Annotated in this window: 55 protein-coding genes, 1 pseudogene and 1 riboswitch (2 of these 57 running past the window's edge); of the genes and pseudogenes, 5 read left to right on the forward strand and 51 right to left on the reverse strand. The window is 73.3% G+C overall.

Annotation, left to right across the window (positions count from 1 at the left end):
- The 8 genes in view from argH to argC are tightly spaced (at most 8 nt apart) and all read right to left on the reverse strand, a layout consistent with a single transcriptional unit that may run on beyond the window.
- Nucleotides 1–580 carry the start of an argininosuccinate lyase gene (gene argH, locus GA0070607_RS01555; protein WP_089016552.1) on the reverse strand. Its footprint begins 884 nt before the window's first position, so the window shows 580 of its 1,464 coding nt (coding positions 1–580); its start codon is at nt 578–580; the stop codon falls past the left edge of the window.
- A gap of 8 nt (nt 581–588) precedes the next feature.
- Nucleotides 589–1,800, reverse strand: coding sequence for an argininosuccinate synthase (locus GA0070607_RS01560; protein ID WP_089016553.1), 1,212 nt, complete (start codon nt 1,798–1,800; stop codon nt 589–591).
- A complete protein-coding gene (locus GA0070607_RS01565) occupies nt 1,797–2,309 on the reverse strand; it encodes an arginine repressor (protein ID WP_089016554.1) in 513 nt (170 codons plus the stop codon). Before GA0070607_RS01565 ends, GA0070607_RS01560 begins: the two co-directional genes overlap by 4 nt.
- The gene (gene argF / locus GA0070607_RS01570; RefSeq protein ID WP_089016555.1) at nt 2,306–3,253 is read right to left on the reverse strand and encodes an ornithine carbamoyltransferase; all 948 of its coding nucleotides are present in this window, start codon (nt 3,251–3,253) and stop codon (nt 2,306–2,308) included. The genes GA0070607_RS01565 and argF overlap by 4 nt, the downstream gene beginning before the upstream one ends.
- Nucleotides 3,250–4,521, reverse strand: a complete 1,272-nt coding sequence (locus GA0070607_RS01575; RefSeq protein ID WP_089016556.1) for an acetylornithine transaminase — start codon at nt 4,519–4,521, stop codon at nt 3,250–3,252. Before GA0070607_RS01575 ends, argF begins: the two co-directional genes overlap by 4 nt.
- Nucleotides 4,518–5,405, reverse strand: coding sequence for an acetylglutamate kinase (gene argB / locus GA0070607_RS01580; RefSeq protein ID WP_089016557.1), 888 nt, complete (start codon nt 5,403–5,405; stop codon nt 4,518–4,520). The genes GA0070607_RS01575 and argB overlap by 4 nt, the downstream gene beginning before the upstream one ends.
- Nucleotides 5,402–6,574: a bifunctional glutamate N-acetyltransferase/amino-acid acetyltransferase ArgJ gene (argJ, locus tag GA0070607_RS01585; RefSeq protein ID WP_089016558.1), complete on the reverse strand. Its 1,173-nt coding sequence runs from the start codon at nt 6,572–6,574 to the stop codon at nt 5,402–5,404. The genes argB and argJ overlap by 4 nt, the downstream gene beginning before the upstream one ends.
- A complete protein-coding gene (gene argC / locus GA0070607_RS01590; RefSeq protein ID WP_089016559.1) occupies nt 6,571–7,572 on the reverse strand; it encodes an N-acetyl-gamma-glutamyl-phosphate reductase in 1,002 nt (333 codons plus the stop codon). Before argC ends, argJ begins: the two co-directional genes overlap by 4 nt.
- Nucleotides 7,573–7,845: 273 nt before the next feature.
- Between argC and GA0070607_RS01595 the strand changes: the two genes are divergently transcribed.
- Complete coding sequence (locus GA0070607_RS01595) at nt 7,846–9,687, forward strand: AfsR/SARP family transcriptional regulator (RefSeq protein WP_089016560.1); 1,842 nt, start codon at nt 7,846–7,848, stop codon at nt 9,685–9,687.
- On the opposite strand, the gene GA0070607_RS01600 is transcribed toward GA0070607_RS01595, so the two are convergent.
- From GA0070607_RS01600 to GA0070607_RS01610, 3 genes are read right to left on the reverse strand one after another with little or no spacing between them, the layout of a single operon-like run.
- Nucleotides 9,657–11,501, reverse strand: a complete 1,845-nt coding sequence (locus GA0070607_RS01600; protein ID WP_089016561.1) for an ABC transporter ATP-binding protein — start codon at nt 11,499–11,501, stop codon at nt 9,657–9,659. The two genes, GA0070607_RS01595 and GA0070607_RS01600, sit on opposite strands and share 31 nt — an antisense overlap.
- A complete protein-coding gene (locus tag GA0070607_RS01605) occupies nt 11,498–12,037 on the reverse strand; it encodes a TlpA family protein disulfide reductase (RefSeq protein ID WP_089016562.1) in 540 nt (179 codons plus the stop codon). The genes GA0070607_RS01600 and GA0070607_RS01605 overlap by 4 nt, the downstream gene beginning before the upstream one ends.
- Nucleotides 12,038–12,076: 39 nt before the next feature.
- On the reverse strand, nt 12,077–12,631 hold the full coding sequence (locus GA0070607_RS01610) for a MauE/DoxX family redox-associated membrane protein (RefSeq protein WP_089016563.1): 555 nt from the start codon (nt 12,629–12,631) through the stop codon (nt 12,077–12,079).
- A gap of 155 nt (nt 12,632–12,786) precedes the next feature.
- Here GA0070607_RS01610 and GA0070607_RS01615 point away from each other — a divergent pair, with 155 nt between their 5' ends.
- Nucleotides 12,787–13,002, forward strand: a complete 216-nt coding sequence (locus tag GA0070607_RS01615) for a hypothetical protein (protein ID WP_089016564.1) — start codon at nt 12,787–12,789, stop codon at nt 13,000–13,002.
- A 72-nt stretch (nt 13,003–13,074) separates the two neighbouring features.
- Here the strand turns inward: GA0070607_RS01615 and GA0070607_RS01620 are convergent, their stop codons facing one another.
- From GA0070607_RS01620 to rpe, 17 genes are all read right to left on the reverse strand, one after another.
- Entirely contained in the window at nt 13,075–13,542 is a 468-nt protein-coding gene (locus GA0070607_RS01620) for a S26 family signal peptidase (protein ID WP_089021584.1), read from the reverse strand.
- A gap of 9 nt (nt 13,543–13,551) precedes the next feature.
- Nucleotides 13,552–16,098, reverse strand: coding sequence for a phenylalanine--tRNA ligase subunit beta (gene pheT, locus GA0070607_RS01625; RefSeq protein WP_089016565.1), 2,547 nt, complete (start codon nt 16,096–16,098; stop codon nt 13,552–13,554).
- A gap of 40 nt (nt 16,099–16,138) precedes the next feature.
- Nucleotides 16,139–17,206 carry a phenylalanine--tRNA ligase subunit alpha gene (gene pheS, locus GA0070607_RS01630; RefSeq protein ID WP_089016566.1) on the reverse strand — a complete coding sequence of 356 codons (1,068 nt, stop codon included), beginning with the start codon at nt 17,204–17,206 and terminating at the stop codon, nt 16,139–16,141.
- Between the two features lie 215 nt (nt 17,207–17,421).
- Complete coding sequence (locus GA0070607_RS01635; protein WP_089016567.1) at nt 17,422–18,219, reverse strand: TrmH family RNA methyltransferase; 798 nt, start codon at nt 18,217–18,219, stop codon at nt 17,422–17,424.
- Between the two features lie 83 nt (nt 18,220–18,302).
- Nucleotides 18,303–18,695, reverse strand: coding sequence for a 50S ribosomal protein L20 (gene rplT, locus GA0070607_RS01640; RefSeq protein WP_030335718.1), 393 nt, complete (start codon nt 18,693–18,695; stop codon nt 18,303–18,305).
- A 32-nt stretch (nt 18,696–18,727) separates the two neighbouring features.
- Nucleotides 18,728–18,922, reverse strand: coding sequence for a 50S ribosomal protein L35 (gene rpmI / locus GA0070607_RS01645; protein ID WP_007458415.1), 195 nt, complete (start codon nt 18,920–18,922; stop codon nt 18,728–18,730).
- 20 nt (nt 18,923–18,942) lie between these two features.
- The gene (gene infC / locus GA0070607_RS01650; protein WP_089016568.1) at nt 18,943–19,593 is read right to left on the reverse strand and encodes a translation initiation factor IF-3; all 651 of its coding nucleotides are present in this window, start codon (nt 19,591–19,593) and stop codon (nt 18,943–18,945) included.
- 402 nt (nt 19,594–19,995) lie between these two features.
- Nucleotides 19,996–20,469 (reverse strand): PH domain-containing protein, encoded by a 474-nt coding sequence (locus GA0070607_RS01655; protein WP_172898958.1) that lies wholly within the window; start codon nt 20,467–20,469, stop codon nt 19,996–19,998.
- A gap of 181 nt (nt 20,470–20,650) precedes the next feature.
- A complete protein-coding gene (hisG, locus tag GA0070607_RS01660; RefSeq protein WP_089016569.1) occupies nt 20,651–21,496 on the reverse strand; it encodes an ATP phosphoribosyltransferase in 846 nt (281 codons plus the stop codon).
- A 46-nt stretch (nt 21,497–21,542) separates the two neighbouring features.
- The gene (locus tag GA0070607_RS01665) at nt 21,543–21,806 is read right to left on the reverse strand and encodes a phosphoribosyl-ATP diphosphatase (protein WP_089016570.1); all 264 of its coding nucleotides are present in this window, start codon (nt 21,804–21,806) and stop codon (nt 21,543–21,545) included.
- 26 nt (nt 21,807–21,832) lie between these two features.
- Nucleotides 21,833–22,330 (reverse strand): 6,7-dimethyl-8-ribityllumazine synthase, encoded by a 498-nt coding sequence (gene ribH / locus GA0070607_RS01670; protein ID WP_089016571.1) that lies wholly within the window; start codon nt 22,328–22,330, stop codon nt 21,833–21,835.
- 2 nt (nt 22,331–22,332) lie between these two features.
- On the reverse strand, nt 22,333–23,598 hold the full coding sequence (locus GA0070607_RS01675; protein WP_089016572.1) for a bifunctional 3,4-dihydroxy-2-butanone-4-phosphate synthase/GTP cyclohydrolase II: 1,266 nt from the start codon (nt 23,596–23,598) through the stop codon (nt 22,333–22,335).
- Nucleotides 23,595–24,284 carry a nicotinamide riboside transporter PnuC gene (gene pnuC / locus GA0070607_RS01680; RefSeq protein WP_089016573.1) on the reverse strand — a complete coding sequence of 230 codons (690 nt, stop codon included), beginning with the start codon at nt 24,282–24,284 and terminating at the stop codon, nt 23,595–23,597. Before pnuC ends, GA0070607_RS01675 begins: the two co-directional genes overlap by 4 nt.
- The gene (locus GA0070607_RS01685; protein WP_089016574.1) at nt 24,284–24,928 is read right to left on the reverse strand and encodes a riboflavin synthase; all 645 of its coding nucleotides are present in this window, start codon (nt 24,926–24,928) and stop codon (nt 24,284–24,286) included. The genes pnuC and GA0070607_RS01685 overlap by 1 nt, the downstream gene beginning before the upstream one ends.
- Before the next feature lies 1 nt (nt 24,929).
- Nucleotides 24,930–25,991 (reverse strand): bifunctional diaminohydroxyphosphoribosylaminopyrimidine deaminase/5-amino-6-(5-phosphoribosylamino)uracil reductase RibD, encoded by a 1,062-nt coding sequence (gene ribD / locus GA0070607_RS01690; RefSeq protein WP_089016575.1) that lies wholly within the window; start codon nt 25,989–25,991, stop codon nt 24,930–24,932.
- Between the two features lie 162 nt (nt 25,992–26,153).
- A riboswitch (FMN riboswitch) is annotated at nt 26,154–26,324 on the reverse strand.
- Nucleotides 26,325–26,402: 78 nt separating this feature from the next.
- Nucleotides 26,403–27,431, reverse strand: coding sequence for a response regulator (locus tag GA0070607_RS01695; protein WP_172898959.1), 1,029 nt, complete (start codon nt 27,429–27,431; stop codon nt 26,403–26,405).
- The gene (gene rpe / locus GA0070607_RS01700; RefSeq protein WP_089021586.1) at nt 27,361–28,041 is read right to left on the reverse strand and encodes a ribulose-phosphate 3-epimerase; all 681 of its coding nucleotides are present in this window, start codon (nt 28,039–28,041) and stop codon (nt 27,361–27,363) included. Before rpe ends, GA0070607_RS01695 begins: the two co-directional genes overlap by 71 nt.
- A gap of 253 nt (nt 28,042–28,294) precedes the next feature.
- Between rpe and GA0070607_RS01705 the strand changes: the two genes are divergently transcribed.
- Nucleotides 28,295–29,185 (forward strand): septum formation family protein, encoded by an 891-nt coding sequence (locus tag GA0070607_RS01705; protein ID WP_089016576.1) that lies wholly within the window; start codon nt 28,295–28,297, stop codon nt 29,183–29,185.
- Nucleotides 29,186–29,270: 85 nt separating this feature from the next.
- Nucleotides 29,271–30,161 carry a septum formation family protein gene (locus tag GA0070607_RS01710; RefSeq protein WP_089016577.1) on the forward strand — a complete coding sequence of 297 codons (891 nt, stop codon included), beginning with the start codon at nt 29,271–29,273 and terminating at the stop codon, nt 30,159–30,161.
- A gap of 76 nt (nt 30,162–30,237) precedes the next feature.
- Here the strand turns inward: GA0070607_RS01710 and GA0070607_RS01715 are convergent, their stop codons facing one another.
- From GA0070607_RS01715 to pyrR, 19 genes and pseudogenes are all read right to left on the reverse strand, one after another.
- A complete protein-coding gene (locus tag GA0070607_RS01715) occupies nt 30,238–31,674 on the reverse strand; it encodes an RsmB/NOP family class I SAM-dependent RNA methyltransferase (protein WP_089016578.1) in 1,437 nt (478 codons plus the stop codon).
- A complete protein-coding gene (fmt, locus tag GA0070607_RS01720) occupies nt 31,671–32,597 on the reverse strand; it encodes a methionyl-tRNA formyltransferase (RefSeq protein ID WP_089016579.1) in 927 nt (308 codons plus the stop codon). Before fmt ends, GA0070607_RS01715 begins: the two co-directional genes overlap by 4 nt.
- Before the next feature lie 5 nt (nt 32,598–32,602).
- Entirely contained in the window at nt 32,603–33,163 is a 561-nt protein-coding gene (gene def, locus GA0070607_RS01725) for a peptide deformylase (protein WP_089016580.1), read from the reverse strand.
- A 46-nt stretch (nt 33,164–33,209) separates the two neighbouring features.
- Nucleotides 33,210–34,478: a cytochrome P450 gene (locus GA0070607_RS01730; RefSeq protein WP_089016581.1), complete on the reverse strand. Its 1,269-nt coding sequence runs from the start codon at nt 34,476–34,478 to the stop codon at nt 33,210–33,212.
- Nucleotides 34,479–34,588: 110 nt separating this feature from the next.
- Nucleotides 34,589–35,572, reverse strand: coding sequence for an AAA family ATPase (locus GA0070607_RS01735; protein WP_089016582.1), 984 nt, complete (start codon nt 35,570–35,572; stop codon nt 34,589–34,591).
- A 245-nt stretch (nt 35,573–35,817) separates the two neighbouring features.
- On the reverse strand, nt 35,818–37,791 hold the full coding sequence (locus GA0070607_RS01740) for a primosomal protein N' (protein WP_089021588.1): 1,974 nt from the start codon (nt 37,789–37,791) through the stop codon (nt 35,818–35,820).
- Nucleotides 37,788–38,981 (reverse strand): methionine adenosyltransferase, encoded by a 1,194-nt coding sequence (gene metK / locus GA0070607_RS01745; protein ID WP_089016583.1) that lies wholly within the window; start codon nt 38,979–38,981, stop codon nt 37,788–37,790. Before metK ends, GA0070607_RS01740 begins: the two co-directional genes overlap by 4 nt.
- An 87-nt stretch (nt 38,982–39,068) precedes the next feature.
- Entirely contained in the window at nt 39,069–40,277 is a 1,209-nt protein-coding gene (gene coaBC / locus GA0070607_RS01750) for a bifunctional phosphopantothenoylcysteine decarboxylase/phosphopantothenate--cysteine ligase CoaBC (RefSeq protein WP_089016584.1), read from the reverse strand.
- Between the two features lie 14 nt (nt 40,278–40,291).
- On the reverse strand, nt 40,292–40,555 hold the full coding sequence (rpoZ, locus tag GA0070607_RS01755; protein WP_007075826.1) for a DNA-directed RNA polymerase subunit omega: 264 nt from the start codon (nt 40,553–40,555) through the stop codon (nt 40,292–40,294).
- A gap of 64 nt (nt 40,556–40,619) precedes the next feature.
- Nucleotides 40,620–41,153 carry a nucleoside/nucleotide kinase family protein gene (locus tag GA0070607_RS01760; RefSeq protein ID WP_089016585.1) on the reverse strand — a complete coding sequence of 178 codons (534 nt, stop codon included), beginning with the start codon at nt 41,151–41,153 and terminating at the stop codon, nt 40,620–40,622.
- Nucleotides 41,154–41,178: 25 nt separating this feature from the next.
- A complete protein-coding gene (gene mihF, locus GA0070607_RS01765; protein ID WP_007458370.1) occupies nt 41,179–41,496 on the reverse strand; it encodes an integration host factor, actinobacterial type in 318 nt (105 codons plus the stop codon).
- Between the two features lie 178 nt (nt 41,497–41,674).
- Entirely contained in the window at nt 41,675–42,511 is an 837-nt protein-coding gene (gene pyrF, locus GA0070607_RS01770) for an orotidine-5'-phosphate decarboxylase (RefSeq protein ID WP_089016586.1), read from the reverse strand.
- 71 nt (nt 42,512–42,582) lie between these two features.
- The gene (locus GA0070607_RS01775) at nt 42,583–43,857 is read right to left on the reverse strand and encodes an adenosylmethionine--8-amino-7-oxononanoate transaminase (protein WP_089016587.1); all 1,275 of its coding nucleotides are present in this window, start codon (nt 43,855–43,857) and stop codon (nt 42,583–42,585) included.
- Nucleotides 43,858–44,127: 270 nt separating this feature from the next.
- Nucleotides 44,128–45,135 (reverse strand): annotated as a pseudogene (locus GA0070607_RS01785) (quinone-dependent dihydroorotate dehydrogenase); the annotation flags it as partial.
- Nucleotides 45,132–48,479 (reverse strand): carbamoyl-phosphate synthase large subunit, encoded by a 3,348-nt coding sequence (gene carB / locus GA0070607_RS01790; RefSeq protein WP_089016588.1) that lies wholly within the window; start codon nt 48,477–48,479, stop codon nt 45,132–45,134. The gene carB and the pseudogene GA0070607_RS01785, both read right to left, overlap by 4 nt.
- The gene (carA, locus tag GA0070607_RS01795; RefSeq protein ID WP_089016589.1) at nt 48,472–49,635 is read right to left on the reverse strand and encodes a glutamine-hydrolyzing carbamoyl-phosphate synthase small subunit; all 1,164 of its coding nucleotides are present in this window, start codon (nt 49,633–49,635) and stop codon (nt 48,472–48,474) included. The genes carB and carA overlap by 8 nt, the downstream gene beginning before the upstream one ends.
- Nucleotides 49,632–50,909: a dihydroorotase gene (locus GA0070607_RS01800; RefSeq protein ID WP_089016590.1), complete on the reverse strand. Its 1,278-nt coding sequence runs from the start codon at nt 50,907–50,909 to the stop codon at nt 49,632–49,634. Before GA0070607_RS01800 ends, carA begins: the two co-directional genes overlap by 4 nt.
- Nucleotides 50,906–51,832, reverse strand: a complete 927-nt coding sequence (locus tag GA0070607_RS01805) for an aspartate carbamoyltransferase catalytic subunit (protein WP_089016591.1) — start codon at nt 51,830–51,832, stop codon at nt 50,906–50,908. Before GA0070607_RS01805 ends, GA0070607_RS01800 begins: the two co-directional genes overlap by 4 nt.
- On the reverse strand, nt 51,829–52,413 hold the full coding sequence (gene pyrR, locus GA0070607_RS01810; protein WP_089016592.1) for a bifunctional pyr operon transcriptional regulator/uracil phosphoribosyltransferase PyrR: 585 nt from the start codon (nt 52,411–52,413) through the stop codon (nt 51,829–51,831). The genes GA0070607_RS01805 and pyrR overlap by 4 nt, the downstream gene beginning before the upstream one ends.
- Nucleotides 52,414–52,701: 288 nt before the next feature.
- On the opposite strand from pyrR, the gene bldD reads away from it, so the two are divergent.
- A complete protein-coding gene (gene bldD, locus GA0070607_RS01815) occupies nt 52,702–53,190 on the forward strand; it encodes a transcriptional regulator BldD (RefSeq protein WP_007458348.1) in 489 nt (162 codons plus the stop codon).
- A gap of 76 nt (nt 53,191–53,266) precedes the next feature.
- Here the strand turns inward: bldD and nusB are convergent, their stop codons facing one another.
- The 4 genes from nusB to aroB form a co-directional block, all read right to left on the reverse strand.
- Complete coding sequence (gene nusB / locus GA0070607_RS01820) at nt 53,267–53,677, reverse strand: transcription antitermination factor NusB (protein WP_172899150.1); 411 nt, start codon at nt 53,675–53,677, stop codon at nt 53,267–53,269.
- Nucleotides 53,678–53,700: 23 nt separating this feature from the next.
- Nucleotides 53,701–54,258, reverse strand: a complete 558-nt coding sequence (gene efp, locus GA0070607_RS01825) for an elongation factor P (protein WP_074318567.1) — start codon at nt 54,256–54,258, stop codon at nt 53,701–53,703.
- A 376-nt stretch (nt 54,259–54,634) separates the two neighbouring features.
- Nucleotides 54,635–55,066, reverse strand: a complete 432-nt coding sequence (aroQ, locus tag GA0070607_RS01830; RefSeq protein WP_089016593.1) for a type II 3-dehydroquinate dehydratase — start codon at nt 55,064–55,066, stop codon at nt 54,635–54,637.
- Nucleotides 55,063–56,023, reverse strand: the 3' portion of a protein-coding gene (aroB, locus tag GA0070607_RS01835; RefSeq protein ID WP_089021589.1) for a 3-dehydroquinate synthase. Its footprint extends 119 nt past the window's final position; only the last 961 of its 1,080 coding nucleotides appear in the window; its start codon lies off the right edge, out of view — the gene reads right to left on this strand; it ends in the stop codon at nt 55,063–55,065. Before aroB ends, aroQ begins: the two co-directional genes overlap by 4 nt.

Genomic DNA, 56,023 nt, shown 5'->3' on the forward strand with positions numbered 1-56,023 from the left:
GCAGCGGCTGCACGTGGGCGAGCAGCCAGTGCCCGAAGGTGACCGGCTGGGCGTGCTGGAGGTGGGTCATGCCGGGTGCGGCGGTATCGACGTGCCGCTCGGCCTGCTCGACCAGCGCCTCGGCCAGCTCCACCAGCCGGCCGGCCACACCCCGGGCGTGGTCACGCAGGTAGAGCCGCAGGTCCGTGGCGACCTGGTCGTTGCGGGACCGGCCGGCGCGCAGCTTGCCGCCGAGGCTGCCCAGGCGCTCCAGCAGGCCGCGTTCCAGCGCGGTGTGCACGTCCTCGTCGTCGACAGTGGGCCGGAACGACCCGGACGCGCAGGCGGCCTCCAGGTCGTCCAGGGCCGCCAGGATCCGGCCCAGTTCCTCGGGGTCGAGCAGGCCGGCTCCCGCCAGGACCCGGGCGTGCGCCCGGGAACCGGCGATGTCGTACGGGGCCAGGCGCCAGTCGAACTGCACGCTCACCGACAGCCGGGCGAGCGCCTCGGCGGGACCGCCGGCGAACCGGCCACCCCACAGGCTCGTCCGGTTGGTGGCGGCGCTGTTCTCGGTCAGGCTCTTGTCGTCCACGCCGCCCATTGTGGGGCTCACTGGCCGGAGCCGCCCAGCCGGGCGTTCCGCGCGGCGGCCATCCGGCTCGGCAGGCCCCACAGCTGCACGAAACCCTTCGCGAGGGACTGGTCGAAGGTGTCGCCGGTGTCGTAGGTGGCCATTCCGAAGTCGTAGAGGCTCGCCTCGGAGCGCCGACCGGTGACGGTGGCCCGGCCGCCGTGCAGGGTCATCCGCACCTCGCCGCTCACGTGCCGCTGCGCGTCGTCGATGAAGGCGTCCAGCGAGTCCTTCAGCGGCGAGAACCACAGGCCGTCGTAGACCAGCTCACCCCAGCGCTGGTCGACGCCCCGCTTGAACCGGGCCAGGTCCCGCTCCACGGTGACCGCCTCCAGCTCCTGGTGGGCGGTGATCAGCGCGATCGCGCCGGGAGCCTCGTACACCTCGCGGCTCTTGATGCCGACCAGCCGGTCCTCGACCATGTCGAGCCGGCCCACGCCCTGCGCCCCCGCGCGCCGGTTCAGCTCCAGGATCGCCTGGTACGGGGTGACCGTCTCGCCGTCGATGGCGACCGGTACGCCGGCGTCGAAGGTGATCACGACCTCGTCGGCGTCGCGGTCCTGCGACGGGTCGGAGGTGTACGAGTAGAGGTCCTCGATCGGGGCGTTCCAGATGTCCTCCAGGAAGCCGGTCTCCACCGCGCGGCCCCACAGGTTCTGGTCGATGGAGTACGGAGACTTGGCCGACACGTCGATCGGCAGCCCCTTCTCCTCGGCGAACGCGATCGCCTTGTCCCGCGTCCAGGCGAAGTCCCGGGCCGGCGCGATGATCTTGAGGTCGGGGGCGAGCGCGTTCAGGCCGACCTCGAACCGGACCTGGTCGTTGCCCTTGCCGGTGCAGCCGTGCGAGACGATCGTCCCGCCGTGCTTGCGCGCCGCGGCCACCAGGTGCTTGACGATCAGCGGCCGGGACAGCGCCGAGACCAGCGGGTAGCGGTCCATGTAGAGGGCGTTCGCCCGGATGGCCGGCAGGCAGTAGTCGGCGGCGAACTCGTCGCGCGCGTCGACCAGCTCGGACTCGGCGGCGCCGCAGTCCAGCGCACGCTGCCGGATGGCCTCGAGGTCCTCGCCGCCCTGCCCGACGTCGACCGCCACCGCGATCACCTCGGCGCCGGTCTGCTCGGCCAGGTAAGGAATGGCGACGGAGGTGTCCAGTCCCCCGGAGTACGCCAGGACGACCCGCTCAGTCATGTGGTGCTCCCTTCAACGTTGTCTTCCCTGCGGGCCCAGCCGGCGAGCTTCTCGCCGAGTGCGGCCCCGCCGACGGCCTCGCGGGCCACGACGAGGATGGTGTCGTCGCCGGCGATGGTGCCGACGATCTCGGGCAGGCCCGCTCGGTCCAACGCGCTGGCCAGGTACTGGGCTGCGCCCGGCGGGGTACGCAGCACTGCGATGTTGCCGCTGGAGTCGACCCCGTTGAGCAGCTCGCGCAGCAGCCGCACCAGCCGGGCGGGGGCCGCCTCGGCGTCGCGCAGCGGCCGGTGGCCGTCCTCGGGGATCAGGTAGACCGCCGGTCCGTCGCCGCCGCGCACCTTGACCGCGCCCAGCTCCTCCAGGTCCCGCGAGAGGGTGGCCTGGGTGACCGCGACGCCGTCGCCGGCGAGCAGGTCGGCCAGCTCGGTCTGCGACCGGACGGCCTTGTCACGGATCAGCTCGACGATCCGGGCGTGCCGCGCGGCGCGGGTCAGCGGGGCGGTCATCGGGACTCCCCGATCGTCGCGGCCCCGGCGCCCACCAGGAACGTGAGCAGCGCCTTCTGGGTGTGCAGCCGGTTCTCGGCCTGATCGAAGACCGCGCTCTGCGGGCCGTCGAGCACCTCGTCGGTGATTTCTTCACCGCGGTGCGCGGGCAGGCAGTGCAGCACGATCGCGTCCGGCGCGGCCTGGCCGAGCAGCTCCTTGTTGACCTGGTAGGGCAGGAACGGGGTGATCCGGTCCAGCCCGTCGTCCTCCTGCCCCATCGAGGTCCAGGCGTCGGTGGCCACCACGTCGGCGTCGCGGACCGCCTGGCCCGGATCGGTCAGGATCCGCACCGACCCGCCGGTGCCGGCGGCGATCTCCGCCGCCCGACTCACCACGCTCGGATCCGGTGCGAAGCCGGCCGGCCCGGCGACCCGCACGTGCATCCCGGCCGTCGCCCCGGCCAGCAGGTACGACTGCGCCATGTTGTTCGCGCCGTCCCCCACGTAGGTCAGGGTGCGGCCGGCCGTGCCGCCGCACCGCTCGCGGACGGTGAGCAGGTCGGCCAGCAACTGGCAGGGGTGGAAACCGTCGGTGAGCGCGTTGATCACCGGCACGCTCGCGCCCGCCGCCACCTCGGCGATCCGGTCGTCGCCGTGGGTGCGCAGCACGATGGCCGCGACGTAACGGGACAGCACGCGCCCGGCGTCGGCCAGCGACTCGCCCCGACCGAAGTGGGTGACCTGGGTGTCCACCACGAGGGGGTGCCCGCCCAGCTCGGCGATCCCGACGTCGAACGAGATCCGGGTGCGCAGGCTCTGCTTGTCGAAGAGCACCGCCACCGAGCGCGGCCCGGACAGCGGCCGGTGGCCGAACCGGTCCGCCTTCATCCGCGCCGCCAGGTCGAGAACCGTGGCCTGCTCGGCGGGCGAGAGATCGTCGTCGCGCAGAAAGTGCCGGCTCATGCGGTCGTCCCCGTCGTGGTCGTGATCGGCGTCGGGATCGTGGACGATTCCGACCCCTGCAGGGGTGCTGTCCCTGTGGGCTTTGCGGTGCCGGCGGCCGCGGGGGCCGCGGCGGCCAGGGCGGCGGGCAGCGCGGCGAGGAAGGCGTCCACCTGGGCGGTGGTGAGAATCAGCGGCGGGGCCAGCCGGAGCACGCCCGGCTGCACCGGGTTGACCAGGAAACCGGCCTCGCGCAGCGCCTCGGCGAGCACCGGCGCCACCGGCGCGGTGAGCGCCACACCGAGCAGCAGACCGGCGCCGCGCACCCCGGCGACCAGCGGGTGATTCAGGGCCTCGATCCCGCGGCGCAGCCGTTCGCCGACCCGCTTCACGCGATCGAGCAAACCCTCGTTGGCGATGGTCGCCACCACGGCGAGCGCGGCGGCGCAGCTGACCGGGTTGCCGCCGAAGGTGGTGCCGTGCGAGCCGGGGGTGAGCAGGTCGGCGGCCCGACCGAAGGCCAGCGTGGCGCCGAGCGGCAGCCCGCCGCCCAGCCCCTTGGCCAGGGTGACCACGTCCGGCTCCACGCCCTCGGCCTGATGGGCGAACCAGTGCCCGGTGCGGCCGATGCCGGTCTGCACCTCGTCGAGCACGAGCAGCGTCCCGTGGCTTGCGGTGATCCGCCGGGCGGCGGCGAGGTAACCGGCCGGGGGTACGAGCACGCCGTTCTCGCCCTGGATCGGCTCCAGGATCACCATGGCGGTGGCGTCGGTGACCGCGGCGTCGAGGGCGGCCACGTCGCCGTATTCCACGTGGGTCACCTCGCCGGGCAGCGGGCGGAACGGGTCGGCCTTGGCCGGCTGGCCGGTCAGCGCGAGAGCTCCCATGGTCCGGCCGTGGAATCCGCCCCGGGTGGCCACCACGTGGCTGCGGCCGGTGCGCCGGGAGAGCTTGAACGCCGCCTCGTTCGCCTCCGCGCCGGAGTTGGCGAAGAAGACCCGGCCGGGCCGGCCGGCGAGCGCCAGCAGCAGCTCCGCGAGGGCGACCGGCGGCTCGGCCACGTAGAGGTTGGAGACGTGTCCGAGGGTGGCGACCTGCTTCGAGACGGCGGCCACCACGGCCGGGTGGGCGTGGCCCAGGGCGTTCACCGCGATCCCGCCCACCAGGTCCAGGTATTCCCGGCCGGCGTCGTCGACCACGACGGCGCCGGCGCCGGAGACCAGCGCCATCGGCGGGGTGCCGTAGTTGTCCATCATGGACTGACTCCAGCGCTGCACAAGCGTGCTCATGACGGAATCACCATCGTTCCGAACCCTTCCGAGGTGAACACCTCGAGCAACGTGGAGTGCGCGACCCGACCGTCGACGACGTGCGCGGCCGGGACTCCTCCGCGCACCGCCCGAAGGCACGCCTCCATCTTCGGCACCATCCCCGACTCGAGGCTGGGCAGCAGTTTCGCCAGGTCGTCGTCGTTGATCTCGGAGACCAGGCTGGTGGTGTCCGGCCAGTCGGCGTACAGGCCGGCCACGTCGGTGAGGACGACGAGCTTGCGGGCCTGCAACGCGACGGCCAGCGCGGCGGCGGCGGTGTCCGCGTTGAGGTTGTGCAGCACCCCGTCGGCGTCCGGCGCGACCGTGGAGATCACCGGGATCCGGCCGGCCGTGATCAGGTCGGTCACCGCCGACACGTCCACCGACTCGACGTCGCCGACCTGGCCGACGTCGACCGGCAGCCCGTCCACGTACGCCGGGCGGCGCACCGCGGTGAACAGCCGGGCGTCCTCGCCGGAGAGGCCGACGGCGAAGGGCCCGTGCGAGTTGATCAGGCCGACCAGTTCCCGGCCCACCTGCCCGACCAGCACCATCCGGACCACGTCCATGGCTTCGGCGGTGGTCACCCGCAGGCCGCCACGGAACTCGCTGGTGATGCCGAGCCGGCCCAGCATGGCGGAGATCTGCGGGCCGCCGCCGTGCACCACCACCGGCTTGAGGCCGGCGTACCGCAGGAAGACCATGTCGGCGGCGAACGCCCGCTGCAACTCGGGGTCGGTCATGGCGTTGCCGCCGTACTTGACCACCACAGTGGAGCCGGAGAAGCGCGCCAGCCAGGGCAGCGCCTCGATCAGCGTCTCCGCCTTGACCTGGGCGCGGGTGAGGTCGGTGCTGAGGCTCATGTGGAGTACGCCGAGTTCTCGTGCACGTACGCGTGGGACAGGTCGTTGGTCCAGATCGTCGCGGCCGACGTGCCGGCGTGCAGGTCGATCCGGATGGTCACGTCCCGCCCGGTCAGGTCGACCTTCGAGCGGTCCTCGGCGGCGCCGCCGCCCCGGCACACCCACACCCCGTTGACTGCCACGTCGACCCCGTCCGGCTCGAACGCGGCGGTGGTCGTGCCGACCGCGGCGAGGATCCGCCCCCAGTTCGGGTCGTTGCCGAACAACGCGGTCTTGACCAGGTTGTTGCGGGCCACCGTGCGGCCCACCTCGACCGCGTCGTCCTCGTCGGCGGCGCCGACCACGTCGATGGCGATCTGCTTGGTGGCGCCCTCGGCGTCGGCGACCAACTGCTGGGCCAGGTCGTGGCAGGCCGCGGTGACCGCCGCGGCCAGTTCGGCAGGCGTCGGCTCGATGCCGCTCGCGCCGCTGGACAGCAGCAGCACAGTGTCGTTTGTCGACATGCAGCCGTCGGAGTCGACCCGGTCGAAGCTGACCCGGGTGGCCGCGCGCAGCACCTCGTCGAGCAGCTCCGGTCCGGCCACCGCGTCGGTGGTCAGAACGCAGAGCATGGTGGCCATCCCCGGCGCGAGCATCCCGGCGCCCTTGGCCATCCCGCCGACCGTCCAGCCGCTGCCCCGGGCCACAGTGGTCTTCGATCGGGTGTCCGTGGTCATGATGGCCTCGGCGGCGGCCGTGCCGCCGTCGCGCGACAGCCCCCGGATCGCCGAGCGGACGCCGGGCAGCAGCTTCGGCATGGGGAGCCGCTCGCCGATCAGCCCGGTGGAGCAGACCGCCACCTCCCCCGCGCCGAGCATCAGCCGCGGGCTGACCGAGGTCAGCGCGGCGGCGGTGTGCTCGGCGGTGGCGTGGGTGTCCTGGAAGCCGGCCGGGCCGGTGCAGGCGTTGGCGCCACCGGAGTTGAGCACGACCGCGCGGACCACGCCGCCGTTGACGACCTGCTGGGTCCAGAGCACCGGCGCGGCCTTGATCCGGTTGGTGGTGAAGACCCCGGCGACGCCGGCGTCCGGGCCGTCGTTCACCACCAGCGCGATGTCGGTGCCACCACTGGCCTTGAGGCCGGCGGCCACACCGGCGGCCCGGAACCCTCGGGGGGTGGTGACGCTCATGGGTTTACCCCCCAGATCGACAGGCCGGTGGTCTCCGGCAGGCCGAGCATCAGGTTGGCGTTCTGGACGGCCTGGCCGGCGGCGCCCTTGCCCAGGTTGTCCAACGCGCTGAGCACGATCAGTCGGCCGGAGTCCACGTCGACGGTGGCCTGCAGGTGGCAGGAGTTCGAGCCCAGCGTGGCCGCGGTGTGCGGCCACCTGCCCTCGGGCAGGACATGCACGAACGGCGCGTCCGCGTACGCCTGCGCCAGCACGTGCTGCGGGTCGACGCCGCGCGTCGGCACCGCGGTGACCGTGGCCAGGATGCCGCGCGGCATCGGCGCCAGGACCGGGGTGAGCGACAAGCCGGTCGCCCCGGACGCCTGCTTGATCTCCGGCACGTGCTGGTGGGTGCCCACCCGGTACGGCGACAGGTCCCCCATCACCTCGCTGGCCAGCAGGTGCGGCTTGGCCGCCCGTCCGGCGCCGGAGGTGCCGGAGGCGGCGACCACCACCACGTCGGCGGGGCTGGCCGCACCGGCCGCGATCAGCGGCGCGAGCGCCAGGATGATCGCGGCGGCGTAGCAGCCGGTGTTCGCCACGCGGGTGGAGGCGGCGATCAGCTCCCGCTGGCCGGGCAGCTCGGGCAGGCCGTAGGTCCACTGCCCGGCGTACGGGCCGCCGTAGTACTGAGCCCAGTGGTAGGGGTCGGCGAGCCGGTGGTCCGCCCCCAGGTCGACGATCCGCACGTGCGGCGGGATCTGGGCGGCCAGCACCGCCGACTCGCCGTGCGGCACGGCCAGGAAGACCAGGTCCGCGTCGGTGAGCGTCGTCGGGTCGGTCTCGCCGAACACCAGGTCGAGCCCGGTGAGCTGCGGGTGCACCACGTCGACGCGGTGCCCGGCCTGGCGGTGCGCGGTGGCGGCGACCAGGTCGAACTCCGGGTGCCCGGCGACCAGGCGCAGCAGCTCGCCCCCGGCGTAACCGCTCGCTCCGGCGACCGCGACTCGGATTCCCATACTCACCTCCGCATGACTATGCAACGAAGGCTAGCAGTCATGATCGAGGCACTGCAAGTTCATGCAGTGCATTGCATGGGAATGATGCGCGTGACGCCGGACACACGTCCGTCCCGGGTCGCGGGCGACCCGGCCGGGAACGAACGGAACGGAACCGGACGCGGATCCGTCGTCCCGACCGCACCTGAACCTCCGTTAAATCGACTAACATAACTGCCTGGCGGTGGTGCGGCCGGCCCGTCCGGCCCACGGGGGCACCCGACGGAGGACGCAGTGGGCCTGTCGTTCGAGATCCTCGGTCCGGTTCGGGTACGCCGCGACGGTCAGCCCGTACGGGCGCCGGCCGGCCGACCCACCGCCCTGCTGGTCACACTGCTGCTGCACGCCGGCGTGGCGGTCCCCGTCGAACGACTGCGCGAGGAGTTGTGGGGTGAGCGGGCGCCCGCCTCGGCCGTGGCGAATCTGCGCAGCCACGCCAGCCAGCTGCGCCACCTGCTGGACTCTCCCGGCGAACCGGTCCGGCTGCCCGCCGAGCACGGCGGGTACCTGCTCCGGGTCGAGCCGGGCGAGCTGGATGCCGCCGAGTTCGAGCGGCTCGCCACCGAGGGGCACGCGGCCCGCATCGGCGGGGAACCGGAACTGGCGGCCACCCTGCTGGGCCGTGCGCTGGCGCTCTGGTCGCCGATCGACCCGCCCCCGGCGTACGGGCCGGCGACCGCCGCGGCCTTCGACCGGCTGCGCGAGCGGCGGGCCGGCGCCCGGGAGACGTACGCGGCGTGCCGGCTGGACCTGGGCGACCGCGGTACGCCGGCGCTGCTGGGCCTGCTCCGCGCCCACCTGGCCGAGCATCCGCTGCGCGAGCCCGCGTGGGCGCTGCTGATGACCGCCCAGCACCGCGCCGGCGACCAGGCGGGCGCGGTGCAGACCTACCGGGCGGCGTGCCGGGCTCTCGCCGGCGAGTTGGGTGTGGCACCCGGGCCCGAGCTGACCGAGCTGTACCGGTCGGTCCGCCGGCGCGCGTCCCGGCCGGCGGCCCCGCCCCGGCGGCGTGGCACCACCCGCACCCGGGCCCGCCCGGTCGAGCCGCCCGGGCCGCGGGTGCCGCATGAGCTGCCCTGTCCCGCCGCGCCGTTCGTCGGCCGGCGGGCCGAGCTGACCCGGCTGCGCACCGCCCTCGCCAACGCCCGGCCGGAACCGGTCACCATCGCCGTCTACGGCATGGCCGGCACCGGCAAGTCGGCACTGGCGCTGCGCGCCGCGGCGGAGGCGCTGGACGCCTTCCCCGACGGCCAGCTCCACCTCGACCTCGGCGGGTCGGTCGCCGACGTCCCACCACCGCCGCTCCAGGTGGCCACCCGCGTGCTGCGGGCCCTGCGCGTGGGCGCCGGCGAGCCGGAGCCGACCACAGTGGCGGAAGCGCGGGCCCTGGTCCGATCGCTGCTGTTCGGTCGCCGGGTGCTGCTGGTGCTCGACAACGCCGCCGACGCCGCCCAGGTCGACGGCCTGCTGCCGGTGCGCGGAGGGTGCGCGCTGCTGGTCACCAGCCGCACACCGGTAATCACCGGCGACGGCCTGGCGCTGCGGCTCGACCCGCTCCCGCCCGTCGACGCGCTGGCGCTGCTGCGGGCCACCGCCGGGGACCGCCCGGTGGACGAGGAGCTGGCCGCCGCCTCGGCGGTGGTCAACCTCTGCGAGCGGCTGCCGCTCGCGCTGCGCACCGCGTCCCGCCGGCTGATCGAGGGGCCGCACTGGTCGCTGACCCGCCTGGCCCGGCGGCTGCGCGACGAGCGGTACCGGTTGGCCGAGACCGGGCTGCGGCCCCGGCTCAGCGCCAGCTACCGCCGGCTCGGCTCGGCGGCGCCGGTCTTCCGCCGGCTCGGCCAAGCGCACCCCGGGCCGGTCACCCCGGAGTTGGCAGCCGCGCTGACCGGGGCGCCGCGGGAGGACGCGGCGCGGGCACTGGACCGGCTGGTCGCCGCGCAGCTCGCCGAGCCGGCCGGCCCGGGCCGGTTCCACATCGGCGAGCTGGTCCGGCTCTACGCCGCCGAACTCGCCGCCACCGAGGCGAACGGGCACGCCGCCGGTCAGACCGGGGCCGGGGCGTCCTCCCGGTAGCCACGGGCCTGCAGGGTGAACAACCGGGCGTATCCGCCGGCGGCGGCGAGCAGCTGCCCGTGGTCGCCGCGCTCGACGACCCGGCCGTCGGCGAGCACCACTATGGCGTCCGCGTCGCGCACCGCGTTGAGCCGGTGCGAGATGAGCAGACTGGTCCGGCCCCGGCGCAGCTCGCCGAGCCGGCGGTGCAGGTCGTGTTCCGCCTCGGCGTCCAGGCCGGAGCTGGGCTCGTCGAGGATCAGCAGGTCCCGGTCGGCCCGCAGGAAGCCCCGGGCCAGCGCCACCCGCTGCCACTGGCCACCGGAGAGCACCACCCCGGCCTGCGGGTCGTCCCGGTCCGGCCCGTCGAAGAAGATCCGGGTCAGCAGGGTGTCGTAGCCGCGGGGCAGCGCGGTCAGCGCGTCGTCGATGCCGGCGTGCCGGGCGGCCGCGCGTAGCCGCTCCGGGTCGTCGCGGGCGCTGAGGTCGCCCAGCGCGATGTTCTCGGCCGCGCTGAGGTCGTACGGCATGAAGTCCTGGAACACCGCACCGAGGCGCTCCCGCAGCGCCGCCGGATCGAGCTCGCGCAGGTCGATCCCGTCCCACCGGATGCTGCCGCGTTCCGGGTCGTAGAACCGGCAGAGCAGCTTGACAAGTGTGCTCTTGCCGGCGCCGTTGAGCCCGACCAGCGCGGTGGTCGAGCCGGCCGGCAGGTACAGGTCCACCCCGCGCAGCACCCACGGATGCTGCGGCGAGTAGCGGAACCACACGTCGCGCAGCTCGATGCCCTCGGTCAACGGCGGCACCGGCCGGGGCGTGGCCGGCATCGGCAGGTCCGGCTCGACGTGCGCCACCTGGTCGTAGTGCTCGAAGAGCAGCAGCGCCTGGTGGATCGCGCCGAGCTGGCCGACCAGGCTGCCCAGCGCCCCCTGCACCCCCGGCACGGCGGCCAGGTAGATCACGACGTCGCCGGGGGTCAGCCCGCCGGCGAGCGCGACCGAGACGGTGTAGACCACGCCGATACCCGCCACTGCCGCGCCGAGCAGCCCGAGCACGGCCTGGGCCCGCACCTCCCGGCGGTCCAGCCGCTGCTCCACCCGGTGCATGGCGTGCAGCTCGTCGAGCATCCGGTCGCCGAAGAACCGCCCCAGCCCGAACAGCCGCACCTCCTTCGCCGCCGGCACGCCCACCAGCAGCTGGGCGAAGAACAGGTCCCGCCGTTGGAAGTGCTCCAACCGCAGCACCATCGCCGCGCGGGCCCGGTTGAGTCGCAGCTGCATCCAGAGCGTGGGCAACGCGGCGACCAGCACCAGCACCCCGATCAGCGGGTTGAGCACCAGCAGGACGCCGAGAAAGCCCGCCATCGCCAGCACGCTCTGCACCGCGCCGAACGCGTTGCCGGTCAGCTGGGTGGGGCCGAGGTGACCGGTCTGCTGGGCGGCCTGCAACCGGTCCTGGAACTCCGGATCCTCCAGCCGGACGAGGCCGATCAGGCGCTGCACCGCGTCGTACAGGCGGCGGCGCACCAGCCGGGACACCGCCCGTGACCGTTCCGCCGCCACGTAGGTACGCAGGTGCGGCAGGACCGTGCCGAGCGCGGCGGCAAGCGCCAGGCCGGCACCGAGCACGGTCAGCGGGACGCCGGTCGGGCCGCCACCGGTGAGCCGGTCCAGCAGCAGCTTGGTCAGCCCGGCGACGAGCACCGGGGTCAGCCCGGCCAGCACCGCGAACACCAGGTCGGCGGCGGTGCCCGCCGGGGCGGCCCGCCAGGTCAGGCCGAGGGCCGCCCGGGCGTGGCGAACAGCCCGTCGCGGTACCAGTCGGGGCTCGCTCACCGCGCCACCGGAAGGTCCAACCGGGCGATGCCGAACGCGGTCGACGCGACGATCCCGCGCTCGTCGAGCAGCCCGAACGCCGGGAACCCCTTGACACCGAACGCGAGCGGCAGCGCACCCGTACCTGGCTCGACGAAGACGGTCGCCAGGCCGGTGAACCGATCGGCGTACGGCTCGGTCTCCGGGCCCTTGCCGACCACCACGATCCAGACGTGCTCGGGGCCGCCCGGCATCGTCCGCGCCCGCTCGACCAGCAACGGCAGTTGCTCCTCGCAGTGCTCGCAGCTCGGCGAGAGGAACGCGACCAGAGTCATCGGCGGCAGGTCGGCGCGGCCGAGCACCCGGCCGTCCACTGTGGTCGAGACGAAGTCACCGGGAATCGAGCCGACCTCCAGCATCACCGCCGGCGGTTGGCCCTGCTGATCGCTGAGCAGGTCGGTGTGCTCGCGCAGCCGACGGATCACGCCGAGCAGCAGGATCAGGTTGAGCAGGCCGAGGGCGGCGACGAGGACGACGGCGACGGTCAGCAGCGCCATGGGGGGCTCCTTCGAAGATGGCGGGGATACGGGCCAGGGTCATGGCCGGCCGGCCGGGCGGGACGCCCGGGACGGGGTGGGGGCGAACAGGGTCACCAGGTCGTCGAGGCGGACCACCACTGCGGCGAGCGGGACAGCCACGCCGACGGCGAACAGCACCTGCGGCGCCGACGGAGCTGGCCCGGTCGCGGTGGCCCAGCCGAGCAGGCCCAGCAGCGCCACCGCTGTGAGAGCGAGGTTGCGCCCGACGTGCCGGGCGCCGATGGGCGCGTCACCGGCGCCGAAGCAGCGGCAGGCCGGACGGGCGCCCCGGTGCAGCGCCCGAACGATCGCGGCGGTGAGCACGCCGAGCAACCCCGCGGCCAACAGCAGCCCTGCGGGCACGGCACGGGGGACGGCGAGCAGCACGACCACGCCCGCCTCGGCGGCGACCGCGGCACGGGCCGCCGCGGGCGCCCACCGGGCGGGCACACCGAACTGGCCGACCGACCCGACGAACTCCGCGAAACCCGCCCGGGTCCGCAGCTTGCCGACGACCGCGACGAGGAACACCAGGGCCAGCAGCAACCTCGCGGTCAGTTCCAGCGCTCGCATCCGTACGCCACCTCCTTGCCGGGAGGCCCACGCTAGGAGCGCCGGATACATCGCTGATACATCGACCGCCGCCGTCGACACCGTCGGCTGTACCAGCGGTGTACCGGGCCGCCGTAGCGTCCCGGCAACGATCCGTATCGGGAGGAGGTGAACGGATGTTCCGTCGACTGGAGAGCCTGGGCGAGCGGATGCTCGGCGTGTTCGTGCCCAAGGTGACGGCGGCCGCCGGCTGTCCGCCGGACCCGTGGTGCGCGCTCTGTGGAACGTGCTACTTCAAGCGGTGCAGCCAGAACTTGGGCTGCCAGACGTTCTGCGGCAGCTGCGGCTACTACTGCAGCGCGGGCGCGAGCACGATGACCGCTCTCTGCTGAGGCGGTGACGGCGTGCCGCCCGGCCCTGGGCCGGGGGGCACGCCGTCCTGTGTGTCGGTTGCCCCTGGCGGGTCAGTCCGCGCGCAGGCGCGGCCGGACCACCACCCCCAGCACGTCCGGCTCGGGGATGTAGCCGCACTCGCGGGAGTCGTAGCTCTGCGACGGGTTGTCGCCGAGCACGACCAGCCGCCCCGTCGGCACCACCCGCTCGCCGCCCTGGCGCAGCAGCGGCACCCGGTCCACCGGCACCGGATCGCCCGGCACCGCGTACGCCCGTTTGATCAGCAGGCCGGGGCCGCCGGACGCGTCCGGGCGGGTCGGGTGGCCGGCGGTCATCCTGGCCGGGGCCACCACCACGACCACGTCGCCGGGACGGACCCGGGCCAGTGGCAACCGCCGGGCCAGCACCCGGTCACCGGAGCGCAGCGTCGGCTCCATGCTGCGCCCCACCACCGCGACCAGCAGCAGGTGCCGGCGGGCCCAGAGCAGGCCGGCGGTGGCCACCGAGAGCACGGCGGCCACCACGAGCCATCCCAGCACCGGCACCCCTCAGGCGCCGCGCAGGGTGGCGCCGAAGCGCTCGGCGGCCACGGCGACGGCCGCGTCCCGGGCGGCCACCGCCTCCTCGACGGTGAGCGTCCGGTCCGGCGCCCGGAAGGTGAGCTTGTACGCCAGCGACCGGCGACCCGCGCCCAGCTGCTCACCGGAGTACACGTCGAACAGTCGCACGTCCTCCAGCAGCTCGCCGGCGCCCGCCTCCAGCGCCCGACGCACCTGCTCCGCCGGCACCGACTCGTCCACCACCAGCGCCACGTCGATCAGCGCCGGCGGGAAGCTCGACACCGCCGGGGCGGGCCTCACCGGGGCGGACGGCAGCGCGTCCAGCGACAGCTCCATCGCGCAGGTCCGGCGGGGCAGCTCCAGCGCCGCCACCACCGCCGGGTGCAGCTCGCCGGCGTGCCCGACGACCATGCCGTCGACCCGCAGCTCGGCGCAGCGGCCGGGGTGCCACGGGGCGTACTCGGCGGCACGCACCTCGACCCACTCGTCGGGGATGCCGGCGGCGGCCAACACGTCGCGGGCCGCCTCGATGGCGTCCGCCCAGCCGGCCGCCCGACCCGGACCCCACCAGCCGGCCGGGTCGATGTCACCGGTCAGCACCACCGCGACGTGCACGGGCTGCGCCGGCACCACCGCGTCGGCGGCCGCGAACTCCTCGTCGGTGGGGCGCCGGTCCACGCCCATCGCCGGCGGGCTGCCGGCCCCGACGCGCGGGTGGAACACCGCCCCGATCTCGTAGAGCGCCACGTCACGGTGCCCCCGGCCGAGGTTGCGCTTGAGAATGCCGAGCAGCGGGCCGAGCAGCGTGGTGCGCAGCAGCGGCTCCTCCTCGGACAGCGGGTTGGCCAGCCGCACCGCGGGCCGGCGCGGGTCGTCGGCCGGCAGGCCCAGCACGTCGGCCAGCTCCGGCGACACGAACGGGTGCGCGAGCACCTCCACGTACCCCCGCTCGGCCAGCGATGAGGCGACCGCCCGGCGCCGGCGCTGCCGCGGGGTCAACCCGCGGCCCGGCGGCGCGGTCGGCAGCACCGACGGCACCCGGTCGTACCCGTCGAGGCGGACCACCTCCTCGACGAGGTCGGCCGGGTCGGTCAGGTCGGGCCGCCAGCTGGGTGGCGTGACGCTGAGCGCGACACCGGCGCCGCTGGCGACGCCGACCGCGCCCGGGTCCTCGGCCAACCGGTCCGCGCCCTGCGCGACCGTGCAGCCGACCCGCTCCAGCAGGGCGACCACCCGCGCCGGCGGGTACTCCACCCCGACCCGCCGGGTGGGCAGGTCGGCCGGCAGGGTGATCGGGGTACGCGGACGGACGTGGTCGATGTCCAGGATCTCCGCACCCGGAGTGCCGCCACCGTGCTCGGTGAGCAGCCGCACGGCCCGCTCCAGCGCGACCAGCGGCAGGGCCGGATCGACTCCCCGCTCCCAACGCTTCGCGGCCTCGCTGAACAGCTTGTGCCGGCGGGCGGTGCGCCCGACCATCGCCGGGTCCCAGTGTGCGGCCTCGAAGAGCACGTTGGTGGTGCCGGCGACGACCTCACTGGTTTCGCCGCCCATCACCGCGGCGAGCGAGATCGGGCCGGTGTCATCGCAGATCACCATGTCGTCGCCGGCGAGCACCCGCTGCACCCCGTCCAGGGTGGTCAGCTTCTCCCCCGGCTCGGCGCGGCGGACCACCAGCGGCCCGGCGATCCGGTCGGCGTCGAAGGCGTGCATCGGCTGGCCCAGCTCCAGCATCACGTAGTTGGTGATGTCGACCGGCAGCGAGATGCTGCGGATGCCAGCGGTGACGAGCCGCTGCTGCATCCACGACGGCGTGGGCGCGGTCGGGTCGACGCCGCGGACCAGGCGGGCGGCGAAACGGTCGCAGCCGACCGGGTCGCGCACCTCCACCGGGTACGCCGGCGCCTCGGTGCCGGTCGGCGCGGGCACCAGGGCCGGGTCGTGCAACGGCACGTCGAAGGCGTGCGACAGCTCCCGGGCCAGGCCGCGCAGGCTCAGCGCGTACCCCCGGTCGGGGGTGATCTCCAGCTCGAGCACCACGTCGTCGAGGCCGACCACCGGCCGCGCGTCGTCGCCCGGCTTGGCCGCCACGTCCGGCGGCAGCACGATGATGCCGGAGTGGTCGTCGCCCAGGCCCAGCTCCTTCGCGGAGCAGATCATGCCGTTGGAGTTGTGCCCGTAGGTCTTGCGGGCGCCGATGGCGAAGCCGCCGGGCAGTACGCCGCCGGGCAGGATCACCACCACCCGGTCGCCGGGGGCGAAGTTGCGGGCCCCGCAGACGATCTCCTGCGGCTCGCCGGTGCCGTTGGCGTCACCCACGTCGACCCGGCAGAACCGGATCGGCTTCTTGAAGCCGGTGAGCTCCTCGATCTCGCGCACCTCGCCGACGACCAACTGGCCGGTGACTGTCGCCCGCAGGTCCACCACGGACTCGACCTCGATGCCGAGGTCGATCAGGGCCTGCTCCAGGTCACCGGTGGGCAGGTCGGCGGGGAGGTCGACGTACTCCCGCAGCCAACTGACAGAAACTCGCATGACTTCAGACCACCGTTCCCGTGTCTCGTACCCGCATCGCCTACGCCCCGGTCCCGAGCGCCCGGCTGAACCGCACGTCGCCCTCGAAGAGATGGCGGATGTCGCTGACCCCGTGCCGGACCATCAGGGTCCGGTCGATGCCCATCCCGAAGGCGAATCCGGAGTAGACCTCCGGGTCCACGCCGCAGGCGCGCAGCACCCGCGGGTTGACCATCCCGCAGCCGCCCCACTCGACCCACTGGGGGCCGTCGCGGTGCTCCGGGAACCAGACGTCGAACTCCGCCGACGGCTCGGTGAACGGGAAGTAGTGCGGCCGCCACCGGGTCTTCGCCTCCGGGCCGAACATGGCGCGGGCGAAGTGGTCGAGCGTGCCCCGCAGGTGCGCCATCGTGATGCCCTTGTCGACCACCAGACCCTCGGCCTGGTGGAACACCGGGCTGTGGGTGGCGTCGATCTCGTCGGTGCGGTAGACGCGACCGGGCACGATCACGTAGATCGGCGGCTTGCGGCTGAGCATCGTGCGGGTCTGCACGGTCGAGGTGTGCGTGCGCAGCACCAGGCCGGAGCCCTCCGGTGCGATGTGGAAGGTGTCCATCAGCCCGCGCGCCGGGTGGTCGGCGGGGATGTTCAACGCGTCGAAGTTGACCCACTCCAGGTCGACCTCGGGGCCCTCGGCCACCTCGTAGCCCATCCCGACGAACAGGTCGCTTATCGACTCCATCAGGGTGCTCAGCGGGTGCCGGGCGCCGCGCGGACGCCGGTCGTAGGGCAGGGTGACGTCCACCCGCTCCTCGACCAGCACCCGCTCGGCCTGCTCGCGCTCGAGGACCTCGGCGCGGTCGGCGTAGGCGGTCTCGATCGCCCGGCGGGCCTCGTTGACCCGCTTGCCGGCATCGGACTTCGCGGCCGGCGGCAACGCGCCGATCTCCCGGCGGGCCAGCGAGACCGGGGACCGGTCACCGAGGTGCGCGGGGCGCAGCGCGGTCAGCGCGTCCGGGTCGGTGGCCGCCGTGAACGCCTTCGTGGCGTCGGCGACGGCCGCGGCCAGGGCGGCCGGGTCGAGCAGGGCGACCTGCTTCGGGTCGTACGGATCGTTGCGGTAGCTCATGGCGTACGGGCACTCCCTCACGGCGGCGCCAGCCCTCACCGGGGCGGCTAGGCGAGTCTACGGACGCGCGGCTGTGCCGCAGCCCGCCGGTAGGAGTCGTGCAGGGAGCAGGTCAGGCCCGCCGCCCGCCGACACCGGCGGGCTGGCTAAACGAACGCCGTGGCGCGTTCATCGACGGACGCTCTCCCCTGCGGTCTGTGCGCCGGTGTGGACACTCAGCGCTGTGCTCTCGCTGAAGCGTACAGGCAGACCGCGGCGGCCGCAGCCAGGTTCAGGCTCTCCGCGCGCCCGTGCAGCGGCACCCGGACCCGGGCGTCGGCCGCGGCGGCCAGCTCCTCGGACAGCCCGTGCGCCTCGGAGCCGAACAGCCAGGCGGTGGGCTCGGCGAGCCGTCCGGAATCGGCCAGGTCGTCCAGGTCGCTGTCGCCGTAGCCGGTGGTGGCGAGCACTGTCAGACCGGCGGTACGCAGCGCTTCGACCACCTCGACCGGGTCAGCGGCACGGACCACGTCGACGTGGAAGAGGCTGCCGGCGGAGGCCCGGACGCACTTGCCGTTGTACGGGTCGACGGCGTCGCCGGCGAAGACCACGGCGCCCGCCCCGGCGGCGTCGGCGGTGCGCAGCACGGTGCCGGCGTTGCCCGGGTCACGGATCTCGGCGAGCACCGCCACCAGCCGGGGCGTACCGGCGAGGGCCTGCTCCAGCGGCACGTCCAGGTGTCGGCAGACGGCGACCAGCCCCTGCGGGGCCACGGTCTCGGCCAGCGCGGCGAGCGCCTCGTCGGTCACCTCGGAGACCGGCACGTCGGCGCGGGCCGCGGCGGCGGCCAGCTCCGCGTACCGGTCGAGGGCGCTGGGCGTACCGAACAGCTCGGTGACCACCTCGGGCCGCGCGAGAGCCTCGCGGACCGCCTGCGGGCCCTCGGCCAGGAACCGGCCGGTGGCGTCGCGGTCCCGACGGCGCTGCAACCGGCGGGCGGCGACCACCCTGGGTGTACGCGGAGTGAAGGCCATGGTGTGCGGTCCTCCGGCACGATCGAGGCGCCCCCCGGACGGCGGTGCCGACACGGGAGACGCCTCGCTCTTGTGCGCGGGGATCAGGCGGCCTGGGCCGCCGCGCCGCCGGTACCCTCGGCCGCGACCGCGGCCCGGGCCAGCTCGACGATCGCCGCGAAGGCGGCGGCGTCGTTGACGGCCAGGTCGGCCAGGATCTTGCGGTCGACCTCGATGCCGGCCAGACGCAGGCCCTGGATCAGGCGGTTGTAGGTCATCCCGTTGGCCCGGGCGCCCGCGTTGATCCGCTGGATCCACAGCTGCCGGAAGTCGCCCTTGCGGTCACGACGGTCCCGGTAGGCGTACTGCATCGAGTGCAGCACCTGCTCCTTGGCCTTGCGGTACAGCCGGGAGCGCTGACCGCGGTAACCGCTCGCGGTCTCCAGCAGGGTACGACGCTTCTTCTGGGCGTTCACAGCCCGCTTGACGCGTGCCATCTCAACTCCTTCTTACGTAAAGGTGGCGCGCGTCAGCGGCCGAGCAGCTTCTTGATGCGCTTGACGTCGGCCTTGGCCAGTACGACCGTGCCGGTCAGCCGGCGGGTCTGGGTGGAGGGCTTCTTCTCCAGGTTGTGGCGGAGGCCGGCCTGCTGGGCAACGATCTTGCCCTTGCCGGTGACCTTGACCCGCTTACCCATACCCGTGTGGCTCTTCATCTTCGGCATGTGGAACGTCTTCTCCCCTGTTACTCGCCGCTGGTGTCGGCGGCGGTGCCGGTGTCACCGGCTGCTGCGGTCTCGCCGACCGCCGCGGTCTCATCGGCTGCCGGAGCACCGGATTCGTCCGCTGCCCGGTCCCGAGGTGCACCGCGGGACGCCGTGGCGGCGACCGCGGAGGCCTTGACGGCCCGATGCGGAGCGAGAACCATGATCATGTTTCGGCCGTCCTGCTTGGGAGCGGCCTCGACGTATCCCAGTTCCGTGATCTCGGATTCGAGCCGGCGCAGGAGCCGGTAACCCAGCTCCGGGCGGCTCTGCTCGCGACCGCGGAACATGATCGTCACCTTGACCTTGTCGCCCGCCTTGAGGAACCGCACCACGTGACCCTTCTTGGTCTCGTAGTCGTGCGGGTCGATCTTCGGGCGGAGCTTCATTTCCTTGATGACGGTCTGCTGCTGGTTACGCCGCGCTTCGCGCGCCTTGAGTGCGCTCTCGTACTTGAACTTGCCGAAGTCCATGAGCTTGCACACCGGCGGGCGCGCCATCGGCGCAACCTCGACCAGGTCCAGATCGACGTCCGCGGCCAGCTGAAGGGCGCGCTCCAGTGGGACGATGCCCACCTGCTCACCCTCGGGGCCGACCAGTCGGACCTCACGTGCCCGGATCTGCTCGTTCACGCGTGGTTCGACGCTGATGGGGCCTCCTCGAGTCGTTTCTGCTCTGTCACCGACCCCCGCGGCTCCCGGGTGGGAACCGACCCGGAAAGCAGAAGGCCCCGGCGTATGCCAGGGCCCGCTCGACCGGTCGGCACGATCACAGGATCGCGCATCCGGAACCGGGACGTGCCCGGAACCGGGGACCGGACCCGGCCACCGTAGCGGCGACTCGGGTGGGAGCAGGCGCTCCGCTTTCGTGGCTGTCTGCTCGCACGCGGAGACAGCCTGGTCGACTCGATAACACTACACCCCGGCTCCGGCCGACCCGGAACCGGACCCACCCCACCCGGCAGCCGACCGGGGATCCGCACCCTTTCGGGGCTGTTGCCCGGATCATGCCGGCCTGGTGGGGCCCGTGGCGGGTCAGCGGCCGGAGGCGCGCTCGGCGAGGCGGGACTGGTGCGCCTCGTGCAGCCGGCGCAGCGCGCGGACCCCGTCGACGGCCAGTTCCTTGTCGGCAGCCTGCAGGGCGACCATCGGCAGCAGGTCGTCGTCGTGCAGCTCCAGGCTCGCCCAGGGCGCGCCGCGGTCGAAGCGGACGCCGCGGACGACCTCCCAGGGCAGCGTGTACGAGCTGATGATGTTGCGCACCCGGACTCCGCGCGCGTCGGCCTCCACCCGCGGGCGGGTGAACAGCAGGAAGCCCAGCGCACCGAAGATGCCCAGACCGATCATGGCGATCTGGTCGCCGCGCTGGAAGCTGCCGTAGCCGTTGCCGGTCGGGCCGCTCAGCGAGGTGGCCACCAGGGCGAACACCACCACCAGCGCGACCGCCGAGGACCAGCAGACCACCCGGATGCGGCGCGGCTTCAGGCGGACCAGCTTGGTATCACTCACCCCACCAGTCTGCCATCCGCGCCCGCCCGGGGACGGCACCACCCGCCGTGCCACCGCCACACCCGTGGGGGATCGACTCCAGATCGGCGATGTGGGGGTGTCCCGGCGCGCGGACACCCCCAGATCGCCGATGACGAGTGGATCAAGCCTGGCCGCCCAGCCGGTGGCGACCGGACGGTCGTCAGAGCCGGCAGGCGTGGATGTTGGTGACCAGGATGGCCCGGGCGCCCAGCTCGTACAGCTCGTCCATGATCCGGTGCACGTCGTCGCGGAGCACCATCGCCTGCACCGCCACCCATCCCTCGCGGTGCAGCGGCGACACCGTGGGCGACTCGATGCCGGGGGTCAGCCCGCTGGCCCGGTCCAGCAGACCGGCGGGCACGTCGTAGGCGAGCATCACGTATCGGCGGGCCACCAGCACGCCGTGCAGGCGGCGCAGCAGCTGCTCGGCCTGCGGGTGCCCCGACGCGCCCGCCCGGCGGACCAGCACCGCCGAGGAGCGCAGCAGCGGCTCGCCGAAGACCACCAGGCCCGCCTGGCGCAGGGTGGCGCCGGTTTCCACCACGTCGGCGACCACGTCGGCGACGCCGAGCCGGACGGCGTTCTCCACCGCGCCGTCGAGGCGGATCACGTCGGCCTTGACGCCCAGCTCGCCGAGGTGCCGCTCGACCAGCCCCGGGTACGCGGTGGCGATCCGGTGCCCGCCCAGGTCCCGTACCGAGGCGATGTCGTCGGGGCGGGCGGCGAAACGGAAGGTGGCCTGGCCGAACACGAGGTCGACGACCTCCTCGGCCGGCGCGGCCGAGTCGATCAGCAGGTCCCGGCCGGTGATCCCGAGGTCGAGGTCACCGGAGCCGACGTAGGTGGCGATGTCCTTGGGGCGCAGGTAGAAGAACTCGACATCGTTGGACTCGTCGCGGCAGACGAGATCCTTGGGGTCGGTGCGCTGGCGGTAGCCCGCCTCGCGCAGCATCTGGGCGGCCGGCTCGGCCAGGGTGCCCTTGTTGGGAATGGCGACACGCAGCATGACGGAGTGCTCCTTCGATCCGGATGGCGATCAACGGGTGGGGCACTCACAGATGTCGGTAGACGTCCTTGAGTTCGAGACCGCTGGCCAGCATCAGCACCTGGACCTGGTAGAGCAGTTGGGAGATCTCCTCGGCGGTGCGCTGCGGCCCCTCGTGCTCGGCGGCCATCCACGACTCGGCCGCCTCCTCGACGACCTTCTTGCCGATGAAGTGCACCCCCTTGTCCAGGGCAGCGACGGTGCCCGAGCCCGGGGTGCCGGCGGCGGCCTTGGCCTGCAGCTCGGCGAACAACTCCTCGAACGTCTTCACGGAACGCGATTCTTCCAGCCGACCGGTCAGCCGCTGAAGCCGACCCGCTGACCGTTGTGGACGAGCGTCTGGACGGCCAGCGCGGCGTCGAGCGCGGCGACGGTGGCCGACCAACCCTTGTCCTCCGCCGACCCGGGCAGCCCGGCCCGGTCCCGGGCCTGTTCGATGGTCTCCACGGTGAGCACCCCGTGCGCCACCGGCTTGCCCTCGTCCAGCGCCACCCGGGTCAGCCCGTCGGTGACCGAACGGCAGACGTAGTCGAAGTGCGCGGTGGCGCCGCGGACCACCACGCCGAGCGCGACCACCACGTCGCAGCGGCGCGCGAGGGCCTGGGCGACCACCGGCAGCTCGACCGAGCCGGCGACCCGGGCCACCACGGAACGGGCGCCGCACGCCTCGGCCGCGGCCACCGCCCGCTCCAGCATGTGGTCGGTCAGCTCCCCGTGCCACCGGGCGGCCACCACCCCGACGGTCAGCCCCGCGGCGTCCACCGTGCCGACTCCCGGCTCACCGAAACCCGCCATCGTCATGCTCCGATCTCATCGTTGGCGACCGGACGCCCCAGCGGCGCCTCGCTCACCTCGTCCAACTCGTCCAGCAGGTGACCCATCCGGTCCCGCTTGGTGCGCAGGTAGCGCAGGTTCTCCGGGTGCGCGCCGGCCGGCAGCCCCTCCCGGCCGGTGATCGTCAGCCCGTAGCCCTCCAGCCCGGCCCGCTTGGCCGGGTTGTTGGTCAGCAGCCGCATCGAGCGCACGCCCAGGTCGTAGAGGATCTGCGCGCCGGTCCCGTAGTCCCGGGCGTCGGCCGGCAGACCCAGGTCGAGGTTGGCGTCCACGGTGTCCCGGCCGAGGTCCTGCAACTGGTACGCCTGCAGCTTGTGCAGCAGCCCGATGCCGCGCCCCTCGTGTCCGCGCACGTAGAGCACCACGCCCCGGCCCTCCCGGGCGACGCGGGCCAGCGCGGCGTCCAACTGCGGCCCGCAGTCGCAGCGCAGCGAGCCGAACACGTCCCCGGTGAGGCACTCGGAGTGCACCCGGACCAGCACGTCCTGGCCGTCGCCGAGGTCACCCAGCACCATCGCGACGTGCTCGGCCGGGTCGTGCTCCGCGCGGTAGCCCAGGGCCCGGAACACCCCGTGCCGGGTCGGCATCCGGGCGTCCGCGACCAGTTCGACCTGCTTCTCGGTCCGCCGCCGGTACGCGATCAGGTCGGCGATGGTGATCAGCGTCAGGCCGTGCTCCGCGCAGAACTTCTCCAGGTCCGGCACCCGCATCATGGTGCCGTCGTCGTTGACCAGTTCGCAGAGACCGCCGGCCGGCCGCAGCCCCGCCAGTCGGGTCAGGTCGACGGCCGCCTCGGTGTGCCCGGGACGGCGCAACACCCCACCCTCCTTGGCCCGCAGCGGCAGGACGTGACCCGGGCGGACCAGGTCGGCCGGACCCGCGGCGGGGTCGCCCAGCAACCGGGTGGTGTGCGCGCGATCGGCGGCCGAGATGCCCGTGGTGACGCCCTCACGGGCGTCCACGGTGACGGTGTACGCGGTGCCGGTCCAGTCCTGGTTCTGGTGCACCATCTGCGGCAGAGCGAGCCGATCGCAGTCGGCGCCGGTCAGCGCGACGCAGAGGTAGCCCGACGTGTACCGGATCGTGAACGCCAGCAGCTCCGGGGTGGCCAGCTCGGCCGCGAAGATCAGGTCGCCCTCGTTCTCCCGGTCGGCGTCGTCGACCACGACGACCGGCCGGCCGGCGGCGATCTCGGCGACCGCCTGCTCAATGCTCCCGAAGCTGGTCATGCGACGGCCTCCGTGTAGGTGGGCGGGATCGAGACGGCCGGCCGGACGGCGCGCGAGGTGCGCCACCAGGCCGCGAAGCCCCAGGCGCAGAACGCGCCGTAGACCAGGTACATGGCCGCCGACGGGTAGAACCCGCCGCGCAGCAGCAGCGGCACGCCGACCGCGTCCACCGCGATCCAGACCAGCCAGAACTCCACCCAGCCGCGGGCCATGCCGTAGGTGGCCAGCAGGCTGCCGGTGAGGATCCAGGCGTCCGGCAGCGGGCCCCAGGAGCCCAGTGCGTCGAGCACCGGGTACGCCGCGGCGGTGCCGACCGCGGCGGCCAGCAGCATCCCCAGCCGCTCCCGACCGGTGGCCCAGCGTGGCTGCACCGCGGCTCGCCCGGCGTCGGCGCGGCGGTTGCGCCGCCAGCGCCACCAGCCGTAGACGCTGACCGCGAAGAAGAACACCTGCCGGCCGGCCTGCCCGTAGAGGTCGTGCTCCTGCGGGGTGGCGAACACCCCGCCGAGGAAGACGGTCAACAGCAGCGCGTTGCCGATCATGCCAACCGGCCAGGCCCAGACCACCCGGCGCAGGCCCAGGAGCGCGGAGACCAGCCCGAACACGTTGCCGACGATCTCGCGGACCAGCACCGGCGAGCCGGCCACCTGCACCTGGGCGTCCAGCAGCCAGCCGAGCGGGCCCATCAGGCCACCCCGCCCGTGCTCGAGGCCACCCCGTGACCGTCAGCGTCGGTGAGCCGGGCGCCGAGCAGCCGCTCGACGTACTTGGCCAGCACGTCGACCTCCAGGTTGACCGGGTCGCCGACACCCTTAGCGCCGAGCGTGGTCAGCTTGAGCGTGGTCGGGATCAGACCGACGGAGAACTGGTCCGCGCCCACCTCGGCAACGGTCAGCGAGACGCCGTCGATGGTGATCGAGCCCTTCTCCACCACGTACCGGGCCAGAGCGGCGGGCAGCCGGAACCGGACCGTCTCCCACTGCTCGGCCGGCTGCCGGGAGATCAACTCACCGACCCCGTCCACGTGCCCCTGCACCAGGTGCCCACCGAGCCGGCTGCCCAGCGCGGCGGCCCGCTCCAGGTTGACCGGGTCGCCGGGGCGCAGCGCGCCCAGCGCGGAGCGGCGCAGCGTCTCCCCCATCACGTCCGCGGTGAAGACACCGTCCGCCGCCTCCACCACGGTCAGGCAGACGCCGTTGACCGCGATGGAGTCGCCATGGCGGGCGTCGGAGGTGACCAGCGGGCCGCGTACGGCGACCAGCGCCGAATCGCCCGCCGTCGACGACACCCGGACGACCTCGCCCAGCTCCTCGACAATGCCGGTGAACATGTCAGCCCTCCCTCTTACGGGGCAACGCGGTGATCCGGAGATCCGGACCGATCTGCGTAACGTCGACGAACTCCAGATCAATTGCCTCAGCGATGGTGCTCACCCCGGCGTCGACCAGAGCGGTCGGACCGGCGCCGAGCAGCCGCGGCGCGACGTACCCGACGATCTTGTCGACCAGGCCGGCGGCGAGGAACGCCCCGGCCAGCCGGGGGCCGCCCTCCAGCAGCACCGCGCGGACCCCGCGCTGGTGCAGCGCCGCGAGCAGCGCCGGCAGGTCGACCCGGCCGTCCGGGCCCGCACCCACCTCGGCTGCGGTCGCGATCCACGTCCGTGCGGCGCCGTCGCGGACCCGGGCGTCGGCCGGGGTACGCCCCGAGCTGTCCACGACCACCCGCAGCGGCTGCCGGATGGCCAGGCTGCCGTCGCGCAGGTTGCGGGCGGTCAGTCGGGGATCGTCGGCGAGCACGGTGCCGACCCCGGCGATGACCGCGTCGACCGTGCCGCGCAGCGCGTGCACGTCGATCCGGGCCGCCTCCGAGGTGATCCACATGCTGGTTCCGTCCGCCGCCGCGGACCGGCCGTCCACCGTGGCGGCGTACTTCCAGATCACGTACGGCCACCCCCGGCGCATCGAGGTCAGCCAGGCGACGTTGCCGGCCTCGGCCTCGTCGCCGCGTATCCCCAGGTCCACCCGGACCCCGGCGGAGCGCAGCGTGGCGGCGCCGCCGGTGGCCACCGGGTTCGGGTCGGGTACGGCGATCACCACCCGGCCCACTCCGGCCTGAACCAGCGCGGTGCTGCAGGGGCCTGTGCGGCCGGTGTGGTCGCAGGGTTCCAGAGTGACCACCGCCGTGCCGCCGCGAGCGCGCTCCCCGGCCTGGGCGAGCGCGACGATCTCGGCGTGCGGCCCGCCGGCGTAGGCGTGGAAGCCCTCACCGACGACCGCGCCGTCCGCGTCGAGCAGCACGCAGCCGACCACTGGGTTGGGGCTGGTGGTTCCCAGCCCGCGCGCCGCCAGCTCGATCGCGCGTCGCATCGCCTCATCGACGGAGACGCTGGCCATCGCCCTGTCCCTGCCCTCTCACTCGCCGGTCCGCGCGCGGGCGGTCAGGGAGGCGGCATGGGCCGCAGGGCATGCGGCGGCGGATTCCGGGTACGGCTCAGCCGCCCCGGGGGGTCGGCACGGCACGCTGAGGCCAGCGGCCGGCTCGGACCCGTCCGTCCCGCGCGCTGTCTCCCATCCGGACTGTCTGGGCGCGGACGAACCGCCCCCAACCGTCGGCCCCGGATTCTCACCAGGTCCACCGGGCGGCACAGCCGTCCGGGTCGCGGGCTTACCACGGTTGGACCGTGGATCACCGCCGGTTCGGAATTTCACCGAGTCCCGCCAGCGCGTGGTGGGTACTCCGGCAGTCTTACACGCAAACGGGGGTCCGTCGCTACCGAGGCGAGCTACTTCACAGCCGGATCACGCTCACGTGACGCCGCGCCGCCGGTCCACCGCCACGTACGACCCGGGCTGGCTCTTGGCCACCGTCTTCATCTCGGAGGCCACCGCGATCGCCTCGAGCGGGTCGGTGAACCGCTTGCCGGCGTCGGAGAGGGAGACGCCGATGGAGAGGGTGACCAGGGCCGCGCGACGGATGGTGCCGCGCCGGTCCTTCAGCTCGACGAAGCCGCGCTCGCGGTCGGTCGGGTCGTAGAGCGTGTCGGCCGCCTTCTCGAAGTCGACCACCGCCCGGGAGGTCAGCGAGCGGACCTGGTCCGGGGCGCAGACGATGACGAAGTCGTCGCCACCGACGTGGCCGAGGAAGGCCGGTGGCAGGCCCACCGCCACCACCGCCCGGTGCAGGCTGCGGGCCAGCGCGGAGATGAAGTCGTCGCCGCGGACGAAGCCGTACCGGTCGTTGACGCTCTTGAACCGGTCGATGTCGATGTAGCCGACCGCGTAGTCCACCCCGTGCCGGACCCGGTCGCTGATCTCCCGGCGGATCCGGCTGTTGCCGGGCAGCCCGGTCAGCGGGGAGACCTCCCGGAACTCCTTGTTGCGCCGCAGGGTCGACGAGACCCGGGCCACCAGCTCGGCGGTGTCGAACGGCTTGACCAGGTAGTCGTCGGCGCCGGCGCTGAGCCCGTGCACCTTGTCGACGGTCATCCCCTTGGCCGTCAACATGATCACCGGTATCGCGGAGGTCATCGGGTCGGCGCGCAGCCGCCGGGTCAGCTCCAGCCCGTCGATCCGGGGCATCATCAGGTCGACCACGGCCAGGTCGGGCCGCTGCCGCTCGATTATCTCGAGGGCCTCCTGGCCGTCGCTGGCGTGGATCACCTCGAAGCCGTGCAGCCGCAGGTTGAACTCGACGAAACGGGCGATGTCCTCGTCGTCGTCCACGACGAGGATGATGTCCTTGCGGTCACCCTCGGGGTCCACCTCAGGCCCCGGGAGCCGCGCGTTCCGCCAGCGCCCGCAGGTGACGTACCGCCTCCGCCGGGTCGGCGGCACCGTAGACGGCGGTGCCGGCCACGAACGCGTCGGCGCCCGCGGCGGCCGCCTGCTCGATGGTGTCGGCGGCGATCCCACCGTCCACCTCGATACGCAACTCCAGGTGCCCGGCGTCGACGTGCCCGCGGGCGGCGCGGACCTTGTCCAGCAGTTGCGGGATGAACCGCTGCCCACCGAAACCGGCCTTGATCGTCATGATCAGCAGGGTGTCGAAGCTGGGCAGCAGCTCCAGATACGGCTCGATCGGGGTGTCCCGGTCGATGGCCAGCCCGGCCTTCGCGCCGGCGGAACGCAGGTCCTTGGCGAGCGCCACCGGGTCGTCGCACGCCTCGGCGTGGAAGGTCACGTTGTACGCCCCGGCGTCGGCGTAGCCGGGGGCCCACCGACGCGGGTCCTCGATCATCAGGTGCACGTCGAACGGCAGCGCGGTGACGGCCCGCAGGCTCTGCACCACGGGCAGACCGATGGTCAGGTTCGGCACGAAGTGGTTGTCCATCACGTCCACGTGCAACCAGTCCGCGGCGTCCTCGACGGCACGGACCTCTTCGGCGAGGTGGGCGAAATCGGCGGCCAGGATGCTCGGCGCGACGATTGGCGGCGGTACGGTCACCGGGCCAGTGTACGAACGCGGCAACCCGCCGCCCCAGCGCGGCACCATCGGGGACGCGCTGTGATCCAGCAGTGACCAGTGGTGCAGAATTGGCCGGTCCGGACCGCCGAATCCGGACGAACAGACCTCAGCGGCTGGCCGATCGACGGAAACGCGACGACACTCCAACCGGGACAGTGCCGTAGGCTGCACGCCCGCCGGGGTCTCGCCGCGGGGCGCGGTGACCGGTCGCCAGCTCCCGGGAGGGCGGACGATGCGACGGTGGCTCGGAGCGCTGGCGCTGGCCGGCGCCACGACGATGCTGCTGGCCGGCTGCGGGCCGGCGCGAGGCGCCGACGGTGACCTCACCGACGACTGGCCGGCGCTGCGGGCCCCGAAACCGTTCACCCCCGCCACCGACACCTGCCTGCCCCGGATCACCTCGATCGTGCAGGCCAGCACGTACGAGACGGTGGACTGCGCCCGCAGCCACCTGGCCGAGGCGATCCACGTCGGCGCCTTCGCCGGCCCCGCCGCACTCGCCGCCACCCGGCCGCAGCCGGGATCGAAGGCACTGCGGACCGCCCGCGCCGAATGCGACCAGCGGGCCCGGGAGGTGCTCGGCGGCGACTGGCACACGGCGCGGCTCACCCTGTCCCTCTCGCTGCCCTCCGCACCCGCCTGGAGCGGCGGCGCGCGCTGGTTCCGCTGCGACCTCAGCGAGACCGACAGCATCGACAACACCCGGCCGGTGAACCGCACCGGCAGCCTGCGCGGCGCGTTGATCGGTGACACACCACTGACGCACAGGTGCTTCGACCCCAAGCTGATCGGCGACAACCTCAACTACATGGCGCCGGTGCTCTGCACGGAACCGCACCGCGCCGAGTTCGTCGGCGTCTACCTGGAACGGGACATGAGCTGGGCCGACTTCACCCGCTCCGCCGACCAGGCGCACCAGCGCTGCATGGCCCTGATCGCCACGTACGCCGCGGTGCCGAACAACAGCGACCTGCCGTACCGGGCCGGGTCCATCTACTACCCGCCGTCACAGCGGGAGTGGGAGGAGGGTGACCGTGGGGTGCGCTGTTTCCTGTGGAGTGACGACCGCAAACTCACCCGCTCGATGCGCAATGCGGGCCCACAGGGACTACCCGCGATCTGAGCACCGGTGCCGTATGCTGCTGCGCCGTGGCGCTACCGACCGGCTGGGGGCCGGGCGGAGACCACCAGCGGCGGGAGGTCGGGGGATGCGACGGTGGTTGGCGGCGCTCGCCGTGGGCACGACGGCGGCCCTGGCGCTGACCGGATGCGGCGCGCCCGCCGGAGTCGACCGGAACCTCATCGACGACTGGCCGGCGCCCGTCGCGGCGCAGCAGTTCGTTCCCGCCGCCGAGGTCTGCCACCACGACGCCCAGCAGGTCGGCTATCTGACCGGATACAACCCGGTGGCGTGCACCGAGTCGCACCGGGTGGAGACCATGCACGTCGGCACGCTCACCGGCCCGGGCACGGACCGCGGAACACCCCCGCCGCCCGGCTCGGTCGGCATGCGGACCGCGCAGGCCAGCTGTGACAAGGAGATCAGCAAGGCGGTGGGTGCCGACTGGCGCTCCGGGCGCCTCGGCCTGACCGTCGTGCTGCCGTCCGCGCAGGCCTGGGCCGGTGGCGCCCGTTGGTACCGCTGTGACGTCACCGAGATCGCCAGCATCGACGACACCTCCGTCGGCCTGCGCACCGGCAGCCTGCGGGGCGCGCTGACCGGCGCGGCGCCGCTGGCGTACCGCTGCTTCAACCCCAAGCTGGTCAAGGACGACATCGACGAGATGGTGCCGGTCTCCTGCACCAGCCGGCACCACGCCGAGTTCGTCGGGATCTGGCAGGCCCCGGACATCAGCTACGCCGAGTTCAACCGCACCACAAAGCGGACCCACCGGGCCTGCCAGACGGTGACCGCCAGGTACGCCAAGGTGCCGGACAACTCCCAGCTCGACTTCCGTACCGGAACGATCTACTACCAGCCGTACGAGCAGGAGTGGAAGAACGGCAACCGCGGCGTGCAGTGCTTCCTGTGGATCAGCGACCGGAACCTGACCCGCTCGATGAAGGGCGCCGGCACCAAGGGCCTCCCGGTCACCTGACCAACGCATTTCTGTGAAAGGAAGGGTCCCTTATTAACGCCTGGCGTTAACAAGGGACCCTTCCTTTCACTAAAGCTCAGCCTCGGCGCAGGACGGCCAGGAACATCGCGTCGGTGCCGTGCCGGTGCGGCCAGAGCTGCACGGTGGGGCCGTCCCCCAGACCCGGCATCCCGGCCGGCAGCAGCGGCCGGGCGTCCACGAAGTCGACCGGCACCCCGCTGCGGCGAGCCGCCTCGGTCACCGTCACGTGGGTCTCCACGGTGTGCGGCGAGCAGGTGACGTAGGCGACCAGCCCACCCGGACGGACCGCGCGCAGCGCCGCACCGAGCAGCTCCCGTTGCAGCCGGGTCAGCGGCGGCAGGTCCGAGGGCTGCCGACGCCAGCGCGACTCCGGCCGGCGGCGCAGCGACCCCAGCCCGGTGCACGGGGCGTCCACCAGCACCCGGTCGAAGTGCCCCTCCGGCAGCTTCGGGTCCGCACCGACCTCACGGCCGTCCATCGCCAGGACCGTCACCGGCAGACCCCGGGTCGCCTGGGAGACCAGCCGCGCCCGGTGCTCGGCCACCTCCACCGCGGTCACCCGGGCGCCACGCTGCGCGGCCAGCGCGCCGAGCAGCCCGGCCTTGCCGCCCGGACCGGCACACAGGTCCAGCCAGCGTCCGTCCGGGCCGTCCAGCGGCGCGTCGGCGAGCGCGCCGGCCACCAGCTGGGAGCCCTCGTCCTGGACATGGGCCCGGCCGTCGACCACCGCCGGCACGTCGCCGGGCGCGCCACCGGGCAGGTAGACGGCGTACGGCGAGAACGCGCCGGGCGCCCCGCCGACCTGGTCGGCCAGCTCCACCGGGTCGATGAGGCCGGGCCGGGCGCACAGGTGCACCGGCGGGCGCTCATTGTCCTCGATCAGCAGTCGGGCCGTCTCGCCCAGATCGCCGCCGAGCGCCTCGGAGAACGCCCGCACGATCCACTGCGGATGGCTGTACGCCAGCGCCAGGTGCCCGACCGGGTCGGTCTCCATCGGCGGGGCGAGCTTCGCCACCCAGCCGTCCACATCGAGGGTGGACACCTCGCGCAGCACCGCGTTGGCGAACCCGGTGGCGCCCGGCGCGACCGCGCGGACCAGGTCCACGGTCGACGAGACCGCGGCGTGCGGGGGCACCCGGGTGTGCAGCAGCTGGTACGCCCCGAGGCGCAGCGCGTCGCGTACCGGCGGGTCGATCCGGGCCACGTCCCGGCCGGCCGCGTCGGTCAGGATCGCGTCCAGGGTGCCCAGGTGGCGCAGGGTGCCGTAGGTCAGCTCGGTGGCGAAGGCCGCGTCCCGGCCGTACAGCCCCTCCTCGCGCAGGATGGTGGGCAGCACCAGGTTGGCGAACGCGTCGTCGCGGTGCACCGCGGCGACCGCCTCGTACGCCGCGCGCCGCGGGCGGTCCAGCGGCGGCCGGACCGGCCGGCGGTCCCCGCCGCGCCCGGCCGACGGGCCGCCACGCGTCGGGCGCGTTCCCTCCGGGGCGGTCACGCGAACTCCTCGCCGGTGCTGACCCGGACGCCACGCGCCCAGTCGGTCGCCGGCATGGCCCGCTTGCCGGCGGCCCGGACCTCGCCCAGTCGCACCGGCACGGTGGCCGTGCCGGCCAGCACCCGGGCCTTCTCCACCAGCAGCTCCCCCGGCTTCAGGTCGGGGCCGTCGGCCGCCGCCACCACCGGGCCGAGCTTCACCCGCTCGCCCCGGAAGGTCGTCCAGGCGCCCGGGGCCGGGGTGCAGGCCCGGATCCGCCGGTCCACAGCGAAGGCCGGGTCGGTCCAGCGCACCCGGGCGTCCTCCACTGTCAGTTTCGGTGCCAGCGACACGCCGCCGGCCGGCTGCGGCTCGGCACGGGCGGCGCCGTCGGCGATCGCGTCGAGCACCGCCACCAGCAGCCCGGCGCCCGACACGGCGAGGCGCTCCAGCAGGTCACCGGAGGTGTCGCCGGGGTGGATCTCGTCGGTCAGGGTGCCGAAGACCGGACCGGTGTCCAGGCCCTGCTCCAGCTGGAAGACGCTGGCCCCGGTCAACTCGTCGCCGTGCAGCACCGCGTGCTGCACGGGAGCGGCGCCGCGCCAGGCGGGAAGCAGCGAGAAGTGCAGGTTGATCCAGCCGTACCTGGGGATCTCCAGCGCGGCCGGCGGCACCAGCGCGCCGTAGGCGACCACCGGCACGCAGTCCGGGGCGAGCTCGCGCAGCCGGTCCAGGAACTCCGGGTCACGGGGGCGGGCGGGGGTGAGCACCTCGACGCCGTGCTCGTCGGCCCACTCGCCGACCGGGGAGCGGGACAGGCCGCGCCCGCGTCCGGCGGGCGCGTCCGGCCGGGTGACCACCGCGACCAGCTCGTGCCGGGAGGCGGCGACGGCTGCCAGGGCGGGGACCGCGACGGCCGGCGTACCGGCGAAGATCACACGCATCCGGGTCACCGACCCAGACCGAAGGGGCTGCCCGCGGCGTGCGGGTTGACCTTGACCACCGGCGGGGCCGACGGGTCGTACCACTCGGCCTGGCGGATCGCCTTCATCGCCTCCTTGCGACCGGCGGCGTCGAGCCGGTCCAGGAAGAGCACGCCGTCGAGGTGGTCGGTCTCGTGCTGCACGCAGCGCGCCATCAGCCCGGTGCCGACGATCTGCAGCGGGTCGCCGTAGCCGTTGAAGCCCTTGGCGATGACGTTCTGCCGGCGCTTGGTGTCGAAGTACAGCCCGGGAATGGACAGGCAGCCCTCCGGGCCGTCCTGCTCCTCCTCGTCGGGGAACTCGAGCACCGGATTGACCAGGTGCCCCAACACGTCGTCGACGTCGAAGGCGAACACCCGCAGGCCCACACCGAGCTGCGGCGCGGCCAGGCCGGCGCCACTCTGCTCCCGCATCGTGTCGGTCAGATCGGCGATGAGCCTACGCAGTTCGACGTCGAAGTCGACGACCGGATCGGCCGGCGTGCGCAGCACCGGATCCCCAAACAGACGGATGGGCTGGACGGTCACGCGGGACGGCTCCTTCATGGGGTGGGACGAGCGGTGCCGTACCAGTCTACGGAGTGCCCGGGTGGGCGCCGGCCGGCGTACCTCGATCGGCCACCGCGGGTGTGCCCAGCGTCACCGGCAGGCTCTGGTACCCGCGCAGGGTCAGCCGGGTGCGGTGTCGGGGCGCCCCCGCCAGGGCCAGATCGGGCAGCCGGCGCAGCAGCATCGGGAAGGCCAACTGCGCCTCCAACCGGGCCAGCCCGGCGCCGAGACAGTAGTGCGGGCCGGCGCCGAAGGAGAGCGGGTGCGCCTGGTCGCGGGTCGGGTCGAAGCGCTGCGGGTCGGGGAACCGGCGCGGGTCGCGGTTGGCAGCCCCGAGCAGCAGCAGCGCCGTGCTGCCGGCCGGCAGGTCCAACCCGCCGCAGCGCACCGGCGCGGTGCTGGTCCGGGTGGTCAACTGCACAGGCGAGTCGTAGCGAAGCAGCTCCTCGACGTACGCCGGGGCGAGCCCGGGGTCGGCGCGCAGCTCGGCGGCGGCCTCCGGGTGCCGCAGCAGCACCACCAGCCCGTTGCCGAGCAGGTTGGTGGTGGTCTCGAAGCCGGCGACCAGCAGCACCACCAGGTTGGCCAGCAGCTCGTCGCCGGTGAGCCGGTCGCCGTCGGTGTCGTGCACCTGGACCAGCGCGGTGGTCAGGTCGTCGGCCGGCGTGCGGCGGCGGGCGGCGACCAGCTCAGCGAAGTACGCGCGCAGCTCGGCGGCGCCGGCGTCGGCGACGGCCAGCTCCTCGGCGGTGATCTCCGGCTCCAGCACCCCGGTCAGGTCGCCGGCCCAGCGGCGGAACAGCGGCCGGTCGGTGGCCGGCACGCCGAGCAGCGCGCAGATCACGCCCACCGGCAGCGGGTACGCGAAGTCGGCCAGCACGTCGACGGGCGCGCCGTCCGCGGCACGGTCCAGCATGTCGTCGAGCAGGGCCTCGGCCTGGGCACGCACCACGTCGCGCATCCCGGCGATCCGGCGCGGGCTGAACGCGCCCGCGGCGAGCCGGCGCATCCGGCTGTGGTCCGGCGGGTTGGTCCGCAGCATGGACCGGGCGATCGACGAGATCGCCGGGCTCTCGCGCCAGTTCGGCCAGACCTGGTCCCGCAGCGCGTCGTCCAGCACCCCGAGCCGGGGATCGCGCAGCAGCTCGTCGACCTCCGGATAGCCGGTCACCACGTACAGGCCGGGCAGGGCCTGCACCACCGGCCCGTGCGCCCGCAGCCGCTCGTACGTCGGATACGGGTCGACCCGCCCCTGCGGCGACATGAGCAGTGTGAGCGCCTCGGCAGCCTCCATGGCCGGCCTCCCCGTCGATGCGTCGGAGGCTCCATCATGCCCACGCCGCCGTCGCCTGGCACCCCCTCGCAACGGGAAACCGCCCACGCCGGGCGAGGGTGACCGCGGGGTCAGGCGCTGGCGCCCGGGTCCCCCGCGAGGACCGCGTCGCCGCCGAGCAGCGCGGGCTCCGGCAGCGGCAGCTGGATCTTGTGGGCGGCCTCCCAGTCGTAGACCAGGCCGGGACGCACCTGCGCGCGGAAGTAGTCGATAGCGCTCATTCCGCCGACCACCGGCTCGTCGACCTCCGCTACGAGCTGGGCGGGGACCAGGGAGAAGCCGTTCTGCAGGGCGGCGCTCAGGCGGCGGTGGCCGTCGACGACGAAGAAGTACTCACCGGTGAACCCGATCTTCAACGGCTCCAGCGCCTCGTCGCCGGCCTCGGCCACGTCGCCGACGAACTCGGAGTCCCACAGCCCGCGCAGGGTGGCGATGTCCTCGGTCGGGTAGACCCGGGCCGGGTCCAGCAGCAGCAGCGGCGGGTCGTCGCGCAGCACCTCACCGCCGAGCGTCCCCTCGTACACGGCGATGATGTGCTCGACCACCTCGGACGCGGGCGCACGGGTGGTGTCGCAGATCAGGTCATAGTTACGCAGCCGGGCCTTGTCCACCCCGTACCGGATGATGAACCGGTTGCGCTCGCTCTCGCTGCGCTCGCGCAGCTTGGCCTTGGCCTCCTCCAGCGTGGCGTAGCTCTCCGCCGGCCCGGAGGGCCGCGCCAACACCCGGCGGGCTGCCTCACCGGGCTCGGTGATCATGTGCACCTTGAGCGCGTCGGTGAAGAAGTGCCACGCCAGCCGGGAGTCCATGATGAGGCGCTCGCCGGAGGCGGCGATGTCCCGCTGGAGCTGGTCGACGTAGCCGTCGACGGCCTGGTCGAGCTCGGCGTGCAGGTTGAGCTGCAGCGCGGTCATCTGTCGCTGCTGCGCCATCTCCCGGTAGAGGTCACCCACGCTCACCCGGCGCATGCCGAGCCGCTTGGCGATCTCCACCGACACGGTGCTCTTGCCGCTGCCGAGGTCGCCGTTGAAGACGATCGAGTGTCGAACGGTCACGACTGGTCCACCCCTGATCACCGGCTGTTTGAGATCATCGACATCGCGTCCGACCGACGCGTTCCCGCCATCGTCGCTGCCACCCTGCGAAGGCTACAGCTCGGCGCGTCTGGCGCCGCGCCGCGACCTGGAGCCGTCGTCCGCCCGAGCATGACGGGCGATGCTACCACCCGGGCACCAGCGCTTTACCGGACGCGGTGTGCGGGTGCACCGCCCCCGACCAGGTCCGCAGCCGCCGTCGGGGGTCAGAACAGGCTCAGCGGATCGACCTGGAGGCGGACCGGGTCGGCGGCCTTGCGGGCCGCGCGCGCCCCCGCCGCCGAGTGCAGCGCCTCGGCCAGCGCGCCGGCCCGGGCCCGGGGCACCCGCACCAGCATCCGCTCGCGGCCCTCCTCGGCCGGCACCGGCCCGAGCACCTCGGCGTCGTCGGGCAGCCGGGCCGCGGCGAGCAGATCGGCCACCGCCTCGGCCGGGCCGGTGACGCTGGCCATCCGCACCGCGGGCGGAAAGCCCAGCTCACGGCGCTCGGCCAGTTCCCGGGCGGCGAACCAGCCGGCGTCCCAGCGCAGCAGCGCCTGCACCGGGGCGAGCGCGCCGTCGGCGACCACCACCACCCGGCCCGCCGGGGCCGGGCGGGCCAGCGCCGCCGCCGCCAACCAGCGGCGCAGCGCCTCCTCGCCGGCGCGCAGGTCGGCCCGGGTCAGCAGGGCCCACGAGTCGAGCAGCAGCACGGCGCCGTAGCCGCCCTCGGCGACCGGCTCGGCGCCGGGCGTGGCAACCACCAGGGCCGCGCCGCCGGGCACGTCGCGCAGCACCTCCTCCCGCCCGGAGGTGCGCACCGGCACGCCCGGGAACGCCCGGCCCAGCTCCTCGGCGGTACGCCGGGCGCCGGTCACCGCGGCCCGCAGCCGCCGGCCACCGCACTCCGGGCAGGCGTACGCGGCGGCCACCCGGGCGCACCAACGGCAGGCCGGGGTGCCGCCGGCCGACGGCAGAGCGAGCGGGCCGGCGCAGTGCGCGCAGCGGGCCGGGGTGCGGCAGTCCGCGCAGGCGATCGAGGGCAGGTAGCCGCGCCGGGGCACCTGCACCAGCACCGGCAGGTCCGCGCGGAGGGCATCGCGGGCGGCCGTCCAGGCCAGGCTGGGCAGCCGGGCGGTGGCCGCCCCGGGGTCGCGGGCCAGCTGCGGGTCGTCGCCGGTCGGCGCGATGGCCGGGATACGGGCCCGCACGGTCGCCCGGTCGGCGACCACCTCCCGGGCCCAGCCGGTCTCCACCAGCAGCTGCGCCTCGGCGGTGCGGGCGTACCCGCCGACCAGCGCGCCGGCGTCGGCGAGCTGGGCGCGGGTGAGCAGCACGTCCCGGGCGTGCGGATAGGGGGCCCGGGGTTCGGCGTGCAGGTCGTCGCCGTCGTCCCAGACGGCGACCAGGCCGAGCCGGTCCACCGGGGCGAACATCGCCGCCCGGGTGCCGATCACCACCGGCACCTCCCCGCGCCGGGCGGCGAGGAACGCGCGGTAGCGCCGGGCCGGACCGAGCGCGGCGGAGAGGGTGACGTGCCGTCCCGCGCCGAGCACGCCGGTGAGCGCGGCGTCCAGTCGGTCGAGGTCGCGGGCGTCGGCCACCACGACCACCGCTCCGCGGCCCCCGGCGACGGTGGCGGCGACCGCGTCGGCGTACCGGGCGGCCCAGTCCTCGCCGGGCAGCGCCGACCAGACGGCCCGGGGCGCCCGGCCGTCGGTGAGCGCGCGCAGGAGGGCCGGACCGGTCGGGTAGTCGTGCCACCCGCGCGGGTCGACCGCCTCGGTGGGGGGCGCCGGGGCGGGCTGGTCGTCGCGGGGCTCCTTCTCGACCCGGGCGTGCCGGGGTGGCACGGCGAGCCGGAGCACGTCGGCGAGGCTGCCCGCGTACCGGTCGGCGACCGCACGGGCCAAGCGGGCGACCTCGGGCGCCAGCACCGGCTCCGGCGAGACCACCTTCTCCAGGTAGGCGAGCCGGCCGGTGTGCCCGGAGTCGTCGGCGCGCGACAGCAGCCAGCCGTCGACGAGTTGCCCCGCGAAGCGCACCTTCACCCGGGTGCCGGGCACCGCGACGGCGTCCAGGTCGGCCGGCACCAGGTAGTCGAACGGCCGGTCCAGGTGCGCCAGCGGGACATCCACGCAGACGCGCGCGACCGGCGACCCATCCGCGGGTCGCCGGTCGCTGCGCCTGGTGGCGGTCAGGCTCCCGCGGCCGACTTGAGGTCGGCGGCCCGGTCGGTGCTCTCCCAGGTCAGGTCCGGCAGCTCGCGGCCGAAGTGGCCGTACGCGGCGGTCTGCTGGTAGATGGGGCGGAGCAGGTTGAGGTCCCGGATGATCGCGGCCGGTCGCAGGTCGAACACCTCGGTGACGGCCTTCTCGATCGAGGCGACCGGCACGGTCTCGGTGCCGAACGTCTCGATGAACAGGCTCACCGGGTGCGCCTTGCCGATGGCGTACGCGACCTGCGCCTCGCACCGCTCGGCCAGGCCGGCGGCGACGACGTTCTTGGCCACCCAGCGCATCGCGTACGCGGCCGAGCGGTCCACCTTGGACGGGTCCTTGCCGGAGAACGCGCCGCCACCGTGGCGGGCGTACCCGCCGTAGGTGTCGACGATGATCTTGCGTCCGGTCAGGCCGGCGTCACCCATCGGGCCACCGATCTCGAACCGGCCGGTCGGGTTGACCAGCAGCCGGTAGCCGTCGGTGTCGAGGCCGAGGCTCTCCAACTCCGGAGCGATCACGTGATCGCGCACGTCCGGGGTGAGCAGCGAGTCCAGCGAGATGTCGGCGGCGTGCTGGCTGGACACGACAACGGTGTTCAGCCGGACCGGGCGCAGCCCCTCGTACTCGATGGTGACCTGGGTCTTGCCGTCCGGCCGCAGGTACGGGATCGTGCCGTCCTTGCGCACCGCCGAGAGGCGGCGGGCCAGCCGGTGGGCGAGGGCGATCGGCAGCGGCATCAGCTCGGGCGTCTCCGAGCAGGCGAAGCCGAACATCATGCCCTGGTCGCCGGCGCCCTGCGCGTCCAGCGCGCTCTCCGAGGCTCCGGTACGCAACTCGAAGGCGTTGTCCACGCCCTGCGCGATGTCCTCGGACTGTGCGCCGATGGAGACGCTGACCCCGCAGGAGGCCCCGTCGAAGCCCTTCTTCGACGAGTCGTACCCGATGTCGAGGATGGTCCGGCGGACGATCGTCGGGATGTCGGCGTACGCCTTGGTGGTCACCTCACCGGCGATGTGCACCTGCCCGGTGGTGATCATGGTTTCCACCGCGACCCGGCTGTGCGGATCCTCGGCGAGCAAGGCGTCGAGGATGCCATCGCTGATCTGGTCGGCGATCTTGTCCGGGTGGCCTTCCGTGACCGATTCGGACGTGAAGAGGCGGCGTGTCACGGCACTCCTAAGCGTGTGAGGTCGTTCCGCGGCAGTCTAGTCACCGCTGCGGAGGGTGTCGGGATCGGTCGCGCCCTGTTCCACCCGTCAGGAGCGGCCGGGCCACCGCGCCACGACGAGATCCCAGACGGAGTCGGCCACATCCTCCTTGGCCTGCTCCGGCAGCCGGCTGACCGAGCCGTCCGCGCCGATGACCGTCACCGTGTTGGTGTCGGCGCCGAAGACCTTGTCCACGCCGACCTCGTTGACCACGATCAGGTCGGCCCGCTTCCGGGCGAGTTTCGCCCGGCCGTTGGCCTCCGCGTCGCCGGTCTCGGCGGCGAACACCACCAGCACCTGCTCCGGTCGTTTGCGCTGGCCGAGCTCTGCCGCGATGTCCGGGTTCGTGACGAGCTCGATGGTGGGCGCGACACCGTCGTCCGACTTCTTGATTTTGCCAGGCGCGTACGCCGCCGGCCGGAAATCAGCCGGAGCCGCCGCCATCACCACCGCGTCGGCGTCGACGGCGGCCTTCAGCGTCGCCTCCCGCAGCTCGCCGGTGGTGCCCACCCGGACCAGGTCGATCCCGGCCGGGTCGGCGAGGGAGACGTTGGCCGCGATCAGGGTGACCCGGGCGCCCCGGGCGACGGCCGCCCGGGCGAACGCGTAGCCCTGCTTGCCGGAGGAGCGGTTGCCGAGGAACCGGACCGGGTCCAGCGGCTCGCGGGTGCCACCAGCGGTGACCACCACCCGGCGGCCGGCCAGGTCGGCGGGGGCGGGCGCGCCCCGGGTCAGGACCCGATGGGCGATGGCGAAGATCTCCGCCGGGTCGGGCAGCCGGCCCTTGCCGGTGTCGACGCCGGTGAGCCGGCCGACGGCCGGCTCGATGACCCGGACACCACGGGCGCGCAGCGTGGCGACGTTGGCCACGGTGGCGGGGTGCTCCCACATCTCGGTGTGCATGGCCGGAGCCAGCACCACCGGGCAGCGCGCGGTCAGCAGCGTGTTGGTCAGCAGGTCGTCGGCGAGCCCGTGGGCGGCCTTGGCGAGCAGGTCGGCGGTGGCCGGCGCGACCACCACCAGGTCGGCCTGCTGGCCGAGCCGCACGTGCGGCACCTCGTGCACGTCGGACCAGACGTCGTCGGCGACCGGCTGGCCGGACAGCGCTGCCCAGGTCGGCGCCCCGACGAAGCGGAGCGCCGACGCGGTCGGCACGACGCGAACCCGGTGACCCGATTCGGTGAAGAGCCGCAGCAGCTCGCAGGCCTTGTAGGCGGCGATGCCGCCGCCGACCCCGAGGACGATCCCGGCGGACATCGACGCGTGGGGGCTTACGGCTGGTCGGTCGGCTCAGCGGTGAGCAGGCCCGCGTTGATCTCGCGCATGGCGATGGAGAGGGGCTTCTCCTGGGGGGTGGTCTCGACGAGCGGGCCGACGTACTCCAGCAGGCCCTCGCCGAGCTGGCTGTAGTAGGCGTTGACCTGGCGCGCGCGCTTGGCGGCGAAGATGACCAGCGCGTACTTCGACGTCGTCTTCTCGAGGAGCTCGTCGATCGGCGGGTTGGTGATGCCTTCGGGGTTGGCGATGGATCCCACGAATTAACCTCTGCGTCTTTCGAGCCGCGCGGACGCGGTGCTGAGTCTCAACGGCGGCCGGCTGTCAGCCGCGCACGCGCGACCAGGCCGGATCCGGATAAGAAGAACCGAGTAAGCCTACCAGCTCGACGACCACCCGATCGGTGAGGTCGTGGGTCAGGGCGTGCTCGAAGGTCGCCGCCACGGCGGCGTCGGGTCGGTGACCGGGCGGACTCAGCAGCACCAGCCGCGCGTCGGGCAGTCGCGCCCGGACCAGTTGGGCGCCGGTCACGTCGAGCGGAAGCAGCACCGGCTGCCCAGCGTCGAGCCGGGCGCGCAGCGGCGGGTACGGGGTGCCCCGACAGTGCGGGCCGATCCGGGACCACTCCAGCAGCTCGCCGGCGGCCACCCGGCGGTCGAACTCGGCGGGAGCGAGGAAGACCCGGTCCTCCCCGTCGATCTCCCGCTCCCGGCGCGGGCGGGTGGTTGCCGGCACCGGGATCCACACGGACGGAGAACGCGCCCGGACGAGCTCGACGACACTCTCCCTGCCGGAACCCGAAGGTCCAGCCAGGACAGTGAGCCGAGCCGCCGGGCGCGCCTCGTCATCCGTGCTCACTGCTTGTTTCTACACGCTGCCAGGTTCAGTTGGCGGCGAACTCTCCAAGCAGTGCCTTGCGCTGCTGCTCACCGAGGCCGCGCAGGCGACGGCTGTCGGCGATCTTGAGCTTCTCCATGATCTGGGTAGCCCGGATCTTGCCGATGCCCGGCATCGCCTGCAGGACGGCCGAAACCTTGAGCTTGCCGACGACGTCGTCGCTCTCGGCCCGTTCAAGGACGGCACCAAGCGTGGTCTTGCCCTGCTTGAGCTGCTCCTTCAGCTCGGCACGGGCCTTGCGGATCTCCGCGGCCTTCTCGAGCGCGGCAGCGCGCTGTTCGGGGGTCAGTGACGGGAGCGGCACCAGTTCTCCTCAGGTCCCTATCGCGGCGGGCGGGGCGCACCGCCGCATCTGTGAAACGTGGTGTCGCTGTGAACCAAGGGGTCCGTGGTTCCCAGCGCGGGGAAAACTAGCGGTCAACGGAGCTTTCGGCAACGTGGGCGCGCGATGATCATCGCAAAGTGACCGAGCCGTCAGTCAGTCACCGGGCAGCCAGAACGCTCCGGCAGTCGGCCAGCACCCGGTCCGCGGCGGCCCGCAGGGCGGCGGCGTCGGGGCCCGCGGAGAGCACCTCCCGGGAGTACGACGGGAGCACCGCGGCGAGGCTCGAACCGAAGACGGTCCGCAGATCGGCGGCACCGGCACCCTGCGCCCCGAGCCCCGGCGCGAGCAGCGGACCACCCACCCCGGAGAGGTCGTGACCGGTGTCGCCGATGGTCGCGCCGACCACCAGCCCGAAGCTGCCGAGAGGGGTCGCACCCCTGTTGAGCTGGGAAATCTCGTCGATCACGGTCTGCGCCACTGTGCGCCCGTCGGCCGTGCGGGCCCGCTGCACGGCGGCTCCCTCGGGGTTCGAGGTGAGGGCCAGCACGAACACGCCGCCACCGTGCTCGGCGGCCAGCTCGAACATCGGCGCCAGGGAACCCACCCCCAGGTAGGGGCTGGCGGTGACCGCGTCGACATACAGCGGACTGGATGGATCAAGGTAGGCGGAGGCGTACGCGCTGACCGTCGAGCCGATGTCCCCGCGCTTGACGTCCAGCAGAACGAGCGAACCGGCATCGCGTAACTGTCGGATAGTTGACTCAAGAATCGCCACGCCGCGGGACCCGAAACGCTCGAAAAAGGCCGACTGAGGCTTGACCACCGCAACCCGGTCACCGAGGGCGTCGACCACGGTCCGGGTGAACCGGTCGAGCCCCTGGACGTCGTCGGTGAGGCCCCAGCGGGCCAGCAGACCGGGATGCGGGTCGATGCCCACGCAGAGCGGTCCCCGCTCGCTGACGGCCCGGTGCAGCCGGGTGCCGAAGCTTTCCATCCGGTACTTCCCCTCTCGTCGTCCGGGCGGCGGCCCGCCACGGGTAGCTCTGAACCGGTGACCGGACCGGCTCAGCCGGCCGCCACCGCCGCCGCCACCCCGGACGCGATCCGGGCCAGGTCGGCGTCGCCGGTCACAAACGGCGGCATCGTGTAGATCAGGTCGCGGAACGGCCGCAGCCACACCCCCCGGTCGACGGCCGCCGTGGTGGCCGCGCCGAGGTCGACCTCGTGATCGAGCTGGACCACCCCGATGGCGCCGAGCACCCGCACGTCGGCAACGCCCGGCGAGCCGCGCAGCGGCTCCAGTCCGGCGCGCAGGCCGGCACCGATCCTGGACACCTGCGCCGCCCAGTCCCCGGCCCGCAGCAGCCCGATGGAGGCGTTGGCCACCGCGCAGGCCAACGGGTTGCCCATGAAGGTGGGCCCGTGCGCCAGCACGCCGCTGGCAGAGATCGCCCGGGCCACCTGCGGGGTGCAGAGGGTCGCCGCCAGGGTCAGGTAACCGCCGGTGAGCGCCTTGCCCACGCACATCACGTCCGGGCTCACCCCGGCGTGCTCGGCGGCGAACATCGTGCCGGTACGGCCGAAGCCGGTGGCGATCTCGTCGAAGATCAGCAGGATCCCGTGCGCCTGGGTCACCTCGCGCAGCACCCGCAGGTACCCCGGATGGTGGAAACGCATCCCGCCGGCGCCCTGCACCACCGGTTCGACGATCACCGCGGCCAGTTCGTGGGCGTGCCGCTCGACCGTGTCCACCAGCGCCGCCACGTACGCCTCGTCGGGCGGATCGGCGAACCCTCCCGGCGGGACCGGCGCGAAGACCTGCCGGGGCAGCACGTCGCCCCAGAGGTGGTGCATCCCGCCCTCCGGGTCGCAGACGCTCATCGGGTGGAACGTGTCCCCGTGGTAACCGCCCCGCCAGGTTGCCAGCCGGCGCCGCTGCGGCCGGCCGACGGCCCGCTGGTACTGCAGGCACATCTTCACCGCCACCTCGACGCTGACCGAGCCGGAGTCGGCCAGGAAGACGTGCTCCAGGCCGTCCGGGGTCAGCTCCACCAGGGTCCGGGCGAGCTGGACCGCGGGCTCGTGGGTGAGCCCGCCGAACATCACGTGGCTCATCCGGCCGAGCTGGTCGGTCACCGCCGCGTCCAACGTCGGGTGCCGGTAACCGTGGATCGCCGCCCACCAGGACGACATCCCGTCCACCAGCTCCCGACCGTCCGCCAGCCGCAGCCGTACGCCCTCGGCGCTCTGCACCACGTACGGCGGGTTCGCTGGCGGCAACGCGGCGTACGGATGCCAGACGTGCGCCCGGTCAACGCTCAGAATCTCCTCAGGCGTCACGCGCCCGCTCCCCTCTCTCTCCCCGCCCTCTCCCCGCCCTCTCCCCGCCGCCCGCCCGCCCTCTCCGCGTCGCCCGCCCGCCCTCTCCGCGTCGCCCGCCCGCCCTCTCCGCGTCGATCTAGGGCAGCTTGTCGCTACTCGATCTCCGATCACGACGATCTGCCCTAGATCGACGCGGGGCGGGTGTCGGTGGCGGGGGCGGGTGTCGGGGGCGGTGGCGGGGGCGGGGGCGGGGGCGGGGGCGGGGGCGGGGGCGGGGGGAACGGTGGGGGTGGTGCGGGCGGCGGCGCGGACCAGGGCCGGGCCCCGGTAGATGAAGCCGGTGTAGAGCTGCACCAGGGCGGCACCGGCGTCGAACATCCGAGCCGCGTCGTCCGGGTCCAGCACACCGCCGACCCCGATGATCGGCAGTCGGCCGCCGGTCTCCCGGTGCACGAAGGCGACCACCTCCCGCGCCCGGCCGGTGAGCGGCCGGCCGGAGAGGCCACCGGCCTGGCCGCCGCGCTCGGCGTCCACCGGGGCGAGCCCATCCCGGGCCAGGGTGGTGTTGGTGGCGATCACCCCGGCCGCGCCCCGAGCCAGGCAGACCTCCAGCAGCTCGGCGATCGCCGCCTCGGTCAGATCAGGGGCGATCTTGACCAGCACCGGCTTCTCCCCGACCAGCGCGGCGAGGAGCGCGTCCAGGTGGGCGCGGTCCTGCAACGAGCGCAACCCCGGGGTGTTCGGTGAGGAGACGTTCACCGCGAAGTAGTCGCCGTGCCCGCGTAGCGCCCGGTACGAGGCGAGGTAGTCCTCGACCGCCTCGTCGAGCGGGGTCACCTTGGACTTGCCCAGCGAGATGCCCAGCGGTACGCCGATCGGACGCGGCAGCGCGGCCAGCCGGGCGGCCAGCGCGGCGGCGCCGGCGTTGTTGAAGCCCATCCGGTTGACCACCGCCTCGCTGGCCGGCAACCGGAACAGCCGCGGCCGGGGGTTGCCCGGCTGGGCGTGCGCGGTGACAGTGCCGACCTCGACGAAACCGAAGCCGAGCGCCGGCCAGGCCGGCAGCGCCGCCCCGTCCTTGTCCATCCCGGCGGCCAGCCCGACCGGGTTGGGGAACTCCACACCGAACACCGTGCGCGGCGCCCGGACCGCGTACCGGGCACGTAGCGCCGCCAGTGCGACCGGCCGCCGGGACAGCGCGGTCAACCGCCGCAGCGTCCACTCGTGCGCCGCCTCCGCGTCCCCACTCCCGATCCGGAACAGCCACGGCCGCACCGCCCGCTCGAACACTGTCACTGGGCGGCCCGCAGGGTGGCGTGCAGGTCCTGGAGGGGACGGACCTGCATGTCGCCGCGGATCCTGGCCTCGATGCCCATCACCGCGGCGGCGGCACCGGGGACCGTGGTGATGCAGGGGATGTCCGCGGTGACCGCGGCGCTGCGGATCTCGTAGCCGTCCGAGCGGGCGCTGGCACCCGAACCCTGCGGCGTGTTGATCACCAGCGCGACGGCGCCGCCCATGATCAGCGACACCGCGTCGTCGCCCTCGCCAGCCTGGTAGTGCTTGCGGATCTGCTCGCAGGCGATGCCGTGCCGACGCAGCACCTCGGCCGTGCCGGTGGTCGCGACGATCTCGAAGCCGAGATCAGCCAGGCGCTTGATCGGGAAGATCATGCCGCGCTTGTCCCGGTTGGCCACCGAGACGAAGATCTTCCCGGCGGTCGGCAGTGAGCCGTACGCGGCCGACTGGCTCTTGGCGAAGGCGTGCCCGAAGTTGGTGTCGATGCCCATCACCTCGCCGGTCGATTTCATCTCCGGCCCGAGCAGCGAGTCGATCCCCTTGCCGGAGCGGGTGCGGAAGCGCTTGAACGGCAGCACCGCCTCCTTCACCGCGATCGGCGCGTCGGCGGGCATGGTGCCGCCGTCCCCGGTGGCCGGGAGCAGGCCCTCGGCGCGCAGCTCGGCGATGGTCGCACCGAGCGCGATCCGGGCCGCCGCCTTCGCCAGCGGCACCGCTGTCGCCTTGGAGACGAACGGGACCGTCCGCGACGCCCGTGGGTTGGCCTCCAGCACGTAGAGCACGTCGTCCTTGAGCGCGTACTGCACGTTGAGCAGGCCGCGGACGCCGACACCGCGGGCGATCGCCTCGGTGTAGCGGCGGACCTCGACCAGGTGCGAACCCGCGAGGGTGATCGGCGGCAGCGCGCAGGACGAGTCGCCGGAGTGGATGCCGGCCTCCTCGATGTGCTCCATCACCCCGCCGATGTAGACCTCACCGTCGGCGTCGCAGAGCGCGTCCACGTCGATCTCGATGGCGTCGTCGAGGAAGCGGTCCACCAGCACCGGGTGGTCCGGGGAGATGTCGGTGGCCCGGCCGATGTAGTCGCGCAGGGTCGGGTCGTCGTAGACGATCTCCATGCCCCGCCCGCCCAGCACGTACGACGGCCGGACCAGCACCGGGTAGCCGATCTCGTCGGCGATCGTCTTGGCCTCGTCGTACGAGGTGGCCATGCCGTGCGCCGGCGCGCGCAGCCCGGCCCGCGCCAGCACCGCGCCGAACGCGCCCCGCTCCTCGGCCAGGTGGATCGACTCCGGGGAGGTGCCGACCACCGGCACCCCGGCGTTCTTGAGCCGCTGCGCCAGCCCCAGCGGGGTCTGCCCGCCCAGCTGCACGATCACACCGACCACGCCCGGCCCGCCGGCCGCCCGGCCGGAGGAGTCCTCGGCGTGCCAGACCTCCAGCACGTCCTCGAAGGTCAGGGGCTCGAAGTAGAGCCGGTCCGCGGTGTCGTAGTCGGTGGAGACCGTCTCCGGGTTGCAGTTGACCATGACCGTCTCGTAGCCGGTGCCCCGCAGCGCCTGCACCGCGTGCACACACGAGTAGTCGAACTCGATGCCCTGCCCGATCCGGTTCGGGCCGGAGCCCAGGATCAGCACCTTCGGCCGGTCCGACGGCACGACCTCGGTCTCGAAGTCGTACGTCGAGTAGTGGTACGGCGTGGTCGCCTCGAACTCGGCCGCGCAGGTGTCCACGGTCTTGTAGACCGGGCGCACGTCGAGACGGTGCCGCAAGGTCCGCACGCCGTCCTCGGCGGCCAGCTCCGGCCGCAGCGCGGCGAGCTGGCGGTCGGACAGGCCGGCCCGCTTGGCCCGGCGCAGCAGCTCGGCGTCGAGCACCGGAGCGTCCACGATCTCCGCGCGCAGCTCGACCAGCGCGGCGATCTGGTCCAGGAACCACGGGTCGATCCCACCCGACGCCGCGGTGACCTCGGCGATCGACGCGCCGAGGCGCAGCGCCCGCTCGACGGTGTACAGCCGGCCGTCGTGCGGGATGCGCAGCGCGGCGAGGGTGTTCTCCCGGGTGGCGCCGGCCGGATCAGGCACCGTCCAGAAGCCGGCTTCCTTCGTTTCCATCGAGCGCATGGCCTTGTTCAGCGCCTCGCTGAAGTTGCGCCCGAGGCTCATCGCCTCGCCCACCGACTTCATCGTGGTGGTCAGCTCCGGGTCCGCGCCGGGGAACTTCTCGAAAGCGAACCGGGGGATCTTCACCACCACGTAGTCCAGGCTCGGCTCGAACGCCGCCGGGGTCTTCAACGTGATGTCGTTGGGAATCTCGTCGAGGGTGTAGCCGATCGCCAGCTTGGCCGCGATCTTGGCGATCGGAAAGCCGGTCGCCTTGGACGCCAGCGCCGACGAGCGCGACACCCGGGGGTTCATCTCGATCACGACGATCCGGCCGTCGGCCGGGTTGACCGCGAACTGGATGTTGCAGCCGCCGGTGTCCACCCCGACCTCGCGCAGCACCGCGATGCCCAGGTCACGCAGGCGCTGGTACTCCCGGTCGGTGAGCGTCATGGCCGGGGCCACTGTGACGCTGTCGCCGGTGTGCACGCCCATCGGGTCGACGTTCTCGATCGAGCAGACCACCACCACGTTGTCGTGCCGGTCGCGCATCAGTTCGAGCTCGTACTCCTTCCAGCCGAGCACGCTCTCCTCGATGAGCACCTCGTGCACCGGGCTGGCGGACAGGCCGTCGCCGGCGATGCGGGCCAGGTCCTCCGGGGTGTGCGCCATGCCGGAGCCCAGGCCGCCCATCGTGAACGACGGCCGGATCACCACCGGCAGGCCCAGCTCGGCGACGGTCTCCTCGACCTCGTCCATGGTGTGGCAGACCCGGGAGCGGGGCACCAGTGCGGCCGGGTCGTCGATGCCGAGGCGAACGCCGGCCTTCGCGACGATGTCCTTGAACAGCTGCCGGTCCTCGCCGCGGTTGATCGCGTCGATGTTCGCGCCGATCAGCTCCACGCCGTACTTGTCCAGCACGCCGGCCTCGTGCAGGGCGACCGCGGTGTTCAGCGCGGTCTGCCCGCCGAGGGTGGCCAGGATGGCGTCCGGGCGCTCCTTGGCGATGACGAGTTCCACGAACTCCGGGGTGATCGGCTCGACGTACGTGGCGTCGGCGAACTCCGGGTCGGTCATGATGGTCGCCGGGTTGGAGTTGACCAGGCTGACCCGGATCCCCTCGCTGCGCAGCACCCGGCAGGCCTGGGTGCCGGAGTAGTCGAACTCGCAGGCCTGCCCGATGACGATCGGCCCGGAGCCGATCACCAGGATGTGCTTGAGATCGGTCCGCTTAGGCATTGCTGCGCCCCTCGCTGTGGGTCCGGCCCTCGATGAGCTCGGCGAAGCGGTCGAAGAGGTAGTCCGCGTCGTGCGGGCCGGCCGCCGCCTCCGGGTGGTACTGAACGGTGAAGGCGGGCACGTCCACGGCCCGCAGCCCCTCGACGACGTTGTCATTGAGGCAGACGTGCGACACCTGGACGCCGCCGAAAGCGGTGTCGATCACCTGATCGGGGACCACCGCGCCGTGCCCCGCACCGGGCACCTGGACGGCGAAGCCATGGTTGTGGCTGGTCACCTCGACCTTGCCGGTGGCCCGGTCGAGCACCGGCTGGTTGATCCCCCGGTGGCCGTAGCCCAGCTTGTAGGTGCCGAAGCCGAGCGCCCGGCCGAGGATCTGGCTGCCGAAGCAGATGCCGAACAGCGGGACCCGCCGCTGCAGCGCCTCCCGGGCCAGCGCCACCGGGCCGTCGGCGGTGGCCGGGTCGCCGGGGCCGGGCGACAGGAAGATCGCGTCGGCGCCGGTGGCGAGCAGGTCGTCGATGTTGGAGCCGGCCGGCAGCACGTGGGTGGTCACCCCGCGGGCGGCGAGCCGGCGCGGAACGTTGCGCTTGATGCCCAGGTCCAGCGCGGCCACGGTGAACCGGTGCTCGCCGACCGCCTCGACCACGTACGGCTGGGGGGTGGTCACCTCGGTGGAGAGGTCCGCGCCGACCATCTGCGGCGCCTGCCGGACCCGGGCCAGCAGGCTCTGCGGGTCGTTGTCCACGCTGGAGATGCCCACCCGCATGGCGCCCCGCTCGCGCAGGTGCCGGGTCAGCGCGCGGGTGTCCACCCCACTGATGCCGACCACGCCCTCGGTGGCGAGCCGGTCCTCGAGGCTGCCGGTGGCCCGCCAGTTGGAGCCGATCCGCGCCGGGTCGCGCACCACGTACCCGGCCACCCAGATGCGGCCGGACTCGTCGTCCTCGCCGTTGACGCCCGTGTTGCCGATGTGCGGCGCGGTCTGCACCACCACCTGACGGTGGTAGGACGGGTCGGTGAGGGTCTCCTGGTAGCCGGTCATGCCGGTGGTGAAGACCGCCTCGCCGAAGGTCTCCCCCACACTGCCGTACGCCTCGCCGGGGAACGTGCGCCCGTCCTCGAGCACGAGGACCGCTGGTCTGCGCTTGGTCACTTGATGGCCTTTCCGTCCAGGACCGTCGGCTCGCCACGCAGGAAGGTCGCCACGATGCGACCCGGCAGCGTCATGCGGGCGTACGGGGTGTTGCGACTGCGACTGGCCAGCTCCGCCGGCTCGATGGTGCGGCGGGCGGCCGGGTCGATCAGGGTCAGGTTGGCCGGCACACCCGGCGCGGGGTCGACGCCGTGCCCGGTCAGCCCGGCGATCCGGGCCGGTGCGCGCGACATCCGCTCGGCGATGAGGTCCCACTGCGGGCCGAGCACGTCCAGCGCGATGGACAGGGCCGTCTCCAGACCGAGCATCCCCGGCCTGGCGTACGCCCACTCGCACTCCTTGTCCTCCACGGCGTGCGGGGCGTGGTCGGTGGCGATCACGTCGAGCACCCCGTCGGCGAGCGCGGTGCGCAGGGCGGCGACGTCCGCGGCGGTACGCAGCGGCGGGTTGACCTTGAAGACCGGGTCGTAGGTCTCCGCCCGCTCGTCGGTGAGCAGCAGGTGGTGCGGGGTGACCTCGGCGGTGACCCGCACACCGCGCGCCTTGGCGTGGCGCAGCACCTCGACGCTGCCGGCGGTGGAGACGTGGCAGACGTGCAGGCGGCTGCCCACGTGCTCGGCGAGCAGCACGTCCCGCGCGATGATCGCTTCCTCGGCGACGGCCGGCCACCCGATCAGGCCGAGCCGGGTGGAGACCTCACCCTCGTGCATCTGGGCGCCCTCGGTGAGCCGGGGCTCCTCGGCGTGCTGGGCGACGATCCCGTCGAACGCCTTGACGTACTCCAGGGCCCGGCGCATCAGCTTCGGGTCGGCGACGCAGTGACCGTCGTCGGAGAAGATCCGCACCCGGGCCGCGGAGTCGGCCATCGCGCCCAGTTCGGCGAGGCGCTCGCCGGCCAGCCCGACGGTGACGGCGCCGATCGGCTGAACGTCGACCAGCCCGGCCTCCCGGCCGAGCCGCCAGACCTGCTCGACGACGCCGGCGGTGTCCGCGACCGGTGAGGTGTTGGCCATCGCGCAGACCGCTGTGTAGCCGCCCAGGGCCGCCGCGCGGGAGCCGGACTCGACTGTCTCGGCGTCCTCCCGGCCGGGTTCGCGCAGGTGGGTGTGCAGGTCGACCAGGCCGGGCAGGGCGACCAGCCCGGTCCCGTCGATGACTGTGGCGTCCGGAGCGGACAGCCCCGGGCCGACCTCGGCGACCACACCGTCGCGGATCAGCAGGTCGGTCGGCGCGGCGCCGACGACGCTCACGCTGGTGATCAGGTACGCGGTCACCGGTTGTTCCCTCCGAGCAGCAGGTAGAGGACGGCCATCCGCACGGAGACCCCGTTGGTGACCTGTTCGACGATGGTGGAGCGGGGCGAGTCGGCCACCTCGGGGGTGATCTCCATCCCCCGGTTCATCGGGCCGGGGTGCATGACGATCGCGTGCTCGGGCAGCCGGCGCATCCGCGGCCCGTCCAGGCCGTAGCGGCGGGCGTACTCGCGGGCGGACGGGAAGTAGGAGTCGTTCATCCGCTCCCGCTGCACCCGCAGCATCATCACCACGTCCACGTTGGGCAGCACGGAGTCGAGGTCGTAGGAGACGTCGGTGCCCGGGGCGAGCGCCGCGGCGATGTCCACCGGGATGAGCGTGGGCGGGCCGACCAGGGTGACCTTGGCGCCGAGGGTGGAGAGCAGCAGCACGTTGGAGCGGGCCACCCGGGAGTGCAGCACGTCCCCGACGACCGCGACCGACAGGCCGGCCAGCCGGCCCAGCCGCGCCCGCATGGTGTACGCGTCCAGCAGCGCCTGGGTGGGGTGCTCGTGGGTGCCGTCACCGGCGTTGACCACCGACCCGTCCACCCAGTTCGCCAGCCGGTGCGGCGCTCCGGAGGCGGGGTGCCGGACGACCACCGCGTCGGCGCCCATGGCCTGCAGGGTCAGCGCGGTGTCCTTCAGGCTCTCGCCCTTGGTGACGCTGGACCCCTTGGCGGAAAAGTTGATCACGTCGGCGCTGAGCCGCTTGGCGGCCGCCTCGAAGGAGATCCGGGTGCGGGTCGAGTCCTCGTAGAAGAGGTTCACCACCGTGCGGCCGCGCAGCGCGGGCAGCTTCTTGATCTCGCGGCCGGCGACCGTGGCCATCTCGGTGGCGGTGTCCAGGATCTCGGTGGCGGTGTCGGCGTCCAGGTCCGCGCCGGAGAGCAGGTGCCTGATCATGAGTTGGTCCCCCCGTACAGCTTGACCTCGTCCGTGCCGTCGGTCTCGGCGAGCGTCACCTTGACGCTCTCGGCGAGCGAGGTCGGGATGTTCTTGCCGACGTAGTCGGCGCGGATCGGCAGCTCCCGGTGGCCGCGGTCGACCAGGACGGCGAGCTGCACGGAGGCTGGACGGCCCACGTCGTTGAGCGCGTCGAGCGCGGCCCGGACGGTGCGGCCGGAGAAGAGCACGTCGTCGACGAGGATGACCCGCTTGCCGTCGATGCCGCCGGGCGGCAGCTCGGTCGGGCCGACCGCGCGGGTGGCGTGCCGGCGCAGGTCGTCGCGGTACAGGGTGATGTCCAGCACACCGACCGGGACGGCGACGTCCTCGAAGGTGCTGATCCGGGCGGCGAGCCGCCGGGCGAGCGGGGCGCCCCGGGTGGGAATCCCGAGCAGCACCGTCTCGGCGGCGCCCTGGGTCTTCTCCAGGATCTGGTGGGCGATGCGGTCGACCACGCGTTGCACGTCGGCGCTGGCGAGGATCACCTTCACCGAGGGTTGTCGCGGTGGTGACGAGCGGGCAGCCGGTGGGTATGCCACGGCGGACCTCCTTCCCCGCCTCACGGGACGGGTCGTTAAAGGATGTCGGGCACCTCCGGCCGGACCGCTGGCGGACCTGGGCCGGGGCTTCACGCCACGTTACCAGTGGTCACCGGGCCGATGGACGGCGGCTGCTGACCACCGGATCAGGCTGGCGAAATGGGGATAACTCCCCCGCTGCTCCCCAACGGTAGGGTCACGACCACTTGACCAGGTGTCGCATTCCCCGTACCGTCACGCTCCGTAGCGATCGACGGGAGAACCCCGAGCAGCACTGGGAGTGTCCGAATGCCCTCTGAATACGCCAAATCTCTGGGCGCCCGCCTGCGCTCCATCCGCCAACAGCAGGGCCTCTCCCTGCAGGGCGTGGAGGAGAAGTCGAACGGGCGGTGGAAGGCCGTGGTGGTCGGGTCGTACGAGCGCGGCGACCGTGCCGTGACGGTGTCCCGCCTGGCCGAGCTTGCCGAGTTCTACCGCGTTCCCGTCTCGGAGCTGCTGCCCGACGGCAGCGGGGTCCGTCACGAGCCCACCAGCAAGATCGTCCTGGACCTGGAGCGGCTCTACGACGAGGCCTCCGAGGACCTGGCCTACGTGGCCCGCTACGCCCGCGCCATCCAGCAGCAGCGCGGCGACTACAACGGCCGGGTGCTCTCCATCCGCGCCGACGACCTGCGGGCGCTCGCGATCGTCTACGACGCCTCGCCGTCGGGTCTGATCGAGCGGCTCACCGAGCACGGTGTGCTGGTCGCCGACCCCCGGGCGTTCTTCGCGTCCTGAACCACCGATCCACCGAAAGGGCCCGTGCCATCCGGCACGGGCCCTTTTCGTGGTACGGGGTGCTGAGCGGGCGCGCTCAGCGGGTGGCGTACTCGGCGATCCGCCCGAGGATGCCGTTGAGGAAGCGCGGCGAGTCGTCGGTGGACATCTGCCGGGCCAGCTCCACCGCCTCGCTGATCGCCACCGCGTCGTCGATCTCGTCGACGTAGAGCAGCTCGTAGACCGCGATCCGGGCCAGGTTGCGGTCCACCACCGGCATCCGCTCCAGCGTCCAACCCTCGGCGTAGCTGGCGATCAGCTCGTCGATCCGGTTGAGGTGCTCGGCGACGCCCTCGACCAGGCCCACCGCGTAGCCCAGGTGCTCCGGTCGGGGCTGCTCGATCCGCTGCACATAGCCGGCGAGCACCTCGACCGGGGGCCGGTCCCGAAGGTCGGCCTCGTAGAGGACGTCCAGCGCCCGCTTGCGCGCCTTGCGGCGCGCCGGCATCTGCTGCTTGGGACCCTCCGCCATCAGGAGCGGCCGAGGTAACGGCCGTCGCGCGTGTCGACCTTGATCTTCTCGCCGGTGGTGATGAACAGCGGCACCTGCACGGTCGCGCCGGTCTCGACGGTGGCCGGCTTGTTGCCGCCGGTCGACCGGTCGCCCTGCAGACCCGGCTCGGTGTAGGTGACCTCCAGCACCACGCTGGTGGGAAGCTCGATGTAGAGCGGGACGCCCTCGTGGGTGGCGACGGTCGCCTCGGCCTCGGGGAGGAGGTAGTTGGCCGCCTCACCGACGGTGCCGCCGGGGACGGTGATCTGGTCGAAGGTCTCCAGATCCATGAAGACGTAGTCTTCGCCGTCGGCGTACAGGTACTGCATCGTGCGCTTGTCCACGGTCGCGGTCTCGACCTTGGTGCCCGCGTTGAAGGTCTTGTCGACCACCTTCCCGGACAGCACGTTCTTCAGCGTGGTGCGCACGAACGCACCACCCTTACCGGGCTTGACGTGCTGGAACTCGACGACGGCCCAGAGCTCGCCGTCGAGGTTGAGTACCAGGCCGTTTTTGAGGTCGTTGGTGGAGGCCATTTCCTGCCTTGATCATCAATTGGCGGACAGACCTTACGAGTCTACTAGCTGCGTCGAGGCAGGTTGCCCGCCATGTCACGCCGCCGATCCCGCGCCCACCGGCCGAGTCGGGCGACGATCACGTTTCGTGACCTTCACACACCCTGCCACCCGTACCCCCTGCGCCCTTTGCTCTGCTGCCACCGGCGCACCAGTCACGCCGCGTGTCGGATGACCAGGCTTCCCCGCCCCGACGCTCGGCGCGTATTGGCAGCTCAGGCCAGTGTCGCGCCCGTGGGTGCAGAGCAAAGGACGCGCCTGGATGGTGGCGCGCCGCCGGGCCGGCGAGGACAGGGTTGCCGTCAGTGACGGTTACGGTCGGTGATGCGTGCGCCGGTCAGCTTGTCGAAGCAGCGAGGTGGTGCAGGGCGAGACGATAACCGTCGATGCCGAGCCCGCAGATCACCCCGGTCGCCACCGCGGAGATGACCGAGTGGTGCCGGAACTCCTCGCGGGCGTGGATGTTGGAGATGTGCACCTCGACCAACGGCCCGCGCAGCATGGCGCAGGCGTCCCGCACGGCGTACGAGTAGTGCGACCAGGCGGCCGGGTTGAGCACCACCGCGGCGCCCTCGTCGGCGGCGGCGTGCAGCCAGCCGAGCAGCTCGTGCTCGGCGTCGGTCTGCCGGACCGTCACGTCGAGCCCCAGCTCCCGGCCGGTCCGCTCGCAGAGCGCCACCAGATCGGCGTAGCTGGTCGCGCCGTACACCGCGGGCTCGCGGGTGCCCAGCCGGCCCAGGTTCGGCCCGTTCAACACGTACACCCTCACTGCGTGCCCACCTCCCGGTAGGCGGCTTCGAGCAGCGCGTCGTCCGGGCCCTCGAGCACCGCCGGGCGGGCCAGCCCGTCCAGCACCACGAACCGCAGCCGGCTGCCCCGGGCCTTCTTGTCCACCCGCATCACGGCCAGCAGCTGCGACCAGGCGTCGGCCGGGTAGCTCACCGGCAGGCCGAGCGCGGCCAGGACGGCCCGGTGCCGGTCGGCGGTCGGCGCGTCCAGCCGGCCGGCGAGCCGGGCCAGCGCGGCGGCGTACACCAGGCCGACGGCGACGGCATGACCGTGCCGCCAGCGGTAGCCCTCGACCTGCTCGATCGCGTGCGCGAGGGTGTGCCCGTAGTTGAGCACCTCCCGCACGCCCGACTCCCGCAGGTCACCGGAGACCACGTCGGCCTTGACCCGGATCGCCCGCTCGATCAGCTCGCGGGTCACCGCCCCGCGTGGGTCGGTGGCGGCCGCCGGCGCACGCTCGATGAGATCCAGGATCGCCGGATCGGCGATGAAGCCGCACTTGACCACCTCGGCCAGCCCGGCTGCCAGGTCGACCGCGGGCAGGCCTTCCAGGGTGGCCAGGTCGGCCAGCACGCCGACCGGCGGGTGGAACGCGCCCACCAGGTTCTTGCCGGCGGCGGTGTTGATCCCGGTCTTGCCGCCGACCGCGGCGTCCACCATGCCCAGCAGTGAGGTGGCCACCGGCACCCAGCGCACCCCGCGCAGCCAGGAGGCCGCGACGAAGCCGGCCAGGTCGGTCACCGCGCCGCCACCGACACCGACGACCGCGTCGGTACGGGTGAAACCGGCCGCGCCGAGCCGATCCCAGCACGCGGCGGCCACGTCGATCTGCTTGCCCGCCTCGGCGTCGGGCACCTCGATCGGCAGTGGCTCGACGCCGGCCGCGCGAAGCCGCTCGCCGAGCGCGTCGGCGAGCCCCTTGAGCGGGGGCGCGTGC

The organism is Micromonospora coriariae (genome assembly GCF_900091455.1).
GTDB classification, from domain to species: domain Bacteria; phylum Actinomycetota; class Actinomycetes; order Mycobacteriales; family Micromonosporaceae; genus Micromonospora; species Micromonospora coriariae.

What these genes read in the sequence shown, in the direction of transcription:
- GA0070607_RS01560 (WP_089016553.1), bottom strand. Translation starts at nt 1,800, where the DNA reads ATGACTGAGCGGGTCGTCCTGGCGTACTCCGGGGGACTGGACACCTCC.
- GA0070607_RS01565 (WP_089016554.1), bottom strand. Translation starts at nt 2,309, where the DNA reads ATGACCGCCCCGCTGACCCGCGCCGCGCGGCACGCCCGGATCGTCGAG.
- argF (WP_089016555.1), bottom strand. Translation starts at nt 3,253, where the DNA reads ATGAGCCGGCACTTTCTGCGCGACGACGATCTCTCGCCCGCCGAGCAG.
- GA0070607_RS01575 (WP_089016556.1), bottom strand. Translation starts at nt 4,521, where the DNA reads ATGAGCACGCTTGTGCAGCGCTGGAGTCAGTCCATGATGGACAACTAC.
- argB (WP_089016557.1), bottom strand. Translation starts at nt 5,405, where the DNA reads ATGAGCCTCAGCACCGACCTCACCCGCGCCCAGGTCAAGGCGGAGACG.
- argJ (WP_089016558.1), bottom strand. Translation starts at nt 6,574, where the DNA reads ATGAGCGTCACCACCCCCCGAGGGTTCCGGGCCGCCGGTGTGGCCGCC.
- argC (WP_089016559.1), bottom strand. Translation starts at nt 7,572, where the DNA reads ATGGGAATCCGAGTCGCGGTCGCCGGAGCGAGCGGTTACGCCGGGGGC.
- GA0070607_RS01605 (WP_089016562.1), bottom strand. Translation starts at nt 12,037, where the DNA reads ATGGCGCTGCTGACCGTCGCCGTCGTCCTCGTCGCCGCCCTCGGCCTG.
- GA0070607_RS01610 (WP_089016563.1), bottom strand. Translation starts at nt 12,631, where the DNA reads ATGCGAGCGCTGGAACTGACCGCGAGGTTGCTGCTGGCCCTGGTGTTC.
- GA0070607_RS01615 (WP_089016564.1), top strand. Translation starts at nt 12,787, where the DNA reads ATGTTCCGTCGACTGGAGAGCCTGGGCGAGCGGATGCTCGGCGTGTTC.
- pheT (WP_089016565.1), bottom strand. Translation starts at nt 16,098, where the DNA reads ATGCGAGTTTCTGTCAGTTGGCTGCGGGAGTACGTCGACCTCCCCGCC.
- pheS (WP_089016566.1), bottom strand. Translation starts at nt 17,206, where the DNA reads ATGAGCTACCGCAACGATCCGTACGACCCGAAGCAGGTCGCCCTGCTC.
- GA0070607_RS01635 (WP_089016567.1), bottom strand. Translation starts at nt 18,219, where the DNA reads ATGGCCTTCACTCCGCGTACACCCAGGGTGGTCGCCGCCCGCCGGTTG.
- rplT (WP_030335718.1), bottom strand. Translation starts at nt 18,695, where the DNA reads ATGGCACGCGTCAAGCGGGCTGTGAACGCCCAGAAGAAGCGTCGTACC.
- rpmI (WP_007458415.1), bottom strand. Translation starts at nt 18,922, where the DNA reads ATGCCGAAGATGAAGAGCCACACGGGTATGGGTAAGCGGGTCAAGGTC.
- hisG (WP_089016569.1), bottom strand. Translation starts at nt 21,496, where the DNA reads ATGCTGCGTGTCGCCATTCCCAACAAGGGCACCCTGGCCGAGCCGGCC.
- ribH (WP_089016571.1), bottom strand. Translation starts at nt 22,330, where the DNA reads ATGGCGGGTTTCGGTGAGCCGGGAGTCGGCACGGTGGACGCCGCGGGG.
- GA0070607_RS01675 (WP_089016572.1), bottom strand. Translation starts at nt 23,598, where the DNA reads ATGACCAGCTTCGGGAGCATTGAGCAGGCGGTCGCCGAGATCGCCGCC.
- pnuC (WP_089016573.1), bottom strand. Translation starts at nt 24,284, where the DNA reads ATGGGCCCGCTCGGCTGGCTGCTGGACGCCCAGGTGCAGGTGGCCGGC.
- GA0070607_RS01685 (WP_089016574.1), bottom strand. Translation starts at nt 24,928, where the DNA reads ATGTTCACCGGCATTGTCGAGGAGCTGGGCGAGGTCGTCCGGGTGTCG.
- ribD (WP_089016575.1), bottom strand. Translation starts at nt 25,991, where the DNA reads ATGGCCAGCGTCTCCGTCGATGAGGCGATGCGACGCGCGATCGAGCTG.
- GA0070607_RS01705 (WP_089016576.1), top strand. Translation starts at nt 28,295, where the DNA reads ATGCGACGGTGGCTCGGAGCGCTGGCGCTGGCCGGCGCCACGACGATG.
- GA0070607_RS01710 (WP_089016577.1), top strand. Translation starts at nt 29,271, where the DNA reads ATGCGACGGTGGTTGGCGGCGCTCGCCGTGGGCACGACGGCGGCCCTG.
- fmt (WP_089016579.1), bottom strand. Translation starts at nt 32,597, where the DNA reads ATGCGTGTGATCTTCGCCGGTACGCCGGCCGTCGCGGTCCCCGCCCTG.
- GA0070607_RS01730 (WP_089016581.1), bottom strand. Translation starts at nt 34,478, where the DNA reads ATGGAGGCTGCCGAGGCGCTCACACTGCTCATGTCGCCGCAGGGGCGG.
- coaBC (WP_089016584.1), bottom strand. Translation starts at nt 40,277, where the DNA reads ATGTCCGCCGGGATCGTCCTCGGGGTCGGCGGCGGCATCGCCGCCTAC.
- pyrF (WP_089016586.1), bottom strand. Translation starts at nt 42,511, where the DNA reads ATGGAAAGCTTCGGCACCCGGCTGCACCGGGCCGTCAGCGAGCGGGGA.
- carB (WP_089016588.1), bottom strand. Translation starts at nt 48,479, where the DNA reads ATGCCTAAGCGGACCGATCTCAAGCACATCCTGGTGATCGGCTCCGGG.
- GA0070607_RS01805 (WP_089016591.1), bottom strand. Translation starts at nt 51,832, where the DNA reads ATGATCAGGCACCTGCTCTCCGGCGCGGACCTGGACGCCGACACCGCC.
- bldD (WP_007458348.1), top strand. Translation starts at nt 52,702, where the DNA reads ATGCCCTCTGAATACGCCAAATCTCTGGGCGCCCGCCTGCGCTCCATC.
- nusB (WP_172899150.1), bottom strand. Translation starts at nt 53,677, where the DNA reads ATGCCGGCGCGCCGCAAGGCGCGCAAGCGGGCGCTGGACGTCCTCTAC.
- efp (WP_074318567.1), bottom strand. Translation starts at nt 54,258, where the DNA reads ATGGCCTCCACCAACGACCTCAAAAACGGCCTGGTACTCAACCTCGAC.